33 protein-coding genes, 2 tRNA genes and 1 pseudogene are annotated in these 47,823 nt (G+C 44.0%); 21 read left to right on the plus strand and 15 right to left on the minus strand.

Annotation, left to right across the window (positions count from 1 at the left end):
- Positions 1–178 precede the first annotated feature (178 nt).
- The 3 genes from LX69_RS02880 to LX69_RS02890 form a co-directional block, all read right to left on the minus strand.
- A complete protein-coding gene (locus LX69_RS02880; protein WP_111444311.1) occupies positions 179–385 on the minus strand; it encodes a hypothetical protein in 207 nt (68 codons plus the stop codon).
- A gap of 112 nt (positions 386–497) precedes the next feature.
- Entirely contained in the window at positions 498–740 is a 243-nt protein-coding gene (locus LX69_RS02885; protein ID WP_111444312.1) for a hypothetical protein, read from the minus strand.
- 10 nt (positions 741–750) lie between these two features.
- Complete coding sequence (locus tag LX69_RS02890) at positions 751–1,506, minus strand: hypothetical protein (RefSeq protein WP_111444313.1); 756 nt, start codon at positions 1,504–1,506, stop codon at positions 751–753.
- Between the two features lie 271 nt (positions 1,507–1,777).
- On the opposite strand from LX69_RS02890, the gene LX69_RS02895 reads away from it, so the two are divergent.
- The gene (locus tag LX69_RS02895; RefSeq protein WP_245934925.1) at positions 1,778–2,011 is read left to right on the plus strand and encodes a hypothetical protein; all 234 of its coding nucleotides are present in this window, start codon (positions 1,778–1,780) and stop codon (positions 2,009–2,011) included.
- A 798-nt stretch (positions 2,012–2,809) separates the two neighbouring features.
- Here the strand turns inward: LX69_RS02895 and LX69_RS02900 are convergent.
- The 4 genes and pseudogenes from LX69_RS02900 to LX69_RS18325 all read right to left on the minus strand — a co-directional run.
- Positions 2,810–2,897, minus strand: a tRNA-Ser gene (locus tag LX69_RS02900).
- An 11-nt stretch (positions 2,898–2,908) separates the two neighbouring features.
- A tRNA-Trp gene (locus LX69_RS02905) sits at positions 2,909–2,980 on the minus strand.
- A gap of 113 nt (positions 2,981–3,093) precedes the next feature.
- Entirely contained in the window at positions 3,094–7,320 is a 4,227-nt protein-coding gene (locus LX69_RS02910) for a hybrid sensor histidine kinase/response regulator transcription factor (protein ID WP_245934926.1), read from the minus strand.
- A 3-nt stretch (positions 7,321–7,323) separates the two neighbouring features.
- A pseudogene (locus LX69_RS18325) lies at positions 7,324–7,503 on the minus strand (hypothetical protein); the annotation flags it as partial.
- Positions 7,504–7,761: 258 nt separating this feature from the next.
- Between LX69_RS18325 and LX69_RS02915 the strand changes: the two are divergent.
- From LX69_RS02915 to LX69_RS02955, 9 genes are all read left to right on the plus strand, one after another.
- On the plus strand, positions 7,762–10,845 hold the full coding sequence (locus LX69_RS02915) for a SusC/RagA family TonB-linked outer membrane protein (protein WP_221621260.1): 3,084 nt from the start codon (positions 7,762–7,764) through the stop codon (positions 10,843–10,845).
- Positions 10,846–10,859: 14 nt separating this feature from the next.
- On the plus strand, positions 10,860–12,848 hold the full coding sequence (locus LX69_RS02920) for a RagB/SusD family nutrient uptake outer membrane protein (protein WP_111444315.1): 1,989 nt from the start codon (positions 10,860–10,862) through the stop codon (positions 12,846–12,848).
- Positions 12,849–13,041: 193 nt separating this feature from the next.
- Positions 13,042–14,217, plus strand: a complete 1,176-nt coding sequence (locus tag LX69_RS02925; RefSeq protein ID WP_111444316.1) for a glycoside hydrolase family 88/105 protein — start codon at positions 13,042–13,044, stop codon at positions 14,215–14,217.
- Between the two features lie 631 nt (positions 14,218–14,848).
- On the plus strand, positions 14,849–16,243 hold the full coding sequence (gene uxaC, locus LX69_RS02930) for a glucuronate isomerase (protein ID WP_111444317.1): 1,395 nt from the start codon (positions 14,849–14,851) through the stop codon (positions 16,241–16,243).
- A gap of 13 nt (positions 16,244–16,256) precedes the next feature.
- Positions 16,257–17,294: a sugar kinase gene (locus LX69_RS02935; protein ID WP_111444318.1), complete on the plus strand. Its 1,038-nt coding sequence runs from the start codon at positions 16,257–16,259 to the stop codon at positions 17,292–17,294.
- A gap of 61 nt (positions 17,295–17,355) precedes the next feature.
- Positions 17,356–18,030, plus strand: coding sequence for a bifunctional 4-hydroxy-2-oxoglutarate aldolase/2-dehydro-3-deoxy-phosphogluconate aldolase (locus LX69_RS02940; protein ID WP_111444319.1), 675 nt, complete (start codon positions 17,356–17,358; stop codon positions 18,028–18,030).
- A gap of 211 nt (positions 18,031–18,241) precedes the next feature.
- Entirely contained in the window at positions 18,242–19,696 is a 1,455-nt protein-coding gene (gene gnd / locus LX69_RS02945) for a decarboxylating NADP(+)-dependent phosphogluconate dehydrogenase (protein ID WP_111444320.1), read from the plus strand.
- 22 nt (positions 19,697–19,718) lie between these two features.
- Complete coding sequence (locus LX69_RS02950) at positions 19,719–21,233, plus strand: MFS transporter (RefSeq protein ID WP_111444321.1); 1,515 nt, start codon at positions 19,719–19,721, stop codon at positions 21,231–21,233.
- A gap of 97 nt (positions 21,234–21,330) precedes the next feature.
- On the plus strand, positions 21,331–22,389 hold the full coding sequence (locus LX69_RS02955) for a LacI family DNA-binding transcriptional regulator (protein ID WP_170124212.1): 1,059 nt from the start codon (positions 21,331–21,333) through the stop codon (positions 22,387–22,389).
- An 18-nt stretch (positions 22,390–22,407) separates the two neighbouring features.
- Here LX69_RS02955 and LX69_RS02960 read toward each other — a convergent pair whose 3' ends face one another.
- The 3 genes from LX69_RS02960 to LX69_RS17510 form a co-directional block, all read right to left on the minus strand.
- Positions 22,408–23,031, minus strand: coding sequence for a class I SAM-dependent methyltransferase (locus LX69_RS02960; protein ID WP_111444323.1), 624 nt, complete (start codon positions 23,029–23,031; stop codon positions 22,408–22,410).
- A gap of 27 nt (positions 23,032–23,058) precedes the next feature.
- A complete protein-coding gene (locus LX69_RS17685; protein ID WP_170124213.1) occupies positions 23,059–23,214 on the minus strand; it encodes a hypothetical protein in 156 nt (51 codons plus the stop codon).
- A 164-nt stretch (positions 23,215–23,378) separates the two neighbouring features.
- Complete coding sequence (locus LX69_RS17510) at positions 23,379–23,609, minus strand: hypothetical protein (RefSeq protein ID WP_146260621.1); 231 nt, start codon at positions 23,607–23,609, stop codon at positions 23,379–23,381.
- A 390-nt stretch (positions 23,610–23,999) separates the two neighbouring features.
- Here LX69_RS17510 and LX69_RS02970 point away from each other — a divergent pair, with 390 nt between their 5' ends.
- Positions 24,000–26,957, plus strand: a complete 2,958-nt coding sequence (locus LX69_RS02970) for a pectinesterase family protein (protein WP_170124214.1) — start codon at positions 24,000–24,002, stop codon at positions 26,955–26,957.
- A gap of 436 nt (positions 26,958–27,393) precedes the next feature.
- On the opposite strand, the gene nifJ is transcribed toward LX69_RS02970, so the two are convergent.
- Positions 27,394–30,921 carry a pyruvate:ferredoxin (flavodoxin) oxidoreductase gene (nifJ, locus tag LX69_RS02975; RefSeq protein ID WP_111444326.1) on the minus strand — a complete coding sequence of 1,176 codons (3,528 nt, stop codon included), beginning with the start codon at positions 30,919–30,921 and terminating at the stop codon, positions 27,394–27,396.
- A 60-nt stretch (positions 30,922–30,981) separates the two neighbouring features.
- Positions 30,982–32,154: an ATP-binding protein gene (locus LX69_RS02980; RefSeq protein ID WP_111444327.1), complete on the minus strand. Its 1,173-nt coding sequence runs from the start codon at positions 32,152–32,154 to the stop codon at positions 30,982–30,984.
- A 214-nt stretch (positions 32,155–32,368) separates the two neighbouring features.
- Here LX69_RS02980 and LX69_RS02985 point away from each other — a divergent pair, with 214 nt between their 5' ends.
- Positions 32,369–32,851 carry a GNAT family N-acetyltransferase gene (locus tag LX69_RS02985; RefSeq protein ID WP_111444328.1) on the plus strand — a complete coding sequence of 161 codons (483 nt, stop codon included), beginning with the start codon at positions 32,369–32,371 and terminating at the stop codon, positions 32,849–32,851.
- 57 nt (positions 32,852–32,908) lie between these two features.
- Here the strand turns inward: LX69_RS02985 and LX69_RS02990 are convergent, their stop codons facing one another.
- Complete coding sequence (locus LX69_RS02990) at positions 32,909–33,625, minus strand: YebC/PmpR family DNA-binding transcriptional regulator (RefSeq protein ID WP_111444329.1); 717 nt, start codon at positions 33,623–33,625, stop codon at positions 32,909–32,911.
- Positions 33,626–33,895: 270 nt separating this feature from the next.
- Here LX69_RS02990 and LX69_RS02995 point away from each other — a divergent pair, with 270 nt between their 5' ends.
- On the plus strand, positions 33,896–35,608 hold the full coding sequence (locus tag LX69_RS02995; protein WP_111444330.1) for an alanine/glycine:cation symporter family protein: 1,713 nt from the start codon (positions 33,896–33,898) through the stop codon (positions 35,606–35,608).
- Positions 35,609–35,614: 6 nt separating this feature from the next.
- Here the strand turns inward: LX69_RS02995 and LX69_RS03000 are convergent, their stop codons facing one another.
- A complete protein-coding gene (locus tag LX69_RS03000; RefSeq protein WP_111444331.1) occupies positions 35,615–36,514 on the minus strand; it encodes an AraC family transcriptional regulator in 900 nt (299 codons plus the stop codon).
- Between the two features lie 141 nt (positions 36,515–36,655).
- On the opposite strand from LX69_RS03000, the gene LX69_RS03005 reads away from it, so the two are divergent.
- The 8 genes from LX69_RS03005 (at position 36,656) to LX69_RS03040 (ending at position 46,676) form a co-directional block, all read left to right on the plus strand.
- Positions 36,656–37,471 (plus strand): SDR family oxidoreductase, encoded by an 816-nt coding sequence (locus tag LX69_RS03005; RefSeq protein ID WP_111444332.1) that lies wholly within the window; start codon positions 36,656–36,658, stop codon positions 37,469–37,471.
- Positions 37,472–37,588: 117 nt separating this feature from the next.
- Positions 37,589–38,800: a mannonate dehydratase gene (gene uxuA / locus LX69_RS03010; protein WP_170124215.1), complete on the plus strand. Its 1,212-nt coding sequence runs from the start codon at positions 37,589–37,591 to the stop codon at positions 38,798–38,800.
- A gap of 290 nt (positions 38,801–39,090) precedes the next feature.
- Complete coding sequence (locus LX69_RS03015) at positions 39,091–39,804, plus strand: NUDIX hydrolase (protein WP_245934927.1); 714 nt, start codon at positions 39,091–39,093, stop codon at positions 39,802–39,804.
- Between the two features lie 269 nt (positions 39,805–40,073).
- A complete protein-coding gene (araA, locus tag LX69_RS03020; RefSeq protein WP_111444334.1) occupies positions 40,074–41,582 on the plus strand; it encodes an L-arabinose isomerase in 1,509 nt (502 codons plus the stop codon).
- Between the two features lie 82 nt (positions 41,583–41,664).
- Entirely contained in the window at positions 41,665–43,524 is a 1,860-nt protein-coding gene (locus tag LX69_RS03025) for a sodium:solute symporter family transporter (protein ID WP_111444335.1), read from the plus strand.
- A 189-nt stretch (positions 43,525–43,713) separates the two neighbouring features.
- Positions 43,714–44,406 carry an L-ribulose-5-phosphate 4-epimerase gene (locus LX69_RS03030; protein WP_111444336.1) on the plus strand — a complete coding sequence of 231 codons (693 nt, stop codon included), beginning with the start codon at positions 43,714–43,716 and terminating at the stop codon, positions 44,404–44,406.
- Between the two features lie 30 nt (positions 44,407–44,436).
- The gene (locus tag LX69_RS03035) at positions 44,437–46,107 is read left to right on the plus strand and encodes a ribulokinase (protein WP_111444337.1); all 1,671 of its coding nucleotides are present in this window, start codon (positions 44,437–44,439) and stop codon (positions 46,105–46,107) included.
- Between the two features lie 98 nt (positions 46,108–46,205).
- Positions 46,206–46,676: a low molecular weight protein-tyrosine-phosphatase gene (locus LX69_RS03040; RefSeq protein ID WP_111444338.1), complete on the plus strand. Its 471-nt coding sequence runs from the start codon at positions 46,206–46,208 to the stop codon at positions 46,674–46,676.
- Positions 46,677–46,754: 78 nt separating this feature from the next.
- On the opposite strand, the gene LX69_RS03045 is transcribed toward LX69_RS03040, so the two are convergent.
- A complete protein-coding gene (locus tag LX69_RS03045) occupies positions 46,755–47,462 on the minus strand; it encodes a cytidylate kinase-like family protein (RefSeq protein WP_111444339.1) in 708 nt (235 codons plus the stop codon).
- Positions 47,463–47,823: the final 361 nt, after the last annotated feature.

Genomic DNA, 47,823 nt, shown 5'->3' on the forward strand with positions numbered 1-47,823 from the left:
AATAACAAACGCCCGATGAAGCTTAACTTCACCGAGCGTTTCCCCTCTTATCAAACACCTCTAAAGAATATCTTTTATCAATAGGCGTTAATCCAAAACACATGCAGGTTTATTTCAGCCCTTCTGCTCTTTCAATTATTATCCCCCTTCCTTTGAGGAAAAGCTGCGATGGACTTCTTCATTCCCCATCCACGCTGGCCTGTGCCACCGCTGTCATCACGCCGCCCGCAAGCGCCACATAACCGGCAGCCGTCACCAGCCCTACCGGCAACGCCACCGGAGCCGCCAACAACGCTCCCCCAACCGCCGCCAGACTGATGCCCACTGTCCGCACCACTCGGAAAAACTTCGACGTCGGTGCCTTCATTCTTTCTACCAATCCCATCTTCTATCGTTTTAATTCGTTAACGTTCCTTCCTCACTCTAACGGCCGCCTCATACGTGCAGTCCGCCTTTCTTCAGTCTCCCTTCCAATAGGGCAGGGTCGGGGCAGGGCTTCAATTCACCGCCTTCTCCAGGTATGTCAACCGCTTCTCCAAAAAATCAATCCGCTGGCTCAGCAAATCATTCACCCCCTTAAACTCACTCTTCAACAGCGCCATGGTGCTCTTTACCTCACTCACGTCTTTCTCCACCCGCTTGAAGTCGGTCAGGAGCTGCCGGAGGAAGTAACTCACCACCCCCAGCATTCCCGACATCACCACCGACAGCAAAATCTCCGGTTTCATCACCGTCTCCATCTCCGGTCAGTTAAAGACCCGACACACTCACCAGCGACAAGGCATTGTATCGTCCGTTTTTCAATGAATACGACACCCCGTTCACCATTTGGTAGAACTCAATCCCCAGCACCAAAAACAGCGGATGCGTGCTGTTGGCTGTCAGTGTGTTGGTCAGCGTCACCGCTGCAATGTTCCCGTCCGATAGTGACAGTTCTCCTGTTTGCGACGTTACCGCCTCAAACACATTCCCCTCAAAGTCAATCGAGGCTCCCGCCGAAATGAATCGGAAATGCGTGGCTCCCTCCGGTGCCACAATCGCACTGTCGGGCGAAAAAGCCGGTATGGTCACCTCCAACTCTCCACTCACTCGGTCAATGGTCGCACCATATTGAGCATACAATGTGCTCGACAGCTTCCCGTCTAGGTTAAAGTCAAAGCCGGTCAGTAACTCCAGCTCTCCGTCCAATACGTTGCGCTGTCCGCGGATACTGGTGGCATCTGCTTTCACCACCACCATCATCTGCTTGGTCAGACGGCTCACCATGCGGTTATCCGCCGCCTTCATCAACTGCGCACGAAAAGCCATCCTCAATAACTTGCCCGCACTCCCTGCCCGCGCAAATTCCAGTCCGTTCTCTCTGGTTCGTGCAAATGCTGCATCCGATTTGATCCGATCTCCGTCCACGCCGCCCTTGGCGCGCGCCAACATCCCGTCCTTCGACTTGTAGAACGTAATATCACCGATAGTACCCTCTAGCTTAATAATTCCACTCTGCTTTGCCATGATCAAAAAAATTAAATGATTCACTGCAAAACTATGATGTGGTCAAACACCACCCAAACAGCCACTTCCGGCAATGGTCATTCTTGCCGCTTTTTGCCGCCTTTTCTCAATTCTCTTATTCTGAAAGATTTGGTAAATTTGCCCTTACGCCATTTAACCACCTATCACAGCCATCTTGGCAGGAGAGGAGCATCCCCAATCTGTCCCGGATAGTGTATCGTTAGTGAATAGATAAAGCATAGATAGTGTATAGATAGAGCATGGATGGTGTATGAAAACCATCTCAACACATCAAAAGAATCCAACCGTGAAAACTACCCGCATCACCATCTACCCCAAAGACGTGCAACGCATCACCGGCAAAAGCGACCGATATGGCCGCCACCTGTTGGCACGCATCCGGGGCCGTTATCACAAAGAGCCCCACCAGTTCGTCACCCTCGACGAGTTTTGCTCCTTCACCGGCCTCCCCTCCGAACAAGTCGCCCCCTTCCTCATCGACTAACATTCCCCCAATCGTGCGACACCAAATCGCACCAATCCTCATGCCCTTTTTCCATTATTTTTGTATCGTTTTAGCTTTAAAAAGTTGAGTAAAGCGTCTGAAATTCATATATTTGTATTAGGTTTCAAATGTAACAAACACCCCTTTTTTAGGTCAAAATTTATGAGAACCAAAAGGTGAACTAGTAATTTGTATTCCTTGTAATGCGTTGTGCTTCTGTTGGTTGTGTGTTATTTCATGCGTTCGGTCACCCCGACCAAGTGGATGTCAAACGACATCAAAAGCCTGCAAATCGTATGATTTACAGGCTTTTTGCTTTTGAGGTGTTTTGAATTAAAACAAAGTTTTTCAAGTTACGGGTGAGTAATACGGTGAGTAATTTTATTTCCTATATTTACTCACTGGAAATGCTGCAAAATACTACAAAGCAGTTAGTTGCTCGTTTTATTTGATGCCGTTTGTTGGTGTTTAGTGAGGTTGATTGGTGAGTTCTCGGTGAGTAATTCGGTGAATCAAATTAAATGAAGTCAAATCACACTAAATCTCATTGACATGAAAGCATGTACCACCTTCGGTATTCAGTTCATTACACGAGCAGCTAAAAACCCTGTGCTCCCTATGACCATCTTTGTTCGTATCACGGTCAATAGCCGTCGTGCAGAATTATCCCTTAAACAAACCGTATTGGCATCCGAATGGAGTGTTGTTTTTAGCCTTTCTTTGCACCATTCTGCACAAACAAAAAATCCAGTAAGTGTTGACTTACTGGATTTTGCGTTATTTTTCATTTCTTATCAGCGGAGAGTGAGGGATTCGAACCCTCGATACCCTTTTGAGGTATACACACTTTCCAGGCGTGCTCCTTCGACCACTCGGACAACTCTCCGGGAATTAATGCACGGGAGGAGAGATTCGAACTCCCGACAGCTGGTTTTGGAGACCAGTGCTCTACCGCTGAACTACTCCCGTGTGTGGTTTTGAGACTGCGAAAATAGAACTTTTTCCCGTTTTTGGTGTGTTTTGCGCAATTATTTTTCCTGTTTTTTTGTAGGTTTCGATTGATGCATTTCTATTCCAATGGTTTAATCCTCGTCACTAGGTGAAGAGCCGGATGTGGGATGTTTGCTGGGGGTGTAACCGTAAAAGGATTTGAATTGGCGACTGAAGTATTTTACGTCGTTATATCCAACTCGGAACGCAACTTCGGAGACATTGTAGCCTTTTTCGAGCAGTTGTGCCGCAATTTTAAGTTTCATTTGGCGCAAGAACTCGATGGGGCTGAGGTTGGTCAGGCTCTTGACTTTGTTGTAGAACACCGTTCGGCTTAAGCAGCAGTGGGCTGCCATTTGGTCGATGTTGATATCATTGGCATAATTCTGATTGATAAATTCGATAAGGTGATTCAGAAAGTTCTCGTCCTTTGAGCTGATGTTGAGGTTTCCCGGTTCAATGGCTTTATGCTTTTTAAGGTAACCTGCAATTTTTTCACGTTGTATCACCAGGTTGAGAGCCACTGATTTCAGGTACTCAACATTAAAAGGTTTGGTAATGTATGCTTCCGCACCGGTTTCCACACCTTGTATTTGGTCGGCCACATCGTTTTTAGCTGTGAGCATGACCACGGGAAGGTGAGACGTTTCAATACTCTCCTTGAGGGTGCGTGTCATTTCAATGCCATCCATCACAGGCATCATCACGTCGGTGATGATAATACTTGGGTTATATTGACGAGCCAGAGGGAGCGCTTCCTGGCCGTTGACAGCCTTGATGCAATTAAATTCCGGGCGTAACGATTGGCAGATGTAATCCAATATTTCGGGATTATCTTCAACCACCAGAGCTGTTCTGATTTGGGGTTCGTCGAGTGGGTTGGTTGTGTCAACTATTTCATTATCAGGGATTGTTAGGGGGTGGGGTTGATGGATTGCATCGTGAATGATGGTGATTTCCGGCTGGTTTGTTAAGTGTTGGTTTCCCTTTTTGAGGCATAAGGTAAAGGTACTGCCCTGACCCGGTTCAGATGTCACTTCGATGGTTCCTCCATGAAGTTTGGCAAGTTCGTATGACAATGACAGTCCGATTCCGGTTCCCGACAAGTCGTTGGTGCTAAGGATGGTGTAACGCGTGAAAATTTCGGGCAATAGCTCAGGGGCAATGCCCCGTCCATGGTCAATGACGGCGATGTTTACCGCGTCGGGTGTCTCGTCAATTCGAAGGGTTACTGTTTTTCCACTGTCGGTGAATTTGAGCGCATTGGAAAGCAGGTTGTATATAATGATGTCCAGACGGGATACATCAGCCCATACTTTGGGGTCATCTGTGTTACATTCAAAGGAATAGTGAATGTTTTTATGGGCCGCTAAGGGTTCAAAGCTGTTGAAGATATCCAGAGCAAAGCGTTTGATGTCGATTTCGCTCACCTGGAGGGTCATTTTGTTGTTTTGTATCTTTCTAAAGTCGAGCAATTGATTGGTAAGCATGAGCATTCGTCGGGCGTTTTTTCTAATCACGCGCAATTGTTTACCCACGGCATCGGGCAAGTTACTTTTGTTAATGATGTCTTCGAGTGGGCCTATGATGAGTGTCAGTGGGGTTCTAATCTCGTGGGAGATATTCGTAAAGAACTGCAGTTTCATCTGGTTGACCTTTTTTTCCAGTAGCAAATCGTGCCTATAAAGGTTGAGTTGCGTGAGGGTTCGGTGTACCCAGTACGTGGCAATGACCAATATGGTAAGAAACATCAGATAGGCCCACCAGGTACGATACCAGGGGGGAAGTATTCTGATGGACAACACACGTTCGTTGGTGTCCCAAATGCCGGCGCCGGATGATGCTTTTACCCGAAAGGTATAACGGCCGGGAGGCAGGTTTGTGTAAACAGCCCTGTTTTGATTACCCACTTCGTTCCAGTCGGACTCAAAATTATCCAGTTTGTAGGCATATTTCATCACCATGTTATCTTCGTAGCCCAAAGACGAGAATTGGATGCTGAAAGCGTTCTGGTGATGATTCAATTCCAATACGTCGGTGTAGCTGATATTTTGCTTTAGGGGTGAGTTAGGCGAATGAACAGTTATCTCTTTGTTGGCGATAAACAGATTGGTGAGTTCTATTCGATAGGTTGCTTTTTGTAATTGTTCCATTTCGGGATGAATGGCCACCAAACCATTCGATCCTCCAAATAGAAGGGTACCGTTGTGAGTTTTGAGGCATGTGTTCTCTGAAAAGGAGTTGAAAAATAGCTTGTTATTGGCATTGTACAGTTCCATTTGGTTGTTTCTCAAGTCAATTTTTGAGATCCCATTTTCGGTGCTGAGCCATATATAACCATTGTTATCCTGAAGTATTCCCATCACGATATCGTTTCCCAAGCCTTGATCGGACGAATAATGAATGAATCTTATTGGCTGATCTTTTTTATAATTCAACCGATTGGCGCCGCCTCCGTAAGTGGTAAACCACAGATGTTGTTCGTTGTCTTCAAAGATGTGTACAACGTCATTATAACTCAGGCTTTCAGGTGTGTCGGGTGAGTGGAAGAAGGTTCTGAACTGAAATTGGGCTTGATCCAACGATTTTATGTCGATACAATTGATGCCAAAAGCAGTCGCAATCCAAAGCTGATTGTCGTGAGCCAATAAAATGCTTCTTACCAGGTTGCTCGACAAGTTGCTATTGGCTGTATTTATGTTGACGAATTCCATTTTGCCACCCATGCGTCGTGATGCCAGGCTGATGCCATTGCCAAAGGTGCCAATGCAAAAGCGCCCAGGGCTCAGTTGGATGATGTCGTATATGTTATTGCTTGGAAGTGAGGTGCTATCATTATCGTTGTGCTTAAACCATTCGAAACTGAGTTGATTGTATGAAGTACCCTGGGTGACCGGATTTTTGCTAATGCCAATGCCTTCGCCTTTGGTGCCTAACCAAATGAAGCCTCGGTCATCTTGTAACATGGCGTAAACATTGTTGCCTTGTTCCGAGCTGTTGGGAGTTGTAATCAGGTTGATGGTTTGGAAGGGATTCGATTCTTTGCTGCGAAATAGGTGTATCTTTCCATTTTTGGTGGCAACCCACCGCACTTGGTTGTTGTCCTCCATGATGCATCGAACCAGGTTGCCATTTTGGCTTTTATCCTTTTCATCAGGTATCAGGTGACGAATGGCCGGTGTGGTTCTGATTACTTTGTCGAGGCCGCCATTGTTTTGGCCGGTGCCAATCCACATGTTGCCGTTGTGATCTTCGGTGATGCAGTGTACGATGTTTGATGACAGTGTGTTGGGGTCGGTTCCATTGTTGCGGTAAAACACGAAAGCATCGGTATTTCGATCATAATTGGCAAGACCGGCACCATGAAGGCCAATCCAAAGACGGTTATCCTTGTCTTCGTAAAAATAGTGCCGTTCAAGATCCGTGGCATATAGGTTGTCCTTAGGGGTGAGTTCGTAATAGTGCGTTTGCATCGTAGCCGTTTCCACGCGGGTAATGCCAAATAGGTTGCCCGTCACCCACATTTGATGGTGCCGGTCGGCATACAGGTCGAGCACCGTTTGGTCGTGAAACGGTACTGATATCCATTGGTTGGTTTCGGGGTTGACATTAACTAAACCCATTCCGGCTGTCCCCACCCAAAAGCGGTTGTCTTTGGCGACAAGGTGTGTGACTGGCATCGACAGAGCCGGATGGCTGTTGCTTGCATTTCTAAACCAAAAGGCATGATTTTGTTTGTTGTAACACAAAATGCCATTTTGCCGGGTTCCAAACCATATTTCGGTATTGTTTTCGGCCACAGCACCTGTAAACTCAATATCCACATTGAGGTGTTGAAAATTCATGTTTTGGTTCTCGATGTCGGTTTTCGACAGGAAATTGATGCCGCGTATTGTCCCAATCCACAGGTTGTTATCGCTATCGGCATGAATGAGGCTGACCTTATTGTTAGAGATGGCATTGGTTCCTCTACTTAGGAATTGTGTAATGCTATATGTGTCATTTGCTTCCTGGTATTGCAAGCGGTACACGCCACTGTTTGATGCCCCCATCCAAACCTCATTTGGGGTGTATTGCAAAAAGCAGGTGCCCTTACTGTTTTGTTCCTCCTCAAATGCCGAATAACGCGGCAGGGTATTAAAGGTCTCGTTTTTAGGATTAAAAAAATGGTAGTAACCATCATAGCTTTCCATCCATATAAACCCGCGTGCATCGTCCCAAATGCGCGATACACGGTTGTTGGTGATCATGTTGGGTTGACTGCCAATGCTCTTGTATATTTTAAAATCATAACCGTCAAATCGGTTTAGACCGTTCATGGTTCCTATCCACAAAAAACCTTTTGGGTCGCAATGCACACTAAACACAGTGTTTTGTGAAAGGCCGTTTTGTGTATTGTAATGTTCAAAACGAAAAATGCCTTGCCCGTATGCAACGTGTATTAGCAAGAAGGTTATAACGCAAACTGAAAGTTTATGCATGTACAATAGATTTGGTGACATTACTACAAAGTTAATATTTGTTGCTGTTTGTAGCCTGAGTTTATGCGGTGTTAAAATTAGGTATTTGTGTAGTTCTCAGTTTATGAGGTGGTTGTGTTTTGTGTTCGTGAATTGTGCGATAAAAATTCTCCCAATTTGAGTTAATTATTACCTGTTTTAACAAATTTTGATGGTGTAAATTGCAAATAAAAGTTAATTGACTTTTTAGATCCCCTTTCTTAATTTACAGTTTTTAATTATCAACCAAAATTTAAAAAAATGAGACAACTAATTAAGCAATGTTTTGCTGTGTTGGGATTCATGATGTTTGGTGTGTTAGCCATGGCTCAGCAAACCCAAACAGTCAAAGGTAAAGTATTGGATGCCACTGGGGCGCCTATTCCAGGTGCCAATGTGATGATACAAGGCACTACCACCGGAACCATTACCGATATGGATGGGAATTATGTTTTGGAAGTGCCTGACGCTCAAAATGCAGTGCTGGTATTTTCATTTATAGGTTTTCAAAACCAAACGGTGCCGGTGTCCAATAAAACTACCATCAATTCTGTGTTAAAAGATGACACCATCGGTTTGGATGAAGTGGTGGCTATTGGGTATGGGGTCGTGAAAAAGCGGGATTTAACTGGAGCTGTTTCTTCTGTTAAGTCGGATGATATTACCAAAACGGCATCAAGTAATGCCATGTCATCTATGCAGGCTAGGGTGCCTGGGATTGATATTCAACAAGCTTCCGGTGAAGCTGGTTCCAAATTGAATATTAATCTACGTGGTAATCGGTCTATTTCGGCCAGTAACGATCCCCTGATCTTGGTAGATGGTGTGGAATATGGATCAACTTTAGATCTTAATCCTTCTGATATCGAATCGATGGAAGTCCTAAAAGATGCATCTTCGACTGCTATTTACGGAACCAAAGGCGCTAATGGGGTTATTATTATTACTACCAAACGCGGAAAAGCGGGTAAGACTGTTGTGACTGTAAATTCATATTTATCATCCAATCAACCTACCCACGTTCCTCAGGTAATGTATGGATTAACAGAAGTGAATCGACGCATCAATGCCGAACGTTATAAACGAGATGCCATTTTGGTGAAAGCAGGGACTGGTAATTGGGGTGATACTAAGTTTGATGCGGTACCTGTGACTGATGTCTTAGGGGGATCCGCAGTTAATAATCTACCCTATTCTGAAATGGATATATATAACGAAGGTTCTTATACCAATTGGGCAGATCAGATTTTACAAAATGGCTTAACTCAGAATTATGAGGTATCAGTATCTGGCGGGAGTGAGTCAACTAATTTCAACTTGTCCGTAGGTGCCATGTTTGAAGAAGGGTTGTTACGTAATGATAAACTTGACCGATATAATGTAAAATCTAACATCGACCACAAAATGGGAAAAGCCTTTAAGGTGGGTACCAGTTTGTTATATACTTATAAAAGCCACGATAAGCGAACCAATGTGTTTGGTCAGGCACTTAAAATGACATCCATTGCTCATCCTTACGATGAAAGTGGCAATATAATTTTAAAACCATCGCCTACTTACGAGGCTCATGCTAACCCGTTGTTGGATGAGGTGGATGGTAATTTTCAGCACAATGTTGAAACACCCCGTTTCTTTGGAAACGGATATTTGGAAATCATCCCTGTTAAAAACCTGTTTTTTAAAAGTATGATTGCCTTAGACCGTATGGAAATGCGCGATGGTCTTTATCAAGACTTTCAGAGTGTTGGCAAATTACAAGCTGCTACAGGGAGTTATATTTCGGTAGAAAATCAAACTCAAACAAAGTATACATGGGAAAATACACTGAATTATACTACTGATTTGGGTACAATTAATCACAGTTTGACGGGTTTGTTGGGGCATAGCATGATACAGGATGTACTTGAGTCTCGAACTATTTCAGGTAATACTGCAGCTGAGCATTTTTACGAAAGTTCGTTTTATGATCTGAATAATATTAAAACACCGGTTTTAGATAAAGAATACGTTAAGAAGTCGATGTTGTCGTACTTTATGCGTTTGAACTATAAGTTTATGGATAAATACCTTCTGACCGCTTCATTGCGAGCTGACGGTTCGTCTGTTTTGGCTAAAGGTAAAAAATGGGGATATTTTCCATCTGTAGCGGCTGCATGGCGCGTGAATGAAGAATCTTTTTTGACAGATATAGTATGGCTTGATAATTTAAAATTGAGAACGTCATGGGGTATATCAGGTAACGCAGCAGTTAATCCTTATGAAACGGTTACAACACTCAGTGATTTTCCTGTCTATTATAATCTCGACGGGGTTGAATACGCTGGAAAAATACCAAGTAAGTATGGAAATGATCAATTGACTTGGGAAAAGACTTCATCATTAAATTTCGGATTGGATTTCGGTGTATGGAGCAATCGTCTATCTGGTAGTGTCGATGTTTATTTTAGTAATACTTACGATTTGCTTTATTATAAAAGTATTCCAGCATCTCAAACTTATCCACAAATTCTTGACAATATTGGCGAAACCAAAGCTTCCGGTGTTGAAATCGCTTTAAATACATTAATCTTAAATAATACTGATTTTAAATGGGATATCAATTGGTCTGCTTCATTTTCACAAGATGAAATCACTAAACTTTCAGGAGGATTGACCAAAAATATTAATGGAACTATTGGCCAGGTTGTTGGGGAGCCTGTTAATATTTACTATAATTATGAGGCAGATGGCTGTTGGGGGATTGGCGAGTTTGACACTTACAAAGCTGCATGGTTGGAACGTCATCCAGGAGAAACTATGGCAATGACTGGTGATCCAGGTACAATTAAAATCATTGATGCTAATGATAATGGCAAAATTGATGATGATGACAAAAAAGTTTATAACCGCAGTCCCAAAGCTGTTGTGGGTATGAATAATACATTTACTTACAAAAATTTATCTCTTTCTGTATTGGTTTATGCTCGCCTTGGTGGTTATATTGCCTATGATTTCAATGGGCTGGTAACTTACGATAGTTCAAACTGGGGTGATGTAGATTACTGGACACCCGAGAATCAGGGGGCTAAATTCCCAACGCCAGGTGTTAATACCAATTGGTCTACTTATGGAGGGGCGGCTTTGTACGAAGATGCTTCGTATTTGAAAGTTAAAGATATTACATTGGCTTACAATTTGCCGCAATCGTTAATTTCTAAAGTAGGTATCGGACGTGTGAAAGTTTACGGTTCTGTTAAGAACTATTTTACATTTAGTAATATTGATAATTACGATCCTGAGCGCGGAGGTGCCATTACTTTCCCATTGGCCAAACAATTAGTTTGCGGTATTAATGTTGAATTTTAATAAGTGTAATGATTATGAAAGCTAATTTATATAAAATTTTGATGTTTTCAGCCTTATTGGTGGGTGCATCATCATGTGAGGATTTTTTGGAAGAGGAAAACAAGGTAGGTCAAACTGATGATTATTTATATAAAACTACCACCGGTTTAGATGGGTTAGTTGCATCATGCTACGCATATACCCGTACATGGTACGGTAAGGAAGCTGGGTTGGGGCTTTCTGAAATGGGTTCTGACTTGTTTTATTCTGGTTTTGACAATAAACAAAAAACCTTGAATTCTTATGGTTTGACAGCTGAAAGCTTGGATGGCAATGCTAGTGACAACCCTTGTTTAGATCAGTATTGGGAGGCATACTTTGCAGCTGTTAATGTCTGTAATACTGCTTTGGAATATATCCCACAAAACACCTTGCTGTCTGATGCTAAAAAGAGTCAATATATGGGAGAAGCTCATTTTTTGAGAGCCTTTTATTATTGGCACATGGTGAATATTTGGGGGCCTGTTCCATATTATACTAGTTCAGTTCAATCAGTTTCTACTGATGCAACTCGTGACACCGAAGAATTTGTATATAGTAATATCTTGGCTGATTTGGATGCTGCTGCGATCGAATTGAAAGAATCCACTAAGAAATCTTCAAGGGTTCACTATTGGGCTGTTCGTGCATTTAAAGCGCGAGTATTGCTCTATGCCGCCTCATGGCTCGGCCCCAATAGCATAACTACAAATAGTAGTTATGCGGGTAAAAATCTTTATGAGCAGGCTCAGATAGAATCTAAGGCGGTGATCGATAGTGATATTGCGTCGTTTTATGATAATTACTCTGATGTGTGGACGATGACCAATGAAGATGTTGTTACAAATAAGGAATCGATTTGGGGGGTGAATTACAGTTCAAATTTTACTCTTAATGTATTACCATACCGTATAAAAATTAATTCAAATGGCGATCCCTTGGATTTTGTTAATTTGATTTCCCGCACGGGTCGTTCTACTGGAGGTGGCAATGCCATGTTGCTGATGTTTGTTCCCAAATGGAATAATGCTGGTAAAGATTTGTCGGATGTATTTGTGCGTGTCACATCCTTAACTCAAACAATTAAGAACAGTGTGACAAATGCTGTGGTATCGCCTGGTTCAACTTATTCGCGTTATGGACGGGGTTTTACGCGTTATGTTCCTACCTTGTATTTGGTGAATCTTTTCAATCAGGTTAAAGGGATCGATCAGCGTTATGATGTAACCATTCGTGATGTTTATACTATTGCACCTGGTTTAGAAGGATCTTCTAAATTTTATCCACTGATGCAGGATACAGCATTGTATTTTATGGCTGTCGATGGAAATTCGGTTGAGGCTAAGGCACAAATGGCTCATGCCAAAAATCGTTATCGTATTCATACGCTTACTGGAGGATCTTTACCGCTGTACACTTCTTCCGATCCCGCATTAGCACTTCCAACATCTTCGATGCCAACTGAAGATCCATATGGAGATAAACGTTATAAAGACGTGGCATATGCAGGGAATCAATCTTTTATTTCTATTAAAAAATTTGAAACAGATGTTTATTCGCGTTCAAATAATGATAAGGTAACCCCCGAAATATATGACCGTGATGTTATGGTGCTCCGTTTGTCTGAGATGTACTTGATTAAGGCCGAAGCTGAATTAGCAACTGGTGGTGATGCTTTGGCTACTTTGAATGTACTGCGTGATAAACGCGCTATTGCAGGCAAGGATAATAAGTTGGTTGGGCCCGTGACATTGTCGACCATTTTGGATGAACGCGCTCTTGAATTATGCGGTGAACAGCAGCGATGGTTTGATCTTAAACGTACCAAAACATTGGTAAGTCGAGTGAAAGCATATAATGCCCAAGCATCTGCCAAGATTCAGGATTTTCACATGTATCGTCCCATTCCTCAGGCTCAAATGGATGCTGTAACCAACAAAAGCACTGTAGCTGGACAAGGTTTCTGGCAAAATGATCAGTATTGATGCTTTGATATTGTGTTAGTAAAGTGGAGGAATTCATCAGTTTGATCTTGTTTCTTATTGGTGGATTCCTTTTTTAGATCTTGCTTGCTGATTATCGTTAGCATGGAAAGATTCTTGTTCTTTTTTTTTGAAAAGATTAATACATATCTGGCGTCATGTGGATGGCTGTTTATAATTAATTAATATTTTTAGTATGAAGCGATTATTATTACCCCTGATTGCAGGCGTGTTCTTAGGGGGCTGTGTTGGTTTGCAAAAATCAGAGAATAGTGATAAGTGGTCTATCCGTATGTCCGATGCCGTCATGACCCGCTATGATACCCTTACGCAGTATCATGGTTCACGTGAGTCGAAGCGTTGGCAGTACGATGTGGCCATGATGGGTGGAGCCATTGATAAATTGGGTGATGTTGATCCTAAGTATTCTAAATATATGGTCGATTACATAGATGCCTTTGTACAAGACGATGGCACTATTCTGACCTATAGCATGGAAAAGTACAACATTGACAATATCAATCCCGGTAAAAACCTGATTACGTTGTATAAGCGCACCGGTGCTCAGAAGTACAAAAATGCCATCGACACCCTCGTGAAGCAGATGGAACAACATCCTCGCACCAAAGAAGGAAGCTTTTGGCACAAAAAAGTATATCCGAACCAAGTGTGGTTGGATGGCTTGTATATGGCAACACCATTTCTGGCTCAGTATGCCAAAGAGTTCAATCAACCCCAATGGTTCGATGAGGTGGTATTTCAGTTAAATACGGTTTATAACCGTACTTTAGATTCCATTACCGGGTTGTGCTATCATGCTTACGACGAGAGTCGGGAGATGAAGTGGAGCAACCCCGAAACCGGTCAGTCACCGCATTTTTGGAGCCGATCGATGGGGTGGTACTCCATGGCATTGGTGGATGTGTTGGAGTTTTTACCCGAAAATCATCCCGGTAGAGATGGTTTAATCACCATTTTAAAAAATACTGTGGATGCCCTGTTAAAAGTTCGCGATCCTCAAACCGGATTGTGGTATCAGGTGTTGGATCAGGGAAACCGCACCGGAAATTACATCGAGGGCTCCGGCTCTGCAATGTTTACCTATGTCATGGCCAAGGCCGCGAATCGTGGATGGTTAGACAAGTCGTATTTAAAAACAGCTAACGAGTCGTTCGATAACATTGTGAAGCATTTGATGATTACCGATGAAGATGGCATGCCATCTATGATTCAAATTTGTGGTGCTTGTGGTTTGGGTGGAAATCCTTACCGTGATGGTTCGTACGATTACTACATTAACGAGAAAATTGTCACCAACGACACCAAAGGCGTCGGCCCATTTATTATGGCCGCGTTAGAACTTGGAAAGTGATTATTCGGTTGTATATGACTTGTTCGTAAGTTCTGTGTTTCTGTTTTATGTATGAGATTAACCAAGATGCATTCATCCATCATTCGCATACAGAATACATGATCACTTGCAGATAGAAATTTAAAAAAGTCTGAGGCCTCAATGATGATGTCTCAGACTTTTCTTGTTTGAGACATCATCATGTCCTGAAATGATTTTATTACTGCAGACTTTCCATCGTCACATGTCTGTTGAGTTGAATCCATGAGACCATTGCAAACGTTTGTTGTGGGTGGTGGAAATTTTGGTTGAAAAATAGATATTAATTGTTTCCTAACGTTGAATCATGTTGTTAGATGGGTGGATAAATTGTTTGAAAATCAGGGGTTGTAGTTTTTTTTAATCAGTTGATGTTGATGGTGTGGGAAAATGAGTTTATATTCGTGTTCGTTAACGAAGCCTGCGGAATTGTTGCTTGACAGTTGAAGTGCAAACGTTTGTATTTTGATGTTTGCGTTTTTCACTTGAAAAGCGATGGAGATCTTCATAAGTTGCATCTCTTATCTCTTATAAAAAAGAGGAGAGGGCAGATGTAGACACAATAGGTGACGGACAATTGGAATATAGAATTTATCATACTAACAATAAATACATGAAGCAGTTCATTCATCCCGATTTTATTTTGCACAGTGAGACTGGCAAAAGACTTTATCATGAGTATGCCTCAAAACTTCCCATCATCGATTTTCATTGCCACTTGTCACCTGAGATGATTGCCATCGATCGTCAGTTTGACAATTTGGGACAAATTTGGCTCGAGGGTGACCATTATAAATGGCGTGCCATGCGGTCAAACGGTATCGATGAGAAATTCTGTACCGGGAAAGTTTCTGATTACGAGAAATTTGAAAAGTGGGCTCAAACTGTTCCTTATACCATTGGTAATCCATTATATCATTGGACTCATTTAGAATTGGTGCGTTATTTTGGCATTAACGAACAGTTGTCGCCTAGTACCGCCAAGTCCATTTATGATCAGGCGACAGCTTTATTGCGTTCGCCTGAGTATACCGTTCGTGGCATGATGCGTAAGATGAACGTCGAGTTGGTTTGTACCACTGACGATCCTGTGGATAGTCTTGAATTTCATTTGAAACTAAAAAATGAATTTGAAATTAAGGTGTTGCCCACTTTCCGTCCCGACCGCGTGTTGCGTGCCGATGATCCGGCGTTGTTGGATTATTTGAAACAATTGGGACAGGTTGCTGATGTCGATATCAATAGTTTCAGCAGTTTGGTAACTGCTCTCGATAAGCGCCATGCATTCTTTACCGAAGTAGGATGTAAATTGTCGGATCACGGTTTGGATCGTTTCTTCTATGCGCCTTACACGCAGTCCGAAGTTGATGCCATTTTTGCAAAGGTGCTGGCCGGCAAATCCATCTCTGATGATGAATTGGAGAAATATCGTACGGCTGTTTTGCTTGAACTGGCGCGTATGAATCACAAACGTGGTTGGACACAACAGTTTCACGTAGGCGCATTGCGTAACAATAACTCTCGTAAATTCCGTTTGTTGGGTGCTGATACCGGTTGGGATTCTATTGGCAATCCTCAGGATAGCTTCAAAATGTCACGTTTCCTGGATATGCTCGACACCACCGATCAATTGGCACAAACCATTCTTTACAATCTCAATCCTGCCGATAACGAGATGATGGCTACCATGATTGGGAATTTCAACGATGGTACCGCTCCCGGGAAAATTCAATATGGTGCTGCCTGGTGGTTCCTTGATCAGAAAACCGGTATGGAAGAGCATCTTAAGGCGCTGTCTGCTTTGGGATTGACCACACGTTTTGTCGGAATGGTGACCGACTCTCGCAGTTTCCTTTCTTATCCTCGTCATGAATACTTCCGTCGCATTGTGTGCGAATTCTTTGGATCTGAAGTTGATAAAGGACATATCCCCAACGACGATTCATTGTTGAAGCCTGCTGTGGAAGGCATCTCATATTACAACGCAAAAAACTACTTTAAATTTTAATTTTATTTCAGTTATGGGACCTAAAGTTGTCACATTTGGTGAGATCATGTTGCGTTTGGCAACACCTCGTTTCGAACGTTTCAATCAAGCTCGTTCATTTGAAGCTACCTACGGCGGCGGTGAGGCCAATGTGGCTGTGTCGTTGGCGAACTATGGTATTAATGCTTCATTTGTAACTCGTTTGCCCAAAAACGATTTGGGTATTGCTTGTCGTATGGAGTTAAACAAATTTGGTGTTTGTACCAATGATGTTCAGTATGGCGGCGATCGTTTGGGAATTTATTTCCTGGAAGCCGGTGCTGTGGCTCGTGCCAGTAAAGTAGTTTACGACCGTGCCGGTTCTGCCTTTGCGGGCGTTACCAAGGGTATGTTCGATTGGGAAAAAATTCTTGATGGGGTGGATGTGTTCCATTGGACCGGAATCACCCCTGCTGTCTCGCAAGGTGCTGCCGACGCTTGTTTGGAAGCCATTCAGGTGGCCAATAAAAAAGGTGTGCTGGTAACTTGTGACCTCAATTACCGCAAAAACCTTTGGAAATATGGTAAAAAGGCCAGCGAAGTAATGCCTGCTTTGGTAGCCGGTTGCGACGTGGTGTTGGGTAACGAAGAAGATGCCGAAATGGTTTTAGGTATTAAACCAGAGGGTGTTGATGTTACCGGCGGACATGTTGACGCTGAAGCTTATCGCAGTGTGTCTCAGCAAATCATGAAACAATATCCCCGTGTGAAGAAGGTGATCACCACGCTTCGCGGTTCGGTGAGCGCCAGCCATAATACTTGGTCGGGTGTTCTGTACGACGGCAAAGATTTGTATGTGGCACCTACTTACAACATCACTCACATTGTTGACCGTGTTGGCGGTGGTGACTCTTTCATGGGTGGTTTGGTTTACGGATTGCTGACATACAAAGATGACCACCAAAAGGTGATCAACTTTGCCACTGCCGCATCTTGCCTCAAGCACACCATTCATGGTGACTTCAACCTGGTAACGGTTGATGAAGTTGAGAAATTGATGGGTGGTGATGCATCCGGTCGTGTATCTCGATAAATTTATTATGGTGCAGGTTGTTATGACCTGCACCCATTTAATCGTATCATAAGTTTAAAAAATGGCAAAGTATACTCGTTCACAAGTGTTTGCAGCCATGAAAGAAACCGGTGTTGTTCCTGTGTTTTTTCATGAAGATTTGGAAGTTAGTAAAAACGTGGTAAAGGCTTGCTACGAAGGTGGCATACGTGTATTTGAGTTCGTGAACCGCGGAGATTTTGCACACGAAGTATTTGGAGAACTCAACAAGTGGGCTTTGAAAGAGTTGCCCGGTATGATTTTAGGTGCCGGTTCAATTGTTGAACCTGTTACTGCCGGTTTGTATATTCAATTAGGTGCCAATTTTATAGTTTCTCCGTTGCTGAACGAAGAAGTGGTTAAGATTTGTAACCGTCGTGGCATCAGCTATTCGCCCGGTTGTGGAACCATTAGTGAAATCAACAAGGCTCAGGAGTTGGGTGTGGAGCTGGTAAAACTGTTTCCTGCTTCTGAAATTGGCGGTCCTTCGTTTGTGAAAGCAGTGAAAGCTCCAATGCCTTGGACCAACATTATGCCTACCGGTGGTGTGGACACTACTGAAGCCAACCTGAAAGGGTGGTTCGATGCCGGTGTAACATGCGTGGGTATGGGTTCAAACCTTTTCCCCAAAGAAGTGATGCAGGCCGGCGATTGGAAAGCTTTGGCCGCAAAATCGAAAGAGTTGATCGAAACCATTAAAAAGGTTCGTAAAAAATAAGTTGTCAGATTTGTGATTTGAAGATTTGGAAGCATTGGTGAAACCGGGTTCATCTTTTGTCCGTGTGTGGCCTTTGGTTTCAAATTTTCAAATCCCATCTGTTTATTGGCATCTTTTGGCACCTTTTGTGAACAAAGCGTGCGTTTCTGGTGTCTTTTATCTTAATTTGTTGAGATAATTCGATTAAGAAACAATTAACGCAATACATATCATGAAACAGTTATCAGACATAGGTTTGATTGGTTTGGCCGTGATGGGCGAAAACCTGGTGCTAAACATGGAAAGCAAAGGCTTTCAGGTGTCAGTTTACAATCGATCTACCGATAAGGTGGATGCTTTTTTGGCCGATCGCGCCAAGGGCAAAAAAATTATGGGGACATACTCTGTTGAGGAATTTGTGAAATCGTTAGAGCGCCCCCGTAAAGTAATGATGATGATTAAAGCCGGTGCAGCTGTTGATCAGACCATCGAATCGGTGTTGCCTTATTTGGAACCCGGTGACATTATTATTGACGGCGGGAACACGCATTTCCCCGATACGAACCGACGGGTTGCGTATGTCGAGAGTAAAGGTTTCCATTACATCGGCGCAGGTGTGTCGGGGGGGGAAGAAGGGGCTTTGTTAGGGCCTTCCATCATGCCGGGTGGCTCAGTAAAAGCTTGGCCTGTGGTGAAACCGATATTTCAATCCATTGCCGCCAAAGTTGAAGATGGCACGCCTTGTTGCGACTGGGTGGGCGAAAATGGTGCCGGCCATTTTGTGAAAATGGTTCATAATGGCATTGAATATGGTGATATGCAGATGATTACCGAAGTGTATCACATCATGAAAGAACTTTTGGGCATGAGTGCTGATGAAATGCACCAAGTGTTCAAGGAGTGGAACAATGGGGATCTCGACAGTTATTTGATTGAGATAACCCGCGATATTTTAGCCTATAAAGATACTGACGGAACGCCGTTGGTTGACAAGATATTGGATACCGCCGGTCAAAAGGGCACCGGTAAATGGACCGGGGTGGTTGCCCTGGACTTGGGGATCCCTCTTACGCTGATTGGTGAGGCTGTATTTGCCCGTTGCCTTTCGGCTATCAAAGATGAGCGCGTGGCAGCTTCGAAGGTTCTTTCAGGACCTGCCGTGGCTTTTGCTGGCGATAAAAAGCAGTTCATCGATGATTTAAAACAAGCCCTTTATGCTTCCAAAATAATCTCGTACGCGCAAGGGTATGAGTTGATGCGGGCTGCAGCAGCCGAGTACGGTTGGCAGTTAAATTATGGTGGAATTGCGCTGATGTGGCGTGGTGGATGCATTATTCGTTCTGCATTCTTGGGTAAAATCAAAGAGGCATTTGATAAGCAGCCCAATCTAAATAATTTGCTGTTAGATCCGTTCTTTAATGAAAAGGTAACCCAGGCGCAGGCCGGTTGGCGACGAGTGATCGCGGCTGCCACGTTAAACGGGATTCCGGCGCCGGCCATGAGCTCGGCGTTGACTTATTTTGATGGTTACCGTAGTGAGCGTCTGCCCGCTAACCTGTTGCAAGCTCAGCGCGATTATTTTGGGGCACATACATACGAACGCATCGATCGGCCAAGGGGGGAGTTTTTCCATACCAACTGGACCGGACGGGGCGGTAGTACGGCATCGACGACGTATAATGTGTAATTAATAATTAACTGTTTCAATTATGTCTTCAAACACTACCAATGGCAAGATGACAAATTACAGATGGGCAATTGTCTCATTGTTGTTTTTTGCCACCACTGTCAATTACCTGGATCGCCAGGTGCTTTCCCTCACTTGGAAAGACTTTATTGCGCCCGAGTTTCATTGGACGAACAATGATTACGGGAACATTACTGCCTTATTTTCCATTTTTTATGCCGCGAGCATGTTGTTTGCCGGCCGATTTGTGGATTGGATGGACACCAAGAAAGGTTTTTTGTGGGCCATTGGTGTGTGGTCTATTGGTGCTATTTTGCATGCCTATTGCGGGATTGCGACCTCAGGGATTGTGGCCGGTGAATGGTTTGTGGGGTTTGAAGGGGCATTGCATGCCATTGAAAAAGTGAACGATTTTGCATTCGTGGCCACTGTGAGTGTGTCCCTGTTCATTTTTGCCCGTTTGGTATTGGCCGTGGGTGAAGCAGGGAACTTTCCGGCTGCGATTAAAGCGACTGCCGAGTTTTTTCCAAAAAAAGACCGCGCACTTGCCACGAGTATTTTTAATGCTGGTGCTACTGTGGGTGCTTTGGCTGCTCCGGTGACCATTCCCGTGATTGCAGCTCATTGGGGCTGGGAGATGTCGTTTGTGGTGATTGGTGCTTTGGGCTTTATTTGGATGGGCTTTTGGCAATTTATGTACAAGAAGCCTGAAGTACACCCGCGTATCAATAAAGCTGAATTGGAATATATTCATCAGGATACTGAAGCTGATAAAGCTAACAATGGTTCCGGACGTAAGATGTCGTTTGGCGAGAGCTTTAAATACAAACAGACCTGGGCGTTTGCCTTTGGTAAATTCATGACCGATGGTGTATGGTGGTTCTTCCTGTTTTGGACACCTGCTTACCTGAGTGATGTGTACGGTTTGACTTCAGATAAACCCATGGCGCAAATTCTTTTATTTGTGTTGTATGCCATTACCTTGTTGTCGATTATCGGCGGTTGGTTGCCTTCTTATTTTGTTGATAAAAAGGGGATGAATCCTTATGCCGGTCGCATGCGTTCGATGTTGATTTTTGCATTCTTCCCATTGCTGGCTTTGTTGGCACAGCCTTTGGGACACTTCTCATACTGGTTTCCGGTGTTGATTATTGGTATCGCGGGTGCTGCTCACCAGGCTTGGTCGGCTAACATCTTTTCGACCGTGGGTGATATGTTCCCCAAGTCAGCCATTGCCACCATTACCGGTATTGGTGGTATGGCCGGTGGTATCGGTTCGTTCCTGATTAACAAAGGCTCTGGTCTGTTATTTGACTTTGCTTCGGGCACTACCTTGCTTGATGGTAAAGAAGTGGTGATGACAAAAGATTTGATTAAAACCGGCGCTGAATATGTGCAAGGACCTATGAAATTTATGGGTTTCACCGGGATTGAGGCTGGTTACTTCATTATTTTTGCCATTTGTGCCGTTGCTTATTTAATTGGCTGGATGGTGATGAAATCTTTGGTTCCAAAGTATAGCCCCATTAAGTTGTAATTGATTTTTTAGAAATATGACTGTCTGAAAAGCGATGGCATTCTGCGATAAGTCTGAATGTGAATGTCGTTTTTCAGACAGTTTTTTTATTTTTTGTATGTCACAAGTGAATGCACCTCGTATTAAAGATATTGCGTTGAAAGCCGGCGTGTCCATCGGCACGGTCGATCGCGTGTTGCACAATCGTGGTGAGGTGGCTCGTGAAACGCGGGAGCGTATTCTTCGTATTGCCGGTGAGATGCATTATTCGCCCAATTTGATGGCGCGTGCGCTTAAATCGAAAAAGAAATTGCAACTGGTGGCATTGCTGCCCGATGCTTCCGGGGAGAATGAGTTTTGGGCTCGTCATCGTAACGGATTGGATGAGGCCATGAAGAGTTTTGAGCCTTTTAATTTGTCCCTCGAGGTGATATCTTTTGATCTGCACCAGGATGATGATTTTTTGTTGAAATCGGAGACCGTCTTGGCTTTGCATCCCGACGGCATTTTGCTGGCGCCGATCCTCAAATATCAAAGTCAGCAGTTTTGTGATAAATTGACAGGGCAGGGCATTCCCTACGTTTTTTTCGATAGTTTTATTGACGAGACTGCTTTCTTGTCTTACACTGGCGAAGATGCCTATCAGAGCGGACGGGTCGGTGCACAGTTAATTGATTACGGCACACCCGTTGATAAAGACATTGTGGTGGTGAACCTTGCACGCGATTTGGCCAACACGTTGCACCTGAATGATCGTACTCAGGGTTTTTTAAGTTATTTTGTGGATTCGGGAATGAATCGTGGCCGTCAATTATGCTTGGAAATCAAGAATTCCGAATATAGCCGTGTGGTTGAGGTTTTGGATGAGATAATGACATCGAACGGCAACATTGGAGCCATTTTCGTGACCAGTTCCAAGGCGCATAAAGTGGCTCGATTTTTAGAGCAGCACGGTCGTACCGATGTGGTGCTGGTTGGATATGATTTATTGGATCGAAACGTATCTTATCTTCGTCAAGGGGTGATTCGTTTTCTTATTAGCCAGCGTCCGGCTGAGCAGACTGAGCGATGTGTTCGAAAATTGTTTGATTATTTGTTGTCCGACAAGCAACCTGTTCGCATGGAATATCTTCCGGTAGACGTGGTTACCTCTGAAAATGTTCGTTATTTTTTTTAGGTTGAACGGTGTTTATCCTTAGCTTTCTTTTTGTGCCATTAGCAAAAAGCCATCATAGTGCCTGAGGGTGTTTTTACGCATTTTTTCGACCACAAATGCGTTTTCATGAGTGATGTCGATAAATGAGGCCTTGTAGAGGAGTTTGGTGAGTTCGTTAAGGTCGAAGCCGTTGTGACCGCTGAACTCATCGTCGTGAAATGTTCCGTCTTCGCTGTGCAGGTCGGCAATGAACAGGCGACCGCCGGGTTTGAGCATGGCTGCAAAGCGTTTAAGTATTTTGAAAGTGTCGGGAACATGGTGTAATACCATTTGTGTAAAAACGACATCGAAGGGTTCACCTGTCCAATTTTCTTCATCCAGGTTGAAAAACATTGGTTTCATGCGTTCTTGTTCGTGAGCATGTTCCACCTTACGGGTCATGACGTTGACCATTTCATGAGAGTTATCAATCATCACAATTTCGTTGAACGACTCCCGGAGCAAAAAGCTAAGAATGGCCGTCCCGGCGCCAAATTCCAAAGCTCTGCCATTTAGGGTGGGGCATAGTTTCATCATGGTTGTGGCCACTTTTTTACTGCGTTCGAGATGTTGAGGGTTTTTATCCCATTCCTGGGCTTGTTTGTCAAAGCGGGCAATGCTCATGTGTGTATAATTAAGCGCGTGAGGTGATTAGTGTTGGTTTTCGCAAGGGCAGGGGATGGCTCCACGAAATCGCGATTTGCTTCGGTGTGTGCGCGAACTGGCGCATGCCGTGGTGGCGATGACGAGCATCGTAAAGATGATGGTTTTGATGAGGTGTGACCGTTTGAATGGGCAAATATTCATGTGTTTGGGTTTGTTGTTTCTGTTTAATTGTGCGTTGTTGATCGATGGTCGCGTGAAAGGTTTTGTTCCTTTTTTTTCAATTATCGAACTTTTGTGCCTGTGTGAATTATTATAAGCTCGCTTGATTGAGCACGACTTTCATTGCATTCAAATATCACAAAAAATTATGGATGCTCTTTATCGTCGAGGTTAAAAATGTGAATGGCTTTAAGAGGATTTGTTAAAGTGTGTTTGGTGTCTGAAGGGTGGACGATTGGATTTGTAATGTGGAAAATCTGGTAATGTTCAGAAATATAACGTGATATAGTTGTTGCTTTTTCAATATTTGTTGGTTTTAAATCAAAATGTACCATTGCAGAAGTGTTAATGGAGGTTAATTTGTGAATGTTATTCATCGATTTGTTAATCGTTTAAAAACAATAAAATTTATGAGAAGGACATTTTACAAATTATTGGGCATTACGCTTGGGGCGTTGATGTGTCTGCATGCGAATTCGCAGGAAGTGAATCGCTCAGTAACGATCAGTTGGCCATTTTCTTCTGGAACTGCTGGTCAGACTGCTGTTTTTGCAGATGGTGATGCTGAATTTTTTTCATCGGATTATGTGACGATTGGAAGTAAGATCTTTTATAAAGACAGTAAGTTTTTTTCTAAAGATGTCACATTTACTCGTTTTGAACCAAGGATGAAACTTCTGTCTTCTGCTGAGGATGGTGTCATTGCTTTTCATGTCAAACAAAAGAATGGTTTAACTTTTACCCCATCTTTCATATCGTTTGACTGTATGAGATTTGGTACTGGCGGAGGACGTTTTGATGTTAAGTGGCGTTCTTCAGATGGAACAGTAACCGTGTTACAAACTGGTATTATTCCGGGGCGTGACAATAATTTCGATGAGAATGTAGATGAAATTGTTACCCATTCGGAGATTACAATTACGGAACCTGTGTCTGCATCTCAAGGTGAAGGTGTTTTGGAATTGTATCTTTATTCATTAGATCCTGGTAAGCAGGTAGGTGTTGCAAATGTCGAAATCGTAGGGCAGTTGGTTGGTACGATTGTAGAGGTTCCTGTATATTCTTTGGGTGTCGTTTCTTCACCTGTGGCAGGAGGGATTGTGACTTCCAGTCCTGTTGGTTCATCTTTTGATCAAGGAACCGAGTTGACTGTTAGTGCAGCTAATAATTTTGGTTATCAATTTTCTCATTGGGCCGATGCTGACGGTGTGAAAGTTTCAGCGGACAATCCTTATTCGTTCGCAATGAACGGTGATGTGTCGCTTGCTGCAGTATTTACGCCGGTGAATACCTTTTCTTTATCATTGGGGGTAACAGGTGGGGCTGCATCTTACATGGTAACACCTTCGCCTGCAGGGACAATGGTTGATGGAATCAGTAAATACGAAGAAGGCACCAGCGTGAAATTGACTGCGGCATCTAATTCAATTTTATCGTTCAGTAATTGGTCAACGGGTGAGACTTCTAATGAGTTGACTTTGACCATGAATAACGATGTGGATTTAACTGCTGTTTATAGTGTCGTTGATTATCTGGTTGGTTGGGATTTTTATAAATCGGGAAATGGAGGCCGAGTGGCTGATTTTGTTTCGACAGTTGATAATGAGTCATCTGCTTTGGTGTTGCGCAATGTGGATGGCACAGTTCGCACATGGTTGGATAAATCCATTGTATCGGCCAGTGGTTACGAAGGAAAAGGGGCTGCTGTGAATTGGCAAAACTTGGATGACAAATATTATTATCAAATCAGTTTTGTGGCAACCGGTTATACCGATATTAGAGTATCTGCTGAGATGCTTTTCAATTACAATGCTTATTCAGTGCAGAAATGTGAGTACTCACTCGATGGTGATAATTTCGTGACATTAGGAACATATGAGATGTCTACCGCAAAAGTTTGGTATCCTCAGACATTTTCATTGCCTGCCGATGTTAATCATGCCTCTAAGGTTTATTTGCGTTGGATTCCTGATTATACTTCAAGTAAAGTTGGGACTGTTTCGGCCAATGATGGAACCGCACTTGCCGCTATTTTTGTAACAGGTACGGCTACTGTTTATAACGATGGTATTGCCCCTGAGCTACAAAGCAACGTCCCTGCTACTGGACAAGATAATGCTTCAGCTTCGGGTAAGATCGTTCTCAATTTTGATGAGAAAGTGAAGATAGCTGATGGGGTGTCGGTGTCACTTGATGGTAAGGTGCTGACTCATTCTGTTGTGGGTAAAACCATTACTTTTTCTTATTCAGGATTAAGTTATGATACTCAATACTCCTTTACACTTCCTGCCAACACCGTTTCTGATTTAGCCGGAAATACGCTGACAGAAGCCATCACCATCTCGTTTAAAACCATGACACGTCCGGTGGTGACAAAAAAGAAATTTGATTTTGTGGTGGGTGTCGATGGTGATTTTAAGTCTGCCTTGGCGGCTGCGACTGCTGCATCTAGTTCCGGTAAACGATTCTACATTTTCTTCCCCAATGGTCAGTATGACATTGGTGCCAATACCGGTGATGCAAATCAGATGACCACCATTTCGTTACCTAATGTATCGTACGTAGGTGAAAATTCCGAGCAGGTGGTACTTTATAATAAAGCAATTCAAGAGTCTATCAATAGTACCGCAACCATCTATTTCACCGATGCTGCATCCAATGTGTATATGCAAGATCTTTCGTTGTTGAACAAGGGGGATTTTCGTTCCGGTTCTTTTACCGGTCGGTTTGTGGCCTTGTGGGACAAGGGCGATCGCAATATTTACAAAAATGTGAAGTTGTTGAGCAATCAGGATACTTACGTCTCGGGTACAAAACGCAATTATTTTGAAACCAGTGATATTCATGGTACCGTTGACTTTATTTGTGGAGGTGGGGATGTGTTTTTTAACGACTGTTTGATTTATCTCGAAAATCGCAGCGGTAACTGTGTCACAGCCAATGCTTCTTCATCAAATTGGGGGTATGTTTTCTCCAATTGTATCATCGATGGTTTTGATATCAATAACGGTTCGTACCGATTGGGTCGACCTTGGAATGGTTCTCCCCAAACGGTTTTCCTGAATACCACCATGAAACAGTTGCCAACGGCAGAAGGCTGGGGTGACCCAATGAATGTCGTACCATCTGTGTATGCCGAGTATAACAGTACGACTGCATCGGGTGGTGTGGTTGACTTGAGCTCTCGTCGTACATCTTACACCAAGGATGCAACAACCGTTACTTTAAATCCTGTGCTGAGTGAATCTCAAGCCAACTCTTATACCCTCGAAAACGTGTTGGGCGGAAGCGATAACTGGATGCCCACTTATGCCACTGAGCAGGTTCCGGCTCCGTCCATCACCATTTCCGGTGCAACCATTAACTGGGATAACAGCGACTACGTGCTCTGCTGGGCAGTAAGCAAAGATGGTGTGTTTCAGGAATTCGTCACCACCAATAGCTATGCTGTTCCTCAGGGAACATCTGATGGTGTTAAATATACCGTTCGTGCAGCTAACGAGATGGGTGGTTTGAGTCCGTTGTCTAACGAAGTGACTTATTCTGCCGGTTCTGGCAACGCTGTGGTGGTTGAGCAAGCAACCTCGCAAGTTATCGATGTTCAGTATTATTCGCTCGACGGGGTTCAATTGTCGGCAAATCAGCGTCGTCGTGGTGTTGTGATGGTTCGTACCATCTATGCCGATGGTCGTGTGGTAGTCGCCAAAATACTGAATCGGGATTAAACTCTGATGTTGCGGATGGATGACTAACAGGCTGAAATGCCCGTTGATTTTTGATCTCCTGAATGGATGGCATCCGCAGACTCCGACAAACGTTTTTATATTTTATTCGCCCTGCATGTGCATCATTTGCTGCCCTTGCAGGGCGTTTCTTTTTTTGGGGGTGCCGGGAGAGTCACTCTCCTTGGGTCAATGCTTTTTTTGTCCCTTTCTGTGCCATTGGTTTTTAATTTTTTGTGAGTGCATCATGATGAGAATGTTCACCTAAGTGTGTGTGAAAGTGGATTACTAAACTGTTTGTCGTACATGGTGGAATGTTGCTGTTTTTGACTTGTTTGACCTTGCTGCGCAATGGCGGAGAGTATGAATCATTGAGTTTTTAAGCATTAAAAAAGGCATCCTTCGAGAAGGATGCCTTTAATATTTAGATTACTATGTCTTAGTATTCCATTTTAGACTGACGAACGTAGCCTTTGTAACGCCATTTGGCGTTTTCTTCAGCCACTTTAAATAATTCTTCTGCTTCGGCAGGGAATTGTTTCATCAATGAAGTATAACGGATTTCACCTTTCAAGAAGTCTTGGAATTTAGACCAATCCGGCTCCTTGGAATCCAATTGGAATGGGTTTTTGCCTTCAGCTTCTAAAGCAGGGTTGTATCTCCACAGGTGGAAATAACCACACTCCACAGCTCTTTGCTGTTCCGTTTGTGCTTTGCCCATTCCGGCTGTCAAACCGTGGTTGATACATGGTGCATAAGCGATGATGATTGATGGACCATCAAATGCTTCAGCCTCACGAATTGCTTTGAATGTTTGAGCCTGGCTGGCACCCATTGCAATTTGAGCCACATAAACGTAACCATAAGAAGCCGCCATTAATCCAAGGTCTTTCTTGCGGATTTTCTTACCTGAGGCAGCAAATTTTGCAACAGCACCCACCGGAGTCGATTTAGATGCCTGACCACCGGTGTTTGAATAAACCTCGGTATCAACCACCAGGATGTTCACATCTTGTCCCGAAGCCAACACGTGGTCAAGACCGCCGTAACCGATGTCATAAGCCCATCCGTCACCACCAATGATCCATTGAGATCGTTTGGTGATATATTGTTTTACTTTGGCCAATTCTTTACAAATGTCGCAGCTGCAAGCTTCGATCATGGGCGAAAGTTTGCGTGAGATTTCTTTGGTAATCTCACCATTCTTACGGTTTGCGATCCATTCAGTAAACAGTGCTTTCATTTCTGCCGAACAGCAATCCGACTCTAAGCCTTCTTTCATTAAACGCTCTACGCGGTCACGCATTTTTTCGGTGGCAATGGCCATCCCCAATCCATACTCAGCATTGTCTTCGAACAATGAGTTCGCCCAAGCCGGACCATGACCTTTTTCGTTCATGGTGTATGGCGTTGAAGGAGCTGAACCCGAGTAAATCGAAGTACATCCGGTGGCATTGGCAACCATTTGACGATCACCAAACAACTGAGAAATCAACTTTATATAAGGGGTTTCACCACAACCGGAACAAGCGCCTGAGAACTCAAACAATGGCGTTGCGAACTGTGAGTTCTTTACATTAGTTTGAATATCTACTAAGTCTTGTTTTGAACTTACGTTTTCTACGCAATAATCCCAGTTTTCCTGGTTTGGAAGTTCTTGTGCAATAGGCACCATTTCTAATGCTTTTCCAGTTTTATTTCCTGGACATACATCAGCACAGTTACCACAATCCATACAGTCAAGAACATCAACTTGCATGCGGAAATACATTCCTTTCATTGCAGCAGGAGCTTTCATTTCGATAGTTGCTCCTTTGAATCCTGCAATTTCTTTTTCGTCTAATACAAAAGGACGAATAGCAGCGTGAGGACATACATAAGCACATTGGTTACACTGAATACAGTTTTCAGGAATCCAAACTGGAACTCTTGATGCAACACCACGTTTTTCAAATTTTGATGTTCCTTGATCCCAAGTACCATCTTCACGTCCTTTGAATGCAGAAACTGGAAGATCGTCACCTACTTGTGCGTTAATCGGACGAACCACTTTGTTAACGAATTCAGTGCCTGTGGTTGGGTATTCCAATGAACCGCTAACGCTTGCCCATTCTGCAGGAACATCAACTTTAACAACATCACCACCTCTGTCGACAGCAGCGTAGTTCATGTTGATGATTTTCTCCCCTTTTTTACCGTAAGATTTTACGATAAACTTCTTCATTTGTTCAACAGCCAATTCGTAAGGAATGACTCCTGTGATTTTGAAGAATGCTGATTGAAGAATGGTGTTGGTGCGGTTACCTAAGCCAATTTCAATAGCAATTTCGGTTGCATTGATGATGTAAAGGCTGATGTTGTTTTTCGCTAAGTATGCCTTCACGTTGTTGGGAAGGTTTTTCTTAACTTCATCTACCGACCAAACAGTGTTCAATAAGAAAGTACCGTTCTTTTTCAAACCTCTGGTCACATCATACAAGTTCAAATATGCCTGAACGTGACATGCCACAAAGTTGGGGGTGTTTACCAAATAGGTCGAACGGATGGGGTTGTCACCAAAGCGGAGGTGAGAACAAGTGAAACCACCCGATTTTTTGGAGTCATACGCAAAGTATGCCTGACAATATTTATCCGTGTTGTCACCAATGATTTTGATGGAGTTTTTGTTCGCACCTACAGTACCGTCAGCACCCAATCCATAGAATTTTGCTTCGAATGGACCGTTGGCCAATTCAATTTCAGGTTTCAACGGAAGTGATGTAAAGGTCACGTCATCAACGATACCTACTGTAAATCCGTTTTTAGGTTCTGGTAATGCCAGGTTGTCGTAAATGGCGATGGCCTGAGAAGGCGTAAAGTCCTTAGATGATAAACCATAACGGCCACCGACGATGATGGGTGCGTTGGGTTTACCATAGAATGTATCTTTTACATCCAAATACAATGGTTCACCGGTGGCACCGGGTTCTTTGGTGCGGTCGAGAACGGCAATTCGTTTTGCGGTTTTGGGTACTGCCGACAGGAAATGTTTCGCCGAGAATGGACGATACAGGTGGACGGCAACCATACCTACTTTTTCTCCTTTTGAAACCATTTCGTCAATGGCTTCTTTGATTGCTTCACAGCCCGATCCCATGGCGATGATTACGCGTTCAGCATCTTCAGCACCATAGTAATCAAACAAACCATATTTACGACCGGTGAGTTTGTTGATTTCGTTGACGTAGTGTTCTACTGTCTCAACAACTTTGTCATAGTATGGGTTACAAGCTTCGCGAGCCTGGAAATAGATATCGGGGTTTTGCGCCATCCCGCGGGCTACCGGATTCTCAGGGCTGAGTGCACGGTCGCGGAAGGCTTTCAACGAATCTTGATCTACCAGAGGAGCTAAGTCGCCCATTTCTAATGATTCGATTTTTTGAATCTCATGCGAAGTCCGGAATCCGTCGAAGAAGTGTACAAAAGGTACACGCGATTTCAGCGATGCCAGGTGAGCAACGGCTGCTAAATCCATTACTTCTTGTACCGAGCCGGTTGCAAACATGGCGCATCCGGTTTGACGTACCGCCATCACATCCTGGTGGTCGCCAAAGATTGAGAGTGCATGAGAGGCTAATGCACGAGCCGAAACATGATAAACGCCGGGAAGTAACTCACCGGCAACTTTATACATGTTGGGGATCATCAATAGTAAACCTTGAGACGCCGTAAATGTATTACAAAGTGTACCAGCCTGAAGGGCACCGTGCATTGCACCGGCAGCACCTGCTTCTGATTGCATTTCTTCAACCTTTACAGTCTCGCCAAAAATGTTTTTTCTTCCACTTGCAGCCCATTCATCAACGTACTCTGCCATCGTCGATGATGGTGTGATTGGGTAAATTGCAGCCACTTCGCTAAACATGTAAGCGATGTGGGCGGCAGCTTGATTACCGTCACAGGTCACAAACTTTTTTTCTTTAGCCATTGTTAATTCTCCTAAGTGTTATTGAATGAAAATATTGGTACAAATTAAATTTGTCGTGAATTAATATAGAAACCCGAATAACCACAGCGGGATTTCATTGTCCTGCCCGATTTCAATCATGTCTCGTGCGTAAATCGTATCTGTATCGCTTCCGTTGTTTGGTTTGGCGTCGATGCAGAAGGCCATTTCGTTGTTGACCAGGAAATCGTGGTTTTTACTGGCGCTCACATTGTGTTGGTATCCCACTTGGTTGAAGAAGAATGTTTTATGAAGGATGCCCGGGTCGATGTCGCCATGCAAAACCGAGAACACCAGGTTCGGGTTGTGCATGTACACCATGGATGGCTTTTTCATGGGGTCTTCTTCGCCCTCGTACAACAGATTGATGAGTTTTCCCTGGCGCAGGTATTTCAGGTAGTTCATCACTGTGGCTCGTGAGGTGTCAATTTCGCTGCTGAGCTTGCTTACATTGGGCTGAAACGGTGCTGACACCCCAACCAGGTAGAGCAATTTACGCAATTTGGGAAGATATTTCAACTCAACTTGTTGCAAATAACTGATGTCAATTTCCAAGCCCAAATTGATGGTTTTGACCAGGTTCTCAAAAAAGTTACGTTTCTCCAAAAAGAAAGGGTAGTAACCGTGGTTGAGATAGTCGTTAAAGTAGGCCAGTGGCTTTACTTTGTCAATAATTTCACGGGCAATGTCGCGATGATGGCTCAGGATGTCACTGAGGGTGACGCTGTGGAAATTGGTGCCTGCCTTATAATTGAGGTATTCACGAAACGAAAATCCATTGAGCTGATATGCTTTGACTTTGCCACTGAGTTCGGGGTTTTCTTCCTTGAGGCGCATGACCGATGAACCGCTGAATACGATTTGCAAATCGTTGAACTCATCGTAACAACGTCTCAATTCTTCCGACCAATTTGGATATTTATACACTTGGTCGAGGATGAGGGTCTTACCGCCGGTTTTGCGAAATTCATCGGCAAACGAGATCAGGGAACGCTCGGTGAAGTAAAGGTTGTTTAGGTTGATATATAGACAGTTGCGATCGAGTCCGTAAGTCGATTTGGCATAGTCGAGCAGGAATGTTGTTTTTCCCACGCCTCGAGCTCCTTTGATGCCAATAAGACGGTGCGACCAGTCGATTTGGTCTTTTAACTCCCGGTGGATGGGAACATCAAGGTGTTCAAGCAGATATCTGTGTGTATTAAAAAATGTCTGCATCTCTATTGAACCAATTTTGTAACACAAAGATATAATTACAAACCATTGTTCTGTAACTTCTACATTGCAATTAGGGCTGAAGTTTGTTATTTATATTTATTAAAAATAAATTGTTGACCTTTAAAGGGTCATTCATTGTCACTTTCATTGTATTTTTGGAAGGGGGGATGGATGTCTTAAAAATGGTTGTATTTTTCCGCAAAAATAAATATTTATGCATTTTCAGGAGCCGAGAGTGGTGATTCGGGATATTTTGCCCGCCGATCGAATGGGGTATTATGAGTTATACAGCAATCCGGAGGTGGCTCGTTACGATGATTTTGCGCCCATTGGGCTTGAGGAATTGGATGCCGATATGTTGCGGATTTCTCATTATGAGTCTGGTTCACTCAATCGTGAGTATGCTGTGTCGTTGCCCGGTGATGATTATCTTATGGGTGTTTTAACAGTCGATCGGCGACGTAAATATTGTTATTTGGGATATCATTTTAACCCGCGTTTTCATGGGCGGGGGTATGCGTTGGCCGCAGTTCGTCAGTTTGTGTCGCAGCAACAGGCATCGGTTCGTGCGGTGTTGCGTTTGGTGATTGATCCCGGCAATGCCGCATCCATTCGGTTGGCCGAGAAAGCCGGTTTTACAAAGGTGGGGAGTCGCCTAAAGAAAGGAAAGCGTGAAATTGTTTACGCCTTCAAATAAAAAACACACCGCTGAAAGCTTTCAGGGTGTGTTTGTATGGGTTTTATGAGCCTCCTGTCAATCAATTTTCATGTTGTGGAAGACGTTGGTTACATCGTCATCTTCTTCGAATCGTTCAAGCAGTTTTTCAATTTTTTCAACCTGCTCGGCATTCAATTCTTTGGTGTCGCCGGGGATTCGTTCAAATTCGGCAGTGGTGATTTCAAAGCCGTTTTCTTCAAGATATTTCTGAATGGCGCCATAGCTTTCAAAGCCTCCATAAACAATCATTTCGTCCTCTTCGGCAAAAATTTCCTGCACGCCCAGGTCAATCATTTCCAGTTCTAATTCTTCCAGATCGATGCCGTCTTTCATTTTGGTTTTGAACATGCATTTGTGTTCAAACATGTATTCCACGCAGCCCGAAGTTCCCAGCGAACCGCCAAATTTATTGAAATAGCTGCGCACGTTGGCCACGGTGCGGGTGGGATTGTCGGTGGCTGTTTCTACAATTATGGCAATGCCAAAGGGGCCGTAGCCTTCATACACCACTTCGGAGTAGTTCTCCATGTCCTTCGAGGTGGCTTTTTTGATGGCTCGTTCCACGTTCTCCTTGGGCATGTTGGCCGCTTTGGCGTTTTGCATCAGCACCCGAAGGCGTGAGTTGGATTGCGGATCGGGGCCCGCTTCTTTAACACAAATGATGATTTCGCGGCCAATTTTGGTAAATGTTTTGGCCATGTTGCCCCAACGTTTCATTTTGCGGGCTTTTCTATATTCAAATGCGCGTCCCATAGGTTTTTTGTAAATTTTTTGCAAATATAGAACTTCACCAAAAAATGCGTGCCCATTTTTCGTATTTTATTCAAAACAGCTGTTTTTTAATGTTGTTTCATTTTTTTGTGTTTCTTGACTTAAGGGTGCTTTTAATTTGTCTTTTTATGGATGATTATTTTTTCATTTTGTAATCTTTTTTGTTCTTTGAAGGTTTAAAGTGTCGGTCGTTTACGCTGATTGCGGGCGATTGTCTATATTTAAAGCCGATAATTCTTTTAATGGTTTGTGATGCATCTTTTTCGTGATATTTTATTGAGTATCGACCAGTTTCTGGGTAGCAGCAGTTGGTTTGTGTATGTGTTGTTGGGTGCCGGGTTGTTCTTTTCAATCTATTTGGTTTTTCCGCAGATTCGGTTTTTTAAGTACAGCATATTGATCTTGCGCGGCAAGTTTGACCGTAAAGAGGATAAAGGCGACACCTCTCATTTTCAGGCTTTGGCCACTGCTTTGTCGGGAACCGTGGGCACAGGCAATATTGCCGGAGTGGCATTGGCGCTGCATTTGGGCGGCCCGGCGGCTCTCTTGTGGATGTTGGTGACTGCCTTCATTGGGATGACCACCAAAATGGTGGAGGTTACTTTGTCGCACAAGTATCGTGAGTTTGGCCCTGATGGAACCGTGTCGGGGGGGCCGATGTATTATATGACCAAACGACTCAATTTGACATTGCCCTCGGGGAAAATGGTCAAAACCGGTGCCTGGTTGGCTGTTGTTTTTGCCATTGCGACTGTTTTTACTTCGTTTGGGACAGGTAGTTTGCCTCAAATGAACAGCATCTCTAATGCATTGCTCGACAGCTGGGGCATCCCTTCTGTTGTGACGGGGGTGGTGCTGTCCTTGTTGTTGGGCGTGATTATCGTCGGGGGAATAAAGCGCATTGCTGTTGTTGCATCTGCGTTGGTACCTGTGATGGCCGTGATTTATTTTATTGGTGCCTTTTTGGTGATCGCGTATAATTATCAAAACATCATTCCGTCGTTGATACAGGTAGGTGCCGGTTTCTTCTCCGGAAGTAGCGCTATGGGCGGCTTTTTAGGTGCCTCAATGGCTTTTGCCATCAATCGGGGTGTCAATCGGGGGCTTTTTTCCAATGAGGCAGGTCAAGGATCTGCGCCCATTGCGCATGCTGCAGCCAGGGCGCACGAGCCCGTGTCGGAGGGGTTGGTGGCCTTGCTCGAGCCGTTTATCGATACCATAATAATCTGTTCGCTTACCGGATTGGCCATTTTATCGAGTGGTGCTTGGAATGATAAGTTCGACAATCGTTTTCAGCAGTCCGATATTCGCGTTTTGGCCGGACATTTTAGCGATCGGGAATCTGACGATGTGGCCATGCTCAATGCTTATTTGTTCGGACAGTCGCCTCATTTGAATTATAGCGGCTCTTTGCAAATCTCTGATGGTAAATTGATGGGGGAGGTGACTTTGTTGCACAATCGTTCGGTGGCCGAATCGGTGATTTTCAATAAAAACAAGCAGCCATTCAGTGGCCAGATGATGGTTGATCAGGGGCATGTGTCATTGCCTGTTGGCGTGACGGTGTCAGGGCGTTCCTTGTTGCAAAGTGCGCCTTTGACCAATGCTGCCTTTTCGCGCAGTTGGCTGGGCGATTGGGGGAAATATATTGTGAGCATTGGGTTGTTGCTCTTTGCTTTTTCCACTGCTATTTCATGGTCCTATTATGGTAGTCGGGCTATCACTTTTTTGTTTGGGAGCAAAGTGGTCAAGTGGTATTCGGTAATTTATGTGATTGGTTTTTTCTTGGCATCCATGGTCGATACCACGCTGGTGTGGATTTTTTCAGGCGTAACCGTCGCTTTAATGACGTTGCCCAATTTGTTAGGGATGTTGATGTTGCATCGCGAAGTGAAAGATGAAATTCGTCACTTTTGGGAGGAGTATCGCGAGCGGTTTCCCAATGAAAAGAGTCCGCGTTTTTGATGGCTTTTAAGGGTGTAGAAATTGTTTTTGGTACTCCGATGGTGACATGCCGAGTTGTGTTTTGAATATGCGATTGAAATTTGAAATGTTGTTAAAGCCACATTCATAACCGATTTGTGAAATGGATTGTCGGGTGTTTTGCAGTAGTTTACAGGCGTAGTAAATGCGCATTTCGTTAATGTACTCGATGGGTGACTTGGCCGTTTTTTCCTTAAAATATCTGCTGAAAGCCGATGCATTCATGCCAAATTGGGTGGCCAATTGTGGCAGGGTCAGGGAATCGGTGTAATTCAGGTTGATGTAGTTGAGTATTTTGCTCAATCGTTGATCTTTTACATTGGGCATTTTTTTCTGAAATCCGGGGCTGCCCAACGTGTGTGAAGTGGGGGTATGAGCCATGGCGTTGAGGATTTGCAGCAATGTCATGAAGCGTTCAAAGCCATCTTTGTTTTTAAGCGAGAGAATGTGTTCTCCAATGCTTCTGTTTTCGGGAGCCGGAAAGTGTATGCCCTGTGATGCCCGGTTCAGAAGCTCCTTAATGTGGTTTAGTTCAGGATAGTTGGCCATGGCCTGATCCATAAAATCTGACGAGAATTGAATCACCACTGCTTGCACATGCAGTGCCGGGTCGCCATTAAAAAAAGCATCGTCGTTTTTCCAGTAATGGGGCACCTGGCTCCCCAGCAACACCAAATCGCCTTCGTTAAACGATTCTACGCTGTCGGCAACAAACCGTTTGCCGTAACTTTTTATCACGTATAGAATTTCATATTCACTGTGGAAATGCCAGGGGAATGTGAAGTGTGGAAAGTGGTTCCATTTCACCCGAATGGGACTCCCCCCGGGAAGATTCACTTGCTCATGCATGATGCTTTGTGGCAGGGGTTTGGTGGTTCGATGTGGCATGGCTTACGAGTAATGCGTTGAAACGATTTGATGGAGTTGCAAAAATAGTACAATTACAGGCAAAAAATATACTTGAATGGTTCTTTCAATTCGGATAAATTTGTATCACTTAATTAAGTTTCATCTTTTTAATTATAAACAATGAATCAGTCAATGTTTGATATCAGCGGTAAAATAGCTGTGGTGACCGGAGGGGGTGGCGTTTTGGGAAGCAGTATTTCACGCAGTTTGCTCGAAGCCGGTGTGAAGGTGATGATGTTGGATATCCGTCAGGAAGTGTTGGATACCCGTATTGCCGAAGTGAAGCATTTGGGTGACGTGGACGGCTTGGTTTGTAATGTGCTTGATATGGAGAGCTTGCGTTTGGTGCGCGATAAAATTGTGGCCAAATGGGGGCGCATTGATATTCTGGTGAACGTTGCCGGTGGTAACCTTCCCGGTGCGACACTGACCGAAGAGCAGACCATTTTTGATATGAAGATTGAAGACTATACCAAGGTGACCGACCTGAACCTCAATGGGACTGTGTTTCCATCGTTGGTGTTTGGCGAGGCCATGGCCAATAGCAAAGAGGGCAGCATTATCAACATTTCATCCATGGCTACATATTCGGCCATTACCCGTGTGATGGGTTATTCAGTGGCTAAAACAGGTGTAAACATCTTTACTCAGTGGATGGCCATGGAAATGGCAATGAAGTTTGGCGATAAAATTCGTGTCAATGCCATTGCTCCCGGTTTTTTTATCGGTGATCAAAACCGTGCCATTCTCATCAATCCTGATGGATCATATACCGAGCGCAGCAAAAAAGTAATCGCCAAAACACCCATGAAACGCTTTGGTGATATTAGTGAGCTCAATGGCTTGGTGCAGTTCCTGTGTAGCAATGCTGCCAGTTTCATTACCGGAGCCATTATTCCTGTGGATGGTGGTTTCAGCTCATTTAGTGGTGTGTAATCATTTTTCTCTTTTTGATTAATATGTGTGTGGAATGCCGATCCATACGGACCCTTATGCAGAAGGATACCGGTGGTGTCGGCATTTGTTTTTTTAATTAACTAATTATTGTGACAGATGGCGTTGGAAAAAACTTGGCGTTGGTTTGGTTTTAATGATACCATCCAACTAAGCGATTTGAAGCAGATGGGCATTGAAGGCGTGGTAACAGCCTTGCATCACATTCCCAATGGGGAGGTGTGGCCGGTAGACGAAATCATGAACGTGAAAAACGCCATCGAAGCTCATGGCATGCGCTGGAGTGTGGTCGAAAGTCTGCCTGTTTCTGAAGGTATTAAAATTCAGTCCGATGATCGACCCCGGCTCATTCGTAATTATCAGGAGTCGTTGCGCAATTTGGGCAAATGTGGCATTGATACGGTGTGTTACAATTTTATGCCGGTACTCGATTGGGTGCGTACCGATTTGCATTACACACTGCCATCGGGGGGTGAAGTGATGTATTTCGATTTCCCCACTTTTGTGGCTTTCGACGCTTTTATTCTCAATCGTCCCGGCGCTGAGGCCGACTATCCGGCCGATATTGTTGAAAAGGCACGTGCCGTTCGACAGGCGATGACCGACGAACAAGCCGATCAGTTGGCTTATCATATTATTGTAGTCACTCAGGGTTTTATCGATGGGGTGGTGGATGGTTCTGAACCCGATTTTAAAAAGGCATTTTTAAATTATATTTCGCGCTATCATCACGTCGATAAAAATAAATTGCGCCAGCATTTGGCCGATTTCTTACGCGATGTGGTGCCTGTGGCCGAAGAAGCCGGTGTTAACCTCTGCATTCATCCCGACGATCCTCCGTTTCCTGTGTTGGGCTTGCCTCGCATTGTGAGTACTCAGGAGGATTTTGAGTGGATTGTCAATGCTTACGATTCTGTAGCCAATGGGTTGACTTTTTGCACCGGCTCGCTGTCGGTGCGTAGTAACGACAAGTTGGTTGACATCGTAAAATCGGTGGGGCATCGCATTCATTTTTTGCATTTGCGCAATAACGTTCTTTTGCCCGATGGTTGTTTTCATGAGTATGGTCACATTCACGGTTGTGTGGATATGTACGCCGTGATGAAAGCCTTGCTGCAAGAGCAACAGCGCCGCATTCGCGAGGGGCGTAAAGATGTGCGCATGCCTGTTCGTCCCGATCATGGGGTCAAGATGCTCGATGATTGGAATCGACAGTCTAATCCCGGATATCCATTGATTGGGCGATTGAAAGGCTTGGCTGAATTGGCCGGGCTGGAGATGGGCATCGAACGATCCATGGCTGAGCGTTAAAATATTATTTTTCTTCCTTATATGATGCCTTGCCTTATGGTGAGGCATTTTTTTTTAAAGTTTGTTATTCACATTATTCTTTGCGTGTTTTCTATCTGATTGTAGTTGGTAATATGTTTATAGATAGAATTATAAGCGTTATTTTTCACGGGATTGAAAAAAAAGAATCAGAATTGAATACAGGTATCAAATACTTTTATAATTTTGTGATGAAATCCAAATGATTGTGAATGGATTTCGATGAACTTCGTTAACCCAATTCGTTAGAGAAATAAAATCAAGTATTAATCATGACTTCTGAACAGGCTCTTCAAATGTTGTCGCAGAGTTATAAGCAATATCCTAAACATTACGTGGCCGTAGACTGTGCCATTTTTGGTTATGAAGAAGGGGAGATTAAATTGCTTTTGTATCCGCGTGGATTTGAACCTTCTATTGGTAAATGGTCGTTAATGGGTGGGTTTGTTCAGGAGGACGAGTCGCTTGAACAGGCTGCTTTTCGCGTATTATTGCAAACCACCGGCTTGCGTGATATCTTTTTGGAGCAGGTGGCTGCTTTTTCTAAGCCCGATCGCGATCCCGGTGCAAGGGTTATTAGTATGACTTTTGTGGCATTGATTCGGATTGATAAGCACGATAAAGATTTAGTGCGTGAAAATGGTGCGCATTGGTGGCCGGTTACCAAGCTCCCGGCCATGGTGTTTGATCATCTTGAAATTGTTGAAAAGGCTTTGGACTTTTTGCAGCAACGTGCCGCCAATGAGTTGATTGGTCGTGAATTGTTGCCCGATATGTTCACCCTCATGCAGTTGCGTAATCTTTATGAGGCCATTTTTCAACGCCCCTTTGATCCTGGTAATTTTCGTAAAAAGGCTCTTTCATTGGATGTGTTGGAGCGCTTAAACGTTAAAAATACCACCGAATCTAAAAAAGGTGCTTTTTATTATCGATTTGTTAAAGATGCTGGAGATAAAAAAGTGGAAAGAATGGTGAAGTTTTGCTAAAAAAATTTGACATTTAGAAAAGTGAATACTACCTTTAATGTGTTTGTTTTGGGGATGCCTGATGTTGGTGAGCTCGAATAAACTGGTAGTAAGTAGGTGGTTGGAATATTAGTGTTTTGGGCTGTTGTGGAAATTTAGTGGTGGTTCTTTTGTGTAGCGACTTCTAAATGTATCACCAAAAAATAGCAACCGCCAATAAAAATGAATGACGTACGATGCGACATATTGAGAGTTTTAATAAAAATGAAATCATTTAATATTCGAAGACGATGAAAAAAGGATTCTTTGATCAGTTTGAAGTATGGTTCATTACCGGAGCCCAACTTCTTTATGGTGGTGACGCAGTGGTGGCTGTCGATAGTCACTCTAATGAAATGGTGGCCGGCCTTAACGCTTCGGGTAACCTGCCTGTAAAAGTTGTTTACAAAGGCACCGTTAACTCCGCCAAAGAAGTAACTGCTGCTTTTAAAGCAGCTAATAACGATGATAAATGTATCGGGGTGATCACCTGGATGCACACTTTTTCACCTGCCAAAATGTGGATTCGCGGCTTGCAGGAATTGAACAAGCCTTTGTTGCATTTCCACACTCAATTCAATAAGGAGATTCCATGGGATAAAATCGACATGGATTTCATGAACCTGAATCAGTCTGCTCACGGTGACCGTGAATTTGGTCATATTGTGTCACGCATGCGCAAAAACCGCAAAGTGGTTGTTGGGCACTGGCAGGATTCGCAGGCACAGGCGAAAATTGCTGTGTGGATGCGTGTGTCTGCCGGTTGGGCCGATTCTCGCGACATGCGCATCATTCGATTTGGTGATCAAATGAACAATGTGGCTGTGACCGATGGCGACAAAGTTGAAGCTGAAATGCGTTTGGGATATCATGTCGATTACTATCCCATTGCTAAATTGGTGAAAATTGCCGATGGTGTGAGCGATGCTGATGTGGCTGCGTTGGTGAAAGAATACGAAGCATCATACGATTTTGCGGCTAACTGTAAAGAAGGTGGCAAAGATCGTGCGCAAGTGGTGAATGCTGCTCGCATTGAAATCGGGTTGCGTCGTTTCCTCGAGGAAAAAGGTGCCAAGGCTTTTACAACCAACTTTGATGATTTGGAAGGTGTGGATCAGCTTCCCGGTTTGGCTTCACAGCGTCTGATGGCCGAAGGTTATGGTTTCGGTGCCGAAGGGGACTGGAAAACTGCTGCCCTTTACCGTACCATGTGGTTCATGGGGCAGGGGATGCCTAAAGGTTGTTCATTCCTAGAGGATTACACCCTTAACTTTGATGGCGAAAAGAGCACCATCCTTCAGGCGCACATGCTCGAAGTATGTCCTTTGATTGCTGAGCACAAACCCAAACTCGAAGTGCATCCGTTGGGTATTGGCGGTAAAAACGATCCCGCTCGTCTGGTATTTACCAGCAAACCCGGTCAGGGCGTTGCTGCGACCATTGTGGACATGGGCAATCGTTTCCGTATGATTGTGAACGTGGTGGATTGTGTGAAATCGAAAGATTTGCCTAAGCTGCCTGTTGCAAGTGCTTTGTGGATTCCTCAGCCAAACCTCGAAATTGGCGCAGCGGCTTGGATCTTGGCCGGTGGAACTCACCACACCAGCTTCTCCTATGACCTCACGCTCGAGTATCTCGAGGACTATGCCGATATGGCTGGTATCGAATTGGTGATTATTGACAATAACACCACCATTCGCGAGTTCAAGAAGGAATTGCAGTGGAATGACCTCTATTTCGCCTTGAATAAAGGATTATAAATGTATATTTGAACCTCCGGTAATAAAAGTATTCCGGAGGTTTAATTTTTTTATTTCTAACACTTATTAATCAAATTAATTTATGAATGCCGGATTTACAGTGCTTGACTGGACAATCTTTATCGGCTATGCCATTTTGATTGTCGGTTTGGGTCTATGGTTATCCCGGGGGAAAGAAGGTAAGCAGGAAGATGCCAAAGATTACTTCCTGGCCGGTGGAACCCTCTCGTGGTGGGCTGTAGGAGCCTCTTTGATTGCAGCTAACATCTCTGCTGAACACTTCATCGGGATGTCGGGCTCCGGATTTGCTGTGGGGTTGGGGATTGCTGCCTATGAGTGGATTGCCGCCATTACCCTGATTTTGGTAGCTAAATATTTGCTGCCGCAAATGATCGACAAGAAGATCTTCTCCATGCCTCAGTTCGCCAAAGAACGTTATGGCAAGGGCGTTAGTTTCTTCTTTTCTTTTTTCTGGTTGTTGGTTTACGTGTTTGTGAACCTCACTTCTGTGGCTTGGTTGGGTGCCATGGCCATGGATCAAATTCTTGGAATCCCCATGGAATATGGAGTTCCCGGCTTGTTAGTGTTTGCTGGTGTTTACTCTATCTATGGTGGTCTGAAAGCTGTGGCATGGACCGATGTGTTGCAGGTGGTTTTCCTGGTGGGTGGCGGTTTGATTACTGCTTTCTTTGCTTTGGATGCCGTTTCGGGACCTGATGGCTCTGCGCTTGATGGGTTTTTGATGGTCTTGAATAAAGTACAGGAAAATCCCGGTGACTTGCACTTCAATATGATTATTGATGAAAACGTGAGCCCTTCTATTTTTAACAACCTTCCCGGTATGGCTGTTATTTTCGGGGCCATGTGGTTGACCAACATCGGTTATTGGGGTTTTAACCAATATATTATTCAAAAAGGTTTGGCTGCTAAGAGTTTGGCTGAGGCCAAGCGTGGTTTGATCTTCGCGGGTTATTTGAAGATTCTAATTCCGTTGATCGTGATCATTCCCGGTATTACTGCCTATGTGATGTTTACCCATCCCGAGTTACAATCGACTTTGCATGGATTGCAGGGATCTATTGATAAGCCCGATCAGGCTTATCCGTGGTTGCTGCGTAACTTTGCGCCTGCAGGTATTCGCGGTTTGGCTTTTGCTGCCCTTGTTGCTGCAGTGGTGTCGTCTTTGGCGTCTATGCTCAACTCAACTTCGACCATTTTTACTCTCGATATTTATAAGGATCTCATTAATAAGAATGCTGACGATAAGAAGTTGGTGTTTGTAGGTCGTGTGGCTGCATTTGTTGCTTTAATTATTGCCATGGTTTCTGCCAAACCACTTTTAGGCGGTCTGGATCAGGCGTTCCAATACATTCAGGAATATACCGGCTTTATCTATCCCGGTGTCGTGGTGGTGTTCGGTATGGGTATTTTGTGGAAACGTGCCACAAACCGTGCTGCTTTGTGGACGACCATTGCCACCATTCCTGCCGGTATTGCCATGAAAGTGGCGTTGCCCGATTTGCCATTCATTATCAGAATGGGATATGTGTGTATGCTGCTGATTACACTGGCAGTGGTATTGGTGTTGACCGACAAGCACAAAACCAAGGCTGCAATTCTTTCAGCTGAGAATCGCTCTATGCTTCAAAAAGCAGGTTTGGTGTCAGGTGTTTTGGCTGCCATTACTTTTGTGGCAGGTCTGATTTGGGGTACCAACCTTTTTGGTTGTGGCTTGCTCCATATCGGTTTCCACTCTATTTTCATGTTGACGTTCCTGCTGGCTTTTGTGTCCATTATCATGTACACCAATGCCAATGCTCATACCCAGGATGACAAAGCTTACGATTTCGATCCTAAGTTGTTTTCGACCGATAAAGGTTTCGCAATTGGTGCCATGGGTATCGTGGTGATCATTGTGGCTCTTTACGCTTATTTCTGGTAAGACTCATTGATCCGGTTCCTCTGCCTTCAGGGGGAGGAACCGGATTTATTTCTACTATTGTTCCCGGAGGTTACACTCCTGCATCCCTTGTGTTTGTTGTAAAATATATCTGTTGTGCCATCTGTGATTCTGTGTGGTACGACCTGTGTATTGTCTGTTTTATCCTGTATTTTTTTAATCGGATTTATCATGTTAGAAAATTTAAAAGCCGAAGTGTGTCAGGCCAACCTTGACCTGGTTACCTATGGATTGGTCATATTTACCTGGGGAAATGTCAGCGCCATTGATCGTCAGAGTGGTTTGGTGGTCATTAAACCCAGTGGGGTTGCATATGATGGCATGAACCCCTCGCAGATGGTGGTGGTCGATTTAGATGGCAATGTGGTTGAAGGTAATCTCCGCCCATCGTCTGATACGCCAACACATCTTGAACTTTACAAATCTTTTCCCGAAATTGGAGGGATTGTCCACACACATTCAACCTTTGCAACGGCATGGGCGCAGGCTGGGCTTGACTTGCCTATTGTTGGAACGACTCATGCCGATTATTTTGCCAATACCATCCCTTGTACTCGCGATATGACCGAAGCTGAGGTGAAAGGTGCTTATGAAAAAGAAACCGGCTCTGTTATTATTGATACATTTCAATCTCGCGGATTAAATCCGGTACACATTCCCGGTGTGTTGGTGAAAAATCATGCTCCTTTTACCTGGGGCAAAGATGCTCACGATGCTGTTCACAACAGTGTGGTGATTGAACAGGTTGCTAAGATGACCTGCATGTCGAAAATGCTCAATCCGGCAATGACGATGAATCCTCATTTGGTGACCAAGCATTTCGAACGAAAGCATGGTCAAAATGCCTATTACGGTCAGAAATAATTGTAAAATTGAAATATAAAAATTGAAAAGATGGCTCAAGATAAATATGTAATTGGTTTGGATTACGGCTCCGACTCTGCTCGTGCTGTGATTGTGAATGCTTTTACCGGTCAGGAAGTGGCTTCGGCTGTTAAGTATTACCCCCGCTGGATTGAGGGTAAATATTGCGATGCCGTTAAGGATCAATATCGTCAACATCCCTTGGATTATGTCGAGGTGATGGAATTTATTGTCAAAGACTCTCTTGCTAAAGCTGGCCCTGGTGTGGCCGAAAACGTGGTGGGAATGTCGTTTGATACCACCGGTAGTACACCTGTTTTCGTTAACGAAGAAGGTATCCCATTGGCCTTATTGCCCGGTTTTGAGCAAAACCCCAATGCCATGTTTGTGCTTTGGAAAGACCACACGGCTGTGAAAGAGGCTGCTGAGATTAATGAGTTGGCTCGCAAGTGGAAGATTGACTATACTGCCTATGAAGGGGGTATTTACTCTTCGGAATGGGTGTGGGCCAAGGTTCTGCATGTATTGCGTGAGGATGAAGCTGTGCGTAAGGCTGCTTATTCCTGGATTGAACATTGCGACTGGATGCCGGCTCTCATTACCGGCAAACAGAAGCCTCTTGAGGTGGTTCGCAGTCGTTGCTCGGCCGGACACAAAGCCATGTGGCTCGAGAGCTGGGGCGGTTTGCCCGATGAGGATTTCCTTACCACCCTCGATCCGTTACTGAAAGGTTATCGCGACCGTTTGTTCCGAGATACTTATACCAGTGATGCGAAAGTTGGTAATCTGACACCTGAATGGGCTCAACGCCTTGGCTTAACCACCAACGTTGCTGTAGGGGTCGGTGCGTTTGATTGCCACATGGGGGCTGTGGGTGGCGAGGTGACTCCCAATGTGTTGGCTCGTGCCATCGGTACATCCACTTGCGATATTATGATCGCTCCTTATGAAGAAATTGGCGATAAGCTGATTGCAGGCATTTGTGGTCAGGTTGATGGTTCTGTGGTTCCCGGCTATGTTGGGCTCGAGGCCGGCCAATCGGCTTTTGGTGATATCTATGCTTGGTTCAAGCGTGTGGTGGCTTGGCCGGTTGAGAATATCCTTGCTAAGACAAGTGTTGTGGATGCCGAAACACGGGCTAAACTGGTTGATGAGGTGATGGATCAAATCATTCCTCAGTTGTCAATCGAGGCCATGAAGATTCCTGTTGAAGAATCGACCATCATTGCCGTTGATTGGATGAACGGCCGGCGGACGCCTGATGCCAGCCAGGAGGTGACCGGGGCTATTGCCGGCTTGAAATTGGGTTCTACAGCTCCCCGTATTTTTCGGGCTCTGGTTGAAGCCACTGCATTTGGATCCAAAGCCATCGTTGATCGTTTTGCCCGTGAGGGGGTAAAAATTGAAGGTGTCATTGGCTTAGGTGGTGTGGCCAAAAAATCGCCTTTTGTAATGCAAACCCTGGCTGATGTGTTGAACATGCCTATTAAAGTGGCTCGTACTGAGCAGACCTGTGCCTTTGGTGCTGCCATGTTTGCTGCTGTGGTTGCAGGTGTTTATCCCAAAGTAGAAGATGCACAAAAGGCCATGGGGAAAGGATTCGAGAAGGAATATCAACCCATTGCTGATAATGTGAAGATGTATGCTCAGATTTACCAAAAGTATGTCAAATTAGGGCAGTTTACCGAGAAAGAAATGTAATGTCTCTCTGAAAATTCCTGAATATAGGAGGCCTTCTGTTTACATGCTTGTAAACAGAGGGCTTTATTTTTATTTTTGCGCTGTTAAAAAAATGAGGGATGGAGAAGAAAAAGATTTTATTTGTTTGTTTGGGGAATATTTGTCGTTCTCCAAGTGCTGAGGGGGTGATGAAAGCGATGGTTGATCAAGCCGGTTTATCCGAATTTTTCACCATCGACTCAGCCGGGATTCTCAATGTTCATCAAGGTGAGCCGGCCGATACCCGAATGATGGCTCATGCACGTAAGCGCGGCTATCATCTTACCAGTATTAGTCGCCCTATTGTGCCTGCCGATTTTGATGAATTTGATGTCATTATTGGGATGGATGATCAAAATATGCGTGATTTGGCTCAGAAAGCACCTCATGCCGAGGGACTTAAAAAGCTTGTGAAAATGACCGATTTTTCCACGATGCCTGGTGTTGATCGTGTTCCTGATCCTTATTACGGGGGCCCCGATGGCTTTGAGCTTGTTCTCGATTTGCTCGAAGATGCATGCCAGGGACTCATCCGACATTTTCAGTCGTAATCGGGTCAACGACCTTATGCGCAACGCCCCGTTTGGGGATGAACCAAACGGGGCGCTGTGTCGTCGTGAAGTTTAATTTTATACAAAACCTCTTGATTCAGCCAGGATGAGAATCATTTCAATGACTTCTTCGTCCGAAAGCGTTTTGCAGTTAAATGTCAAATCGTAAAAGCTCAAGGGATCTCTGTCGCCTCTGAAATAGTTACGGAACGATTCCCGTTGACGGTCATTGTCCGCACAAATCTTTTTAGCGGTACTCATGCTTACGTTCTCGTTAATGCTCACAATTTCATTTCGCCATTCTACCGGGGCAAATAATTTAATGTGAACCGCATTTACAAAGTTTTGTGTGATGATTTCAGCCGCTCGTCCCAAAATGACCACATTGCCTTGTTCTGCTGTTTTATGAATCATTCCGGCGATGGTGTTTTGCACCTTACCGTCGGTGGGATAATATTCATCCGAGAAGAAAAGAGCCAAATTGTCAAAAAAACCACGTTCTTTTTTATGTGCGATTTCGTTGACCAATGAAGGGGTCATTTTTAGTTTGTGGGCTGAATCATCAAGGATTTCTTTGCTTATCCATTTCCATTCGTCCATTCCTCCATTGAGGTGGTTCTTTTTTGAGAGTGTTTCGGCCAGCATTTCGGCAATGCGGTCGCCCGGACAGCCGTATTCACGGCTTATGGTGATGATGGGTTTTGTATGCGCAATGGTAGCATGGTGCGATATGGGATCACTTTTCTCAGACCGCTCGCGCATGTATTTTAAAAACAGGTTATTCATGTGTTTGTGGTTTGTGTTTCGTGTCTGGAAGGAGTTTTCCGTGTATTTCCCTTGCCGATGCGGTGAAATAAGCGGTTTAACCCTTGTGTTGATTGATTGTTATGGTTCTGAAAAGATATTAATAAAATTGCGGAATTCAAAATAAAGATTTCAAATTGGAGGCACTGGGCAGAATCGTGGCTGTTAAACTCGATTTGTAAACAGATACATGGTGGCTCATGCTTATTAGGGCATAAACTTCAATGAATTTGACAATGATGTATTGCATTTTGTCATTTATTAGGCATAAAAAAAAGGGCAGATTTCTCTGCCCTTTCCCCTTAATCAGCTTTGTTAACCAAATCCAAATCTATGAAAAAAA

This window comes from Breznakibacter xylanolyticus (genome assembly GCF_003254275.1).
Classification (GTDB): Bacteria; Bacteroidota; Bacteroidia; order Bacteroidales; family Marinilabiliaceae; genus Breznakibacter; species Breznakibacter xylanolyticus.

Excerpts from the sequence above, each read along its gene's own strand:
- LX69_RS02880 (WP_111444311.1), bottom strand. The coding sequence starts at position 385 with ATGGGATTGGTAGAAAGAATGAAGGCACCGACGTCGAAGTTTTTCCGA.
- LX69_RS02885 (WP_111444312.1), bottom strand. The coding sequence starts at position 740 with ATGGAGACGGTGATGAAACCGGAGATTTTGCTGTCGGTGGTGATGTCG.
- LX69_RS02890 (WP_111444313.1), bottom strand. The coding sequence starts at position 1,506 with ATGGCAAAGCAGAGTGGAATTATTAAGCTAGAGGGTACTATCGGTGAT.
- LX69_RS02895 (WP_245934925.1), top strand. The coding sequence starts at position 1,778 with ATGAAAACCATCTCAACACATCAAAAGAATCCAACCGTGAAAACTACC.
- LX69_RS02910 (WP_245934926.1), bottom strand. The coding sequence starts at position 7,320 with ATGAACGGTCTAAACCGATTTGACGGTTATGATTTTAAAATATACAAG.
- LX69_RS02915 (WP_221621260.1), top strand. The coding sequence starts at position 7,762 with ATGAGACAACTAATTAAGCAATGTTTTGCTGTGTTGGGATTCATGATG.
- LX69_RS02920 (WP_111444315.1), top strand. The coding sequence starts at position 10,860 with ATGAAAGCTAATTTATATAAAATTTTGATGTTTTCAGCCTTATTGGTG.
- LX69_RS02925 (WP_111444316.1), top strand. The coding sequence starts at position 13,042 with ATGAAGCGATTATTATTACCCCTGATTGCAGGCGTGTTCTTAGGGGGC.
- uxaC (WP_111444317.1), top strand. The coding sequence starts at position 14,849 with ATGAAGCAGTTCATTCATCCCGATTTTATTTTGCACAGTGAGACTGGC.
- LX69_RS02935 (WP_111444318.1), top strand. The coding sequence starts at position 16,257 with ATGGGACCTAAAGTTGTCACATTTGGTGAGATCATGTTGCGTTTGGCA.
- LX69_RS02940 (WP_111444319.1), top strand. The coding sequence starts at position 17,356 with ATGGCAAAGTATACTCGTTCACAAGTGTTTGCAGCCATGAAAGAAACC.
- gnd (WP_111444320.1), top strand. The coding sequence starts at position 18,242 with ATGAAACAGTTATCAGACATAGGTTTGATTGGTTTGGCCGTGATGGGC.
- LX69_RS02950 (WP_111444321.1), top strand. The coding sequence starts at position 19,719 with ATGTCTTCAAACACTACCAATGGCAAGATGACAAATTACAGATGGGCA.
- LX69_RS02955 (WP_170124212.1), top strand. The coding sequence starts at position 21,331 with ATGTCACAAGTGAATGCACCTCGTATTAAAGATATTGCGTTGAAAGCC.
- LX69_RS02960 (WP_111444323.1), bottom strand. The coding sequence starts at position 23,031 with ATGAGCATTGCCCGCTTTGACAAACAAGCCCAGGAATGGGATAAAAAC.
- LX69_RS17685 (WP_170124213.1), bottom strand. The coding sequence starts at position 23,214 with ATGAATATTTGCCCATTCAAACGGTCACACCTCATCAAAACCATCATC.
- LX69_RS17510 (WP_146260621.1), bottom strand. The coding sequence starts at position 23,609 with ATGAATAACATTCACAAATTAACCTCCATTAACACTTCTGCAATGGTA.
- LX69_RS02970 (WP_170124214.1), top strand. The coding sequence starts at position 24,000 with ATGAGATTTGGTACTGGCGGAGGACGTTTTGATGTTAAGTGGCGTTCT.
- nifJ (WP_111444326.1), bottom strand. The coding sequence starts at position 30,921 with ATGGCTAAAGAAAAAAAGTTTGTGACCTGTGACGGTAATCAAGCTGCC.
- LX69_RS02980 (WP_111444327.1), bottom strand. The coding sequence starts at position 32,154 with ATGCAGACATTTTTTAATACACACAGATATCTGCTTGAACACCTTGAT.
- LX69_RS02985 (WP_111444328.1), top strand. The coding sequence starts at position 32,369 with ATGCATTTTCAGGAGCCGAGAGTGGTGATTCGGGATATTTTGCCCGCC.
- LX69_RS02990 (WP_111444329.1), bottom strand. The coding sequence starts at position 33,625 with ATGGGACGCGCATTTGAATATAGAAAAGCCCGCAAAATGAAACGTTGG.
- LX69_RS02995 (WP_111444330.1), top strand. The coding sequence starts at position 33,896 with ATGCATCTTTTTCGTGATATTTTATTGAGTATCGACCAGTTTCTGGGT.
- LX69_RS03000 (WP_111444331.1), bottom strand. The coding sequence starts at position 36,514 with ATGCCACATCGAACCACCAAACCCCTGCCACAAAGCATCATGCATGAG.
- LX69_RS03005 (WP_111444332.1), top strand. The coding sequence starts at position 36,656 with ATGAATCAGTCAATGTTTGATATCAGCGGTAAAATAGCTGTGGTGACC.
- uxuA (WP_170124215.1), top strand. The coding sequence starts at position 37,589 with ATGGCGTTGGAAAAAACTTGGCGTTGGTTTGGTTTTAATGATACCATC.
- LX69_RS03015 (WP_245934927.1), top strand. The coding sequence starts at position 39,091 with ATGACTTCTGAACAGGCTCTTCAAATGTTGTCGCAGAGTTATAAGCAA.
- araA (WP_111444334.1), top strand. The coding sequence starts at position 40,074 with ATGAAAAAAGGATTCTTTGATCAGTTTGAAGTATGGTTCATTACCGGA.
- LX69_RS03025 (WP_111444335.1), top strand. The coding sequence starts at position 41,665 with ATGAATGCCGGATTTACAGTGCTTGACTGGACAATCTTTATCGGCTAT.
- LX69_RS03030 (WP_111444336.1), top strand. The coding sequence starts at position 43,714 with ATGTTAGAAAATTTAAAAGCCGAAGTGTGTCAGGCCAACCTTGACCTG.
- LX69_RS03035 (WP_111444337.1), top strand. The coding sequence starts at position 44,437 with ATGGCTCAAGATAAATATGTAATTGGTTTGGATTACGGCTCCGACTCT.
- LX69_RS03040 (WP_111444338.1), top strand. The coding sequence starts at position 46,206 with ATGGAGAAGAAAAAGATTTTATTTGTTTGTTTGGGGAATATTTGTCGT.
- LX69_RS03045 (WP_111444339.1), bottom strand. The coding sequence starts at position 47,462 with ATGAATAACCTGTTTTTAAAATACATGCGCGAGCGGTCTGAGAAAAGT.